The sequence below is a fragment of the Dellaglioa algida genome (assembly GCF_030127605.1).
Classification (GTDB): domain Bacteria; phylum Bacillota; class Bacilli; order Lactobacillales; family Lactobacillaceae; genus Dellaglioa; species Dellaglioa algida.
The window spans coordinates 173,015-230,685 of the sequence record NZ_JANXLE010000001.1; the positions used below are offsets into that span (position 1 = coordinate 173,015).

51 protein-coding genes (2 of these 51 running past the window's edge) are annotated in these 57,671 nt (G+C 36.2%); 14 read left to right on the plus strand and 37 right to left on the minus strand.

Translation table 11 applies throughout. The features are described from left to right. The 6 genes from N0K73_RS00755 to N0K73_RS00780 form a co-directional block, all read right to left on the minus strand. Positions 1 to 1,034, minus strand: partial view of an MFS transporter gene (locus N0K73_RS00755; RefSeq protein WP_112250917.1) — the 5' portion only. The gene continues 331 nt to the left of window position 1, outside the view; 1,034 of the gene's 1,365 nt are visible here — the first part of the coding sequence; its start codon is at positions 1,032 to 1,034; the stop codon falls past the left edge of the window. Between the two features lie 247 nt (positions 1,035 to 1,281). Further along, positions 1,282 to 2,064 carry an alpha/beta hydrolase gene (locus N0K73_RS00760; protein ID WP_112250919.1) on the minus strand — a complete coding sequence of 261 codons (783 nt, stop codon included), beginning with the start codon at positions 2,062 to 2,064 and terminating at the stop codon, positions 1,282 to 1,284. After that, entirely contained in the window at positions 2,064 to 2,423 is a 360-nt protein-coding gene (locus tag N0K73_RS00765; protein WP_112250921.1) for a hypothetical protein, read from the minus strand. The genes N0K73_RS00760 and N0K73_RS00765 overlap by 1 nt, the downstream gene beginning before the upstream one ends. A 143-nt stretch (positions 2,424 to 2,566) precedes the next feature. Then, entirely contained in the window at positions 2,567 to 3,436 is an 870-nt protein-coding gene (locus N0K73_RS00770) for a sulfite exporter TauE/SafE family protein (protein WP_057974725.1), read from the minus strand. A gap of 162 nt (positions 3,437 to 3,598) precedes the next feature. Further along, on the minus strand, positions 3,599 to 5,038 hold the full coding sequence (locus N0K73_RS00775; protein ID WP_112250923.1) for a 6-phospho-beta-glucosidase: 1,440 nt from the start codon (positions 5,036 to 5,038) through the stop codon (positions 3,599 to 3,601). Positions 5,039 to 5,040: 2 nt separating this feature from the next. Beyond that, positions 5,041 to 6,960, minus strand: a complete 1,920-nt coding sequence (locus N0K73_RS00780; RefSeq protein WP_112250925.1) for a beta-glucoside-specific PTS transporter subunit IIABC — start codon at positions 6,958 to 6,960, stop codon at positions 5,041 to 5,043. Between the two features lie 188 nt (positions 6,961 to 7,148). On the opposite strand from N0K73_RS00780, the gene N0K73_RS00785 reads away from it, so the two are divergent. Beyond that, positions 7,149 to 7,853, plus strand: a complete 705-nt coding sequence (locus N0K73_RS00785) for a GntR family transcriptional regulator (RefSeq protein WP_112250927.1) — start codon at positions 7,149 to 7,151, stop codon at positions 7,851 to 7,853. Positions 7,854 to 7,933: 80 nt separating this feature from the next. Here the strand turns inward: N0K73_RS00785 and N0K73_RS00790 are convergent, their stop codons facing one another. Beyond that, positions 7,934 to 9,088, minus strand: a complete 1,155-nt coding sequence (locus tag N0K73_RS00790) for a YhgE/Pip domain-containing protein (protein WP_284068592.1) — start codon at positions 9,086 to 9,088, stop codon at positions 7,934 to 7,936. A gap of 171 nt (positions 9,089 to 9,259) precedes the next feature. On the opposite strand from N0K73_RS00790, the gene N0K73_RS00795 reads away from it, so the two are divergent. The 3 genes from N0K73_RS00795 to N0K73_RS00805 all read left to right on the plus strand — a co-directional run bounded on the left by N0K73_RS00795 (position 9,260) and on the right by N0K73_RS00805 (position 11,886). Next, on the plus strand, positions 9,260 to 9,901 hold the full coding sequence (locus tag N0K73_RS00795; protein WP_225416500.1) for a TetR/AcrR family transcriptional regulator: 642 nt from the start codon (positions 9,260 to 9,262) through the stop codon (positions 9,899 to 9,901). A 311-nt stretch (positions 9,902 to 10,212) separates the two neighbouring features. Beyond that, the gene (locus tag N0K73_RS00800) at positions 10,213 to 10,452 is read left to right on the plus strand and encodes a hypothetical protein (RefSeq protein WP_057974727.1); all 240 of its coding nucleotides are present in this window, start codon (positions 10,213 to 10,215) and stop codon (positions 10,450 to 10,452) included. Positions 10,453 to 10,470: 18 nt separating this feature from the next. Further along, positions 10,471 to 11,886: a glycoside-pentoside-hexuronide (GPH):cation symporter gene (locus tag N0K73_RS00805; RefSeq protein ID WP_057974728.1), complete on the plus strand. Its 1,416-nt coding sequence runs from the start codon at positions 10,471 to 10,473 to the stop codon at positions 11,884 to 11,886. Between the two features lie 44 nt (positions 11,887 to 11,930). On the opposite strand, the gene N0K73_RS00810 is transcribed toward N0K73_RS00805, so the two are convergent. Continuing rightward, positions 11,931 to 12,524 (minus strand): YdeI/OmpD-associated family protein, encoded by a 594-nt coding sequence (locus N0K73_RS00810; RefSeq protein ID WP_112250931.1) that lies wholly within the window; start codon positions 12,522 to 12,524, stop codon positions 11,931 to 11,933. Positions 12,525 to 12,543: 19 nt separating this feature from the next. Then, the gene (locus N0K73_RS00815) at positions 12,544 to 13,215 is read right to left on the minus strand and encodes a YoaK family protein (protein WP_057974730.1); all 672 of its coding nucleotides are present in this window, start codon (positions 13,213 to 13,215) and stop codon (positions 12,544 to 12,546) included. Between the two features lie 178 nt (positions 13,216 to 13,393). Between N0K73_RS00815 and N0K73_RS00820 the strand changes: the two genes are divergently transcribed. Next, positions 13,394 to 15,244, plus strand: a complete 1,851-nt coding sequence (locus tag N0K73_RS00820; RefSeq protein ID WP_112250933.1) for an FAD/NAD(P)-binding protein — start codon at positions 13,394 to 13,396, stop codon at positions 15,242 to 15,244. A 58-nt stretch (positions 15,245 to 15,302) separates the two neighbouring features. Here N0K73_RS00820 and rbsK (N0K73_RS00825) read toward each other — a convergent pair whose 3' ends face one another. Next, on the minus strand, positions 15,303 to 16,214 hold the full coding sequence (gene rbsK, locus N0K73_RS00825; protein ID WP_112250935.1) for a ribokinase: 912 nt from the start codon (positions 16,212 to 16,214) through the stop codon (positions 15,303 to 15,305). Between the two features lie 157 nt (positions 16,215 to 16,371). Between rbsK (N0K73_RS00825) and N0K73_RS00830 the strand changes: the two genes are divergently transcribed. Together N0K73_RS00830 and N0K73_RS00835 are read left to right on the plus strand one after the other, a co-directional pair. Then, the gene (locus N0K73_RS00830) at positions 16,372 to 16,782 is read left to right on the plus strand and encodes a peptide deformylase (protein WP_112250937.1); all 411 of its coding nucleotides are present in this window, start codon (positions 16,372 to 16,374) and stop codon (positions 16,780 to 16,782) included. A 201-nt stretch (positions 16,783 to 16,983) separates the two neighbouring features. Next, positions 16,984 to 17,625, plus strand: coding sequence for a phosphatase PAP2 family protein (locus N0K73_RS00835; protein WP_112250939.1), 642 nt, complete (start codon positions 16,984 to 16,986; stop codon positions 17,623 to 17,625). A 130-nt stretch (positions 17,626 to 17,755) separates the two neighbouring features. Here N0K73_RS00835 and thiD read toward each other — a convergent pair whose 3' ends face one another. Then, the gene (thiD, locus tag N0K73_RS00840) at positions 17,756 to 18,571 is read right to left on the minus strand and encodes a bifunctional hydroxymethylpyrimidine kinase/phosphomethylpyrimidine kinase (RefSeq protein WP_112250941.1); all 816 of its coding nucleotides are present in this window, start codon (positions 18,569 to 18,571) and stop codon (positions 17,756 to 17,758) included. A gap of 263 nt (positions 18,572 to 18,834) precedes the next feature. Between thiD and N0K73_RS00845 the strand changes: the two genes are divergently transcribed. Both N0K73_RS00845 and N0K73_RS00850 read left to right on the plus strand, forming a co-directional pair. Beyond that, positions 18,835 to 20,706, plus strand: a complete 1,872-nt coding sequence (locus N0K73_RS00845; protein ID WP_112250943.1) for a pyridoxal phosphate-dependent decarboxylase family protein — start codon at positions 18,835 to 18,837, stop codon at positions 20,704 to 20,706. 72 nt (positions 20,707 to 20,778) lie between these two features. Continuing rightward, positions 20,779 to 21,471, plus strand: a complete 693-nt coding sequence (locus tag N0K73_RS00850; protein ID WP_112250945.1) for a DUF554 family protein — start codon at positions 20,779 to 20,781, stop codon at positions 21,469 to 21,471. A 570-nt stretch (positions 21,472 to 22,041) separates the two neighbouring features. Here N0K73_RS00850 and trpS read toward each other — a convergent pair. The 4 genes from trpS to N0K73_RS00870 all read right to left on the minus strand — a co-directional run bounded on the left by trpS (position 22,042) and on the right by N0K73_RS00870 (position 27,166). After that, positions 22,042 to 23,058, minus strand: coding sequence for a tryptophan--tRNA ligase (gene trpS, locus N0K73_RS00855; protein WP_112250947.1), 1,017 nt, complete (start codon positions 23,056 to 23,058; stop codon positions 22,042 to 22,044). Between the two features lie 340 nt (positions 23,059 to 23,398). After that, positions 23,399 to 24,667 (minus strand): tyrosine--tRNA ligase, encoded by a 1,269-nt coding sequence (gene tyrS / locus N0K73_RS00860; protein WP_112250949.1) that lies wholly within the window; start codon positions 24,665 to 24,667, stop codon positions 23,399 to 23,401. 391 nt (positions 24,668 to 25,058) lie between these two features. Beyond that, positions 25,059 to 26,618, minus strand: a complete 1,560-nt coding sequence (locus N0K73_RS00865) for an MFS transporter (RefSeq protein ID WP_112250951.1) — start codon at positions 26,616 to 26,618, stop codon at positions 25,059 to 25,061. Then, the gene (locus N0K73_RS00870) at positions 26,615 to 27,166 is read right to left on the minus strand and encodes a PadR family transcriptional regulator (protein ID WP_112250953.1); all 552 of its coding nucleotides are present in this window, start codon (positions 27,164 to 27,166) and stop codon (positions 26,615 to 26,617) included. The genes N0K73_RS00865 and N0K73_RS00870 overlap by 4 nt, the downstream gene beginning before the upstream one ends. A 208-nt stretch (positions 27,167 to 27,374) precedes the next feature. Here N0K73_RS00870 and N0K73_RS00875 point away from each other — a divergent pair, with 208 nt between their 5' ends. After that, on the plus strand, positions 27,375 to 27,776 hold the full coding sequence (locus N0K73_RS00875; protein ID WP_112250955.1) for a pyridoxamine 5'-phosphate oxidase family protein: 402 nt from the start codon (positions 27,375 to 27,377) through the stop codon (positions 27,774 to 27,776). Positions 27,777 to 27,830: 54 nt separating this feature from the next. Here the strand turns inward: N0K73_RS00875 and N0K73_RS00880 are convergent, their stop codons facing one another. Both N0K73_RS00880 and N0K73_RS00885 read right to left on the minus strand, forming a co-directional pair. Further along, the gene (locus N0K73_RS00880; protein ID WP_112250957.1) at positions 27,831 to 28,634 is read right to left on the minus strand and encodes a Cof-type HAD-IIB family hydrolase; all 804 of its coding nucleotides are present in this window, start codon (positions 28,632 to 28,634) and stop codon (positions 27,831 to 27,833) included. Between the two features lie 117 nt (positions 28,635 to 28,751). Further along, complete coding sequence (locus N0K73_RS00885) at positions 28,752 to 30,566, minus strand: glycerophosphoryl diester phosphodiesterase membrane domain-containing protein (protein ID WP_112250959.1); 1,815 nt, start codon at positions 30,564 to 30,566, stop codon at positions 28,752 to 28,754. Between the two features lie 267 nt (positions 30,567 to 30,833). Between N0K73_RS00885 and N0K73_RS00890 the strand changes: the two genes are divergently transcribed. Continuing rightward, positions 30,834 to 31,199 carry a DUF805 domain-containing protein gene (locus tag N0K73_RS00890; RefSeq protein ID WP_057974691.1) on the plus strand — a complete coding sequence of 122 codons (366 nt, stop codon included), beginning with the start codon at positions 30,834 to 30,836 and terminating at the stop codon, positions 31,197 to 31,199. Positions 31,200 to 31,268: 69 nt separating this feature from the next. Here N0K73_RS00890 and N0K73_RS00895 read toward each other — a convergent pair whose 3' ends face one another. The 8 genes from N0K73_RS00895 to ptcA form a co-directional block, all read right to left on the minus strand. Then, on the minus strand, positions 31,269 to 33,329 hold the full coding sequence (locus N0K73_RS00895) for a lectin-like domain-containing protein (protein ID WP_284063888.1): 2,061 nt from the start codon (positions 33,327 to 33,329) through the stop codon (positions 31,269 to 31,271). A 118-nt stretch (positions 33,330 to 33,447) separates the two neighbouring features. Further along, on the minus strand, positions 33,448 to 34,047 hold the full coding sequence (locus tag N0K73_RS00900; RefSeq protein ID WP_112250963.1) for a WxL domain-containing protein: 600 nt from the start codon (positions 34,045 to 34,047) through the stop codon (positions 33,448 to 33,450). A gap of 478 nt (positions 34,048 to 34,525) precedes the next feature. Beyond that, the gene (locus N0K73_RS00905; protein ID WP_057974688.1) at positions 34,526 to 35,299 is read right to left on the minus strand and encodes a MurR/RpiR family transcriptional regulator; all 774 of its coding nucleotides are present in this window, start codon (positions 35,297 to 35,299) and stop codon (positions 34,526 to 34,528) included. Position 35,300: 1 nt separating this feature from the next. Beyond that, entirely contained in the window at positions 35,301 to 36,404 is a 1,104-nt protein-coding gene (gene aguA, locus N0K73_RS00910; protein WP_112250965.1) for an agmatine deiminase, read from the minus strand. Positions 36,405 to 36,489: 85 nt separating this feature from the next. Beyond that, entirely contained in the window at positions 36,490 to 37,425 is a 936-nt protein-coding gene (gene arcC, locus N0K73_RS00915) for a carbamate kinase (RefSeq protein ID WP_112250967.1), read from the minus strand. Between the two features lie 9 nt (positions 37,426 to 37,434). Beyond that, positions 37,435 to 38,532 carry an agmatine deiminase gene (gene aguA, locus N0K73_RS00920; RefSeq protein WP_057974685.1) on the minus strand — a complete coding sequence of 366 codons (1,098 nt, stop codon included), beginning with the start codon at positions 38,530 to 38,532 and terminating at the stop codon, positions 37,435 to 37,437. Positions 38,533 to 38,556: 24 nt separating this feature from the next. Next, a complete protein-coding gene (locus N0K73_RS00925) occupies positions 38,557 to 39,915 on the minus strand; it encodes an APC family permease (protein ID WP_112250969.1) in 1,359 nt (452 codons plus the stop codon). 33 nt (positions 39,916 to 39,948) lie between these two features. Further along, complete coding sequence (ptcA, locus tag N0K73_RS00930; protein ID WP_057974683.1) at positions 39,949 to 40,980, minus strand: putrescine carbamoyltransferase; 1,032 nt, start codon at positions 40,978 to 40,980, stop codon at positions 39,949 to 39,951. A gap of 294 nt (positions 40,981 to 41,274) precedes the next feature. Between ptcA and N0K73_RS00935 the strand changes: the two genes are divergently transcribed. Further along, the gene (locus tag N0K73_RS00935; RefSeq protein ID WP_112250971.1) at positions 41,275 to 43,035 is read left to right on the plus strand and encodes a CocE/NonD family hydrolase; all 1,761 of its coding nucleotides are present in this window, start codon (positions 41,275 to 41,277) and stop codon (positions 43,033 to 43,035) included. Positions 43,036 to 43,121: 86 nt separating this feature from the next. Beyond that, entirely contained in the window at positions 43,122 to 44,015 is an 894-nt protein-coding gene (locus tag N0K73_RS00940) for a LysR family transcriptional regulator (RefSeq protein ID WP_112250973.1), read from the plus strand. Positions 44,016 to 44,120: 105 nt separating this feature from the next. Here the strand turns inward: N0K73_RS00940 and N0K73_RS00945 are convergent, their stop codons facing one another. The 3 genes from N0K73_RS00945 to rbsK (N0K73_RS00955) are packed head-to-tail and all read right to left on the minus strand — an operon-like array spanning position 44,121 to position 46,455. After that, a complete protein-coding gene (locus N0K73_RS00945) occupies positions 44,121 to 45,035 on the minus strand; it encodes a GRP family sugar transporter (RefSeq protein ID WP_112250975.1) in 915 nt (304 codons plus the stop codon). A 32-nt stretch (positions 45,036 to 45,067) separates the two neighbouring features. Beyond that, the gene (rbsD, locus tag N0K73_RS00950) at positions 45,068 to 45,490 is read right to left on the minus strand and encodes a D-ribose pyranase (RefSeq protein WP_057974681.1); all 423 of its coding nucleotides are present in this window, start codon (positions 45,488 to 45,490) and stop codon (positions 45,068 to 45,070) included. A gap of 29 nt (positions 45,491 to 45,519) precedes the next feature. Then, entirely contained in the window at positions 45,520 to 46,455 is a 936-nt protein-coding gene (gene rbsK, locus N0K73_RS00955) for a ribokinase (RefSeq protein WP_057974680.1), read from the minus strand. Positions 46,456 to 46,743: 288 nt separating this feature from the next. On the opposite strand from rbsK (N0K73_RS00955), the gene N0K73_RS00960 reads away from it, so the two are divergent. Beyond that, positions 46,744 to 47,625, plus strand: a complete 882-nt coding sequence (locus N0K73_RS00960; RefSeq protein WP_146302274.1) for a polysaccharide deacetylase family protein — start codon at positions 46,744 to 46,746, stop codon at positions 47,623 to 47,625. Positions 47,626 to 47,707: 82 nt separating this feature from the next. On the opposite strand, the gene N0K73_RS00965 is transcribed toward N0K73_RS00960, so the two are convergent. The 9 genes from N0K73_RS00965 to N0K73_RS01005 all read right to left on the minus strand — a co-directional run. Continuing rightward, positions 47,708 to 48,943 (minus strand): MFS transporter, encoded by a 1,236-nt coding sequence (locus tag N0K73_RS00965; protein ID WP_112250986.1) that lies wholly within the window; start codon positions 48,941 to 48,943, stop codon positions 47,708 to 47,710. Positions 48,944 to 49,168: 225 nt separating this feature from the next. Beyond that, entirely contained in the window at positions 49,169 to 50,470 is a 1,302-nt protein-coding gene (locus N0K73_RS00970; RefSeq protein ID WP_112250988.1) for an NCS2 family permease, read from the minus strand. 23 nt (positions 50,471 to 50,493) lie between these two features. Then, positions 50,494 to 51,699 (minus strand): NupC/NupG family nucleoside CNT transporter, encoded by a 1,206-nt coding sequence (locus tag N0K73_RS00975; protein ID WP_112250990.1) that lies wholly within the window; start codon positions 51,697 to 51,699, stop codon positions 50,494 to 50,496. A gap of 16 nt (positions 51,700 to 51,715) precedes the next feature. Then, on the minus strand, positions 51,716 to 52,426 hold the full coding sequence (gene deoD / locus N0K73_RS00980) for a purine-nucleoside phosphorylase (protein WP_057974677.1): 711 nt from the start codon (positions 52,424 to 52,426) through the stop codon (positions 51,716 to 51,718). 63 nt (positions 52,427 to 52,489) lie between these two features. After that, positions 52,490 to 53,788, minus strand: a complete 1,299-nt coding sequence (locus N0K73_RS00985; RefSeq protein ID WP_057974676.1) for a pyrimidine-nucleoside phosphorylase — start codon at positions 53,786 to 53,788, stop codon at positions 52,490 to 52,492. Positions 53,789 to 53,806: 18 nt separating this feature from the next. Beyond that, complete coding sequence (locus tag N0K73_RS00990) at positions 53,807 to 54,757, minus strand: sugar-binding transcriptional regulator (protein ID WP_112250992.1); 951 nt, start codon at positions 54,755 to 54,757, stop codon at positions 53,807 to 53,809. 37 nt (positions 54,758 to 54,794) lie between these two features. Then, a complete protein-coding gene (locus N0K73_RS00995; RefSeq protein ID WP_112250995.1) occupies positions 54,795 to 55,982 on the minus strand; it encodes a phosphopentomutase in 1,188 nt (395 codons plus the stop codon). Between the two features lie 10 nt (positions 55,983 to 55,992). Next, positions 55,993 to 56,652: a deoxyribose-phosphate aldolase gene (gene deoC / locus N0K73_RS01000; protein WP_112250997.1), complete on the minus strand. Its 660-nt coding sequence runs from the start codon at positions 56,650 to 56,652 to the stop codon at positions 55,993 to 55,995. A gap of 161 nt (positions 56,653 to 56,813) precedes the next feature. Further along, positions 56,814 to 57,671: the 3' portion of a serine hydrolase domain-containing protein gene (locus N0K73_RS01005; RefSeq protein ID WP_112250999.1), read on the minus strand. 315 nt of this gene lie beyond the right edge of the window; only the last 858 of its 1,173 coding nucleotides appear in the window; its start codon lies off the right edge, out of view; the stop codon is at positions 56,814 to 56,816.

The window sequence follows — 57,671 nt, forward strand, 5'->3', positions numbered from 1 at the left end:
ATGGCAGCTGCAACACCTGTTCCAATTGATCCTAAACAATATAGAACAACAACCCATACTTGATTACTTCCAACTACCTGAAGCAACATATTACAAAGTGCACCCATTAAAAGTGCTCCAATTAAAACTGTTCGTTTATTTGTTCGTTTAACTAATAAGGGAATTGATACCATCCCTATAACTGCCACGACGGACAACGATCCCGCAACGGCCACCAATGATTTTGCATGAATGTTGTACTGGAAATAGTAAATCATGCCGGAACTCCTGACAGTTGTCCCTATCCAATAAAGTAGGTTAGAAATTACCAACAAAATCCAAGGCCAATTACTTTTGGTTGCCTTAACACTTTGTCTCAGTGAGATTGATTTCGTAATGGTCGTATTAATTTCTCGTAAATTTAAAAAGGCAATTAAGAACGCAATTATTGAAACGATACCCAATGCAATCATTGTGTATGAAAATCCTCTTTGGTCGTTACCTTGACCTAGTATCTGTACCAATGGTAAAACAACCCCATTAGCAACCAGTAACCCAACATTTCCACCTACCATTCGGTATGAGTTCAATACCGTTCTTTGATCTGAATCATTCGTTAAATTAGGTAGGATCGACGTCATCGGTGTGCTAATCCCAGTATATAAAATCCCCGCAATGACGTAGACGACCGACGCATAAATAATTTTGGACGACCCCGACAGATTAGGTGTTGTAAATGTTAACCATGTAAAAAATGCAAACGGAATACAGAGCCATAAAAAGTACGGCCGACTTTGTCCCCATTTCGTGTGCGTATGATCAATTAGAAATCCCCAAATTGGTGCATCAAACATATCAACGCATCGCGTCACTAACAGGATAGTTCCCGCTACACCAATCCCAATTCCAAAAACATCTGTGTAAAAATAGAGCAGATACGTACTAATACTGACGAATAAAATGTTACCCCCAAAATCCGTTAGCGAATAACTGAGTTTTCGGAAAAGTGGTATTTCTTCAACTTGGTTTAGACTTGCGTCTACTTTATTTTCCATTTTATTTACCCCATTCTATTATTTAATAAACGTTACATTCCAATTAAAATAGCAATTGCCTGGTTCAAATAGTTTCAGCATTAGGAAAGCGCTTTCCTAATGAATAACCAAATTATATACTGGTTATATTTTTATGTCAACCGGTTGTCACAATTAATTTTAAGAACGTTGTACTATTATTTATTTCAAAAAAAATAAACCTGACGGTCCTCTATAATTAAGAAGGCCTTTCAGATTTACTCATTATTTATTTTTTAATATTTTCAGCCAAAAAGTTTAATATATCAGGTTTCACAGATTCTAGATAACCCTTGGCATGCTCTGATCCAGTCATAAATCGTGTCGTTACGGGAACGTTCAACTGTGTTAAACGTTCCGCGAATTTAAGGACACCACTGTTTGGAACAAACTCATTTAAAGAGTTCGCTAAAAACATTGGTCCGGTCGTTTCCGTAATTTTATGATAGGGTGTTGCAGCACTTGCCAAGGTTAAATCACCATTCAGGTAGTTCAAACTAAACCATTTATAGAACGGGTCATTGGCTCCATCTTGATTAATGCCAGCCGTTTTTTGTAATACATCTAAATCTTTCGTTTGATTTTGAGCAGCAACAACATGTTGATGCAATTGTAACCACTCATCAAAGTCTAAAATACCGGATAAGGAAATAGCAGGGAATCCATATTTAATACCCATTTCAACTGACATATTGCCGCCGGCAGAAGAGCCCAAAACAGCAATATTATCTGCTAACTTTTGTTCTTGCAACCACTCAACCAACTGATCCATATCATCCAAAGGTGCTGGATAAGTATTCTCCGGTCCAATTCGGTAATTTGGTGCAACTACTAAATAGCCTTTTTCACCAAGAAACTCGCCAATATCCGACTCAGTTTTTTTATCGCCACGGAACCAACCACCGCCATGAATATCAACGACGGTCCCAATGATATCGCCGGTTGGTTTATATATATCAAGTGTTAACTCGGCTTTATCGCCATATTTAATATCATATTTAACGTCAATCATTAGTCATTAGCTCCTAGTTCTTTAATCACTAGAATCTGAGCTAATAAATCATCTTTTGCTTTTTCGTAATCATTCAAGTTATCTTGAGTCGTAAATTTTGAATAAAAAGCATCCAACCCGTTCGCTGCAAACTCATATTCAAAAACATAGAGACGATCATAGGCATCCGTAAACTTAACTAACGTTTCGTGTTGTTTGCCGGACAATTGTAACGCCAATTGGATTGTACGGAAGTCAGTGTATGCCAACTCGAATTGAACTGCCCATGCACGCATAAAGTCATGTTTAGCAATAATATGCAGATAATGATGCTCTGCCGTCCACTGTAATTTATCTAACGAATTTTTTACATCTATCATATTAGAATCCCCCTATTGATACATCATTTTTAATCCACATACAGTGTAACTAAAAAATGTTTTCATAACCAATATTTCGACTCCATTCGTTTAAAAATAATCCCGTACATATGCATTAATTAACCCATCATACCTGCTTTTTATTAATCGATTAATTTAGCTTTCTTATTTCCTAAATGTAAACTATATGCGGAATATAGTAGCACCACAATAACGATCCACTGAATTACACTCGTATCAATACTTTTTACTAAAAATACGGCAATTAAAACACCAATAATACCAAAAACAGAAAATAACGTTATTTTTCTTGAATATTGATCTAATTTTATAAATTGCATACTTCCGATTGGCAATGAAAATGCGCATCCACCCATCATGATTGGAAATGCAGAAATTGGATCCATCCCCATTGCATAGACGGTTGCCATCGTTAAAGAAAATGAGCCAATCCCAATGTTATTCAAAGCGCCATAAACGAATAATAAAAACCCGGTTACGACTAACTTCCAACCGAATAATTCCGTCGCCGTTCCATTTGCAGAAATCAATCCAATTTTACCCGCAACAATCAACATCGTCGCAACAAGTAGCCCGACAATAACAAATGTTCTAATCGTATTTTCAGGTAATTTAACAACAAATCTAGGCCCAATGTAAGCCCCAATCACTTGGCAAACGATACAAACTAGTAACGTTTTAATACCAACATTAACCGTCGTGATATAAGCCAATGACATAACAAAAATAGGAATAACATCCTGTGCATTTAATGTTCCCGGTAATTTTTTCATTGAAACCCACTTAGCTTTTGGAAATATTGCAGTTGATATGGCAAAATCTGAAATACCGAATGTAGAAAAGAAAAAGATAACTATTTGTGATATTGGCGTCCAAATTGGGTTTGCCGGTTCTTTCATTACATCTGCTTTATGTTTTAATAAATCACGTATAAAAAAATAAATAAAAGTAAAATTAACAATAATAATAGCGATAATTAATAGTTTTTGCATTCTTAACTCTCCCTGTTCAACCGTATTTCTTAGATTTTTACGGAAAATATAATTTTATCGAATAATCTATTTTATACTATATATTCGTCCCTTTAAAGACCAAAAAGCTAAACACCAATGTAAAAATGGTGTTTAGCTTTTTATTAATTCTCTATTAATTTTTTAAAGAGTCTCTCCATTTGTTTCAATTACGTTCTTATACCAATCAAATGAGTCTTTTTTATACCGTTTCATCGTTCCTTTTCCCTCATTATCTCGATCAACATAAATCATCCCATAACGTTTTTTCATTTCCCCGGTTGTAAACGAAACTAGATCAATAATTCCCCATGGTGTATAACCCAAGACCTGTACACCATCGTAATCAACTGCTTTCTCGATAGCTTGAATATGTTCCTTGATATAATTCACACGTTCAGAATCATGAATTCTATGATTTTCTTCAAGTGTATCAATTGCGCCAAACCCATTTTCAACAACGAATAAAGGTAATTGATAACGATCATACAAGCGATTTAATGTATATCGCAATCCATCTGGGTCAATTGCCCAACCCCAATCACTGGATTTAATATATGGGTTAGGGACACCGTTGGGCAATCCGCCATTTACAACATTGCCCAGCTGGTCCGCCTTAGCGTCGGCTTTAACGACCGTTGACATATAGTAACTAAAACCTATGTAATCAACCGTTCCAGCCTTCAATATTTCCAGGTCGCCTTCTTGAATGCCAATATTGTAGTTATGACGTTCGAATTCTTTTAACGCATACCTTGGATATTCACCGCGTACGTGAACATCGGGGAAAAAGAAACGTTGGTGCATCGCTTCTTCGGCGGCCATAATATCCTCGGGGTCACACGAATAAGGATAGATTGGTACATGTGAGACCATACATCCTATTTCAAAATTAGGATTAATTTTTTTTCCCTCAATAACAGCTTTGGCACTCGCCAAAAGTTCATTATGCGCTACCTGATACATAACTTCTTTGGGATTTTCATCTTTGTTGACGATAACTCCTGAATTGGTCCATAAAAAAATAGGATTATTCGTATCCATTTGATTATTAATTTCATTAAATGTCATCCAATATTTTACTTTTGATTGATAACGTTCAAAACAAACTTTCGCAAAATTTTCAAAAAAGCCAATTAATTTACGATTTCTAAAGCCACCATATTCTTTAGCTAAATGAAGTGGCATTTCAAAATGAGATAACGTAATTACTGGTTGAATACCTTTTTTTAGTAACTCATCAAAAACATCATCATAAAATTGTAATCCGGCCTCATTAGGTTTGCTCTCATCACCCATTGGGAAAATACGCGACCATGCGATAGACGTCCGTAGACACTTTAATCCCATTTCGGAAAATAGTTGAATATCTTCTTTATAGTGGTGATAAAAATCAATTGCCTCATGATTTGGATAAAATTTATCTGTCTCTACAGTTTCCGTAATTTCTCGTGGAACACCATTTGCACCTGCAGTCATGACATCAATGACACTTGGACCCTTACCATCAGCATCCCAACCGCCTTCAAATTGGTGAGCCGCTAGTGCGCCACCCCATAAAAAATCTTTGGGTAATTTAGACATTATTATTTTCCTCCTTTAGGAATTAATTCCATAATTGGTTCTCCGTGATGGATCTCATTCTGTGTATAAGCAATAACGTCTTCATAATCATCTGAATTCGTCACAATTACTGGCGTCACTACTGAAAACCCTGCTGCTTTTATTTTTTCTTGATCAAATTCAACAAGTAAATCACCCATTTTTACATAATCTTGGTCTTTAACTTGCGTTGAAAAATATTTTCCTTTTAACTCGACAGTATCCATTCCAATATGAATTAAAACTTCCACGCCGTCATCAGCTTTTAACCCGATAGCATGCTGAGTATCTGTGGTCATGACAATCTGGCCATTAAACGGTGCGTATATCTTATTATCCGTTGGATCAACAGCAACACCTTTGCCCATTGCGCCGGAAGCAAAAACTTCATCTTTAACTTCAGTTAGCGCAATTACTTTTCCTGTTACAGGGCTGTTAACAACTCCTGGTGCATTTATTATTGGTGCACTTAGAACTGGCGCTACCTTAGTTGGCGCATCGTCTAACTGCGCTTCCATAGTTGCGACCTCACTAACTGTTTCACCTGTGCCAAATATTTGGACTAGCATCACCGAACCAATAATGGCAACACTACATCCAATTACCATTCCAATAAATGAACTTGGAATCTTGGGACTAATTGCATTTACGATTGTTAACAAACTTGGTAATCCAGCATAGGCAAAGTAATTAGAGTTAAAGAAACTCGTAATTAATGCACCTACAGCTCCTGAAATACACCCAAAAATAAATGGTTTTTTAAATCTTAATGTAACACCATAAATTGCTGGTTCTGTAATCCCAAATAATCCTGTAATAAATGCTGAAAGTGAGATGTTTTTCAATTCTTTATTTTTAGATTTAATAAATACGCCTAGAACAGCACCAACCTGTGCAACAACGGCGATTGTTTGGAAAGCTTGAAACGAATCCATACCGTTCATTTTAAAGTTGGCCATAACCATTGGCGTCACTCCCCAATGAATACCAAAAATAACAAGTACTTGCCAGAAACCACCAATAATCACACCTGCTAAAGGTGGTGCAACAGTAACTAAGTAGTTATACCCTTTGGCAATTCCTTCAGCTCCAAGAGAAGAAAGTGGACCAATAATTAAAATAGTCAATGGAACCATAATCAATAAACATAATAATGGCACAACAAGTTCTTTTATAATTTCGGGAACTTTTTTATTTAAGAATCTTTCAAGATAAGATAGAATCCAAACTAAAAATAGAGGTGGTAATACTGATGACGTATAAACAGTCTGAGAGAGTGGGATTCCCATAAAGTTGATACTTGTTCCATTCGCAATTGTTCCCGCCATTTCGGCCCACGTAGGACTAACTAATGCCGCACAACATGCAACAGCGATTAATGTATTTGTTTTAAAATGTTTAGACGCTGTTATAGCAATGAATATGGGTAAGAACGTAAATGGTGACCATGAAATAAAACTTAAAACCTGATATGTGCCACTTTTTGGGAAACTTGGCATGACCAAAGTAATTAATATTAAGATTCCTTGAATAATACCTGCCGCTGCCAATATGTAAACAAAGGGGGCAAAAACGGCGGACATCGTTGCAATAATTCGATTCATTATACTCATTTTTGGTGCTTCTACTTCTTCCACTTCAGAAGAGTCAATTAATGCCGAAAATGCATCGTAAACCTCACCAACGTGTGGTCCAATAACGACTTGGAATTGTCCACCACTCTCAACGACGGTGATAACACCCGCCATTGCTGATATCTTTTCTTTAGCATCTGCTGGAACTTCATGTAATACCAATCTCAATCTTGTCGCGCAATGAGTTGCTCCGGCTAAATTAGTTTCACCACCAACTGCTTCTAAAATATCTGTTGCCAACTTTGTATAATCTCTAACCTTACTTGCCATATTTTCTCCTCCTCAGATAAAATAAATTTAAAAGCCAATGTATCCCCTTACAAAAACTTTTGTATATGTACATATTAATTGTGCACGTACAATTTGTCAACGTTTTTTTGTAACCCTTTTCATCTAGATGTACAAGGCAGATACATTGTTATACAATGAAGTTCACAGTATTTTTATGGAGGAATAACATGTTAAAGTATCAAGAAGTTGCCGATCGAATCGAACTTGCGATTAAAAATAAAAAATTAAGTCAGGGAACGCGACTCCCAAGTTTAAATGAACTTATCTTAAAATATGATGTCAGTAAGACAACTCTCGTAAAAGCACTCACGACATTAGAAGATAAGGGCATTATTTATCAGGTTCAGGGTAGTGGGATTTTCGTACGTCGCCAAAAAAGAGACGGGTATATTGCTCTAATGACCAACATGGGATTCACCAAAGATTTAGAAAATAATAAACTATCGACAAAAGTAATCGATTTAAGAATCGAAATGCCCAACGCCGAAGTGGCAAGAGAATTAAATTGCGCGCCCGGCGAAGAAGTTTATTTTATAAAAAGAATTCGTTACGTTGACAATAATGTACTCTGCATCGAACAATCATATTTTCGAAAAAAAATTGTTCCTTATCTTAACAAAGAAATTATTAGTGAGTCCATATTTAATTATCTGACGGAAGTCCTAAAATTAAAAATAGGTTTTTCTGATAAATATTTGCGAACCGATATTCTTAAAGAAGCAGAAACAAAACTTCTAGAACTACCAAAAAAGTCACCAGGTCTCTACATTGATGAACTATTTTACACAGCAAGCGGTGAACCATTTGACCTTTCTCAGACCATTTATAATTATAAACATGCTAATTTTTTTATTCAAAGTGGTCAGAAATAACTCGTTTATCATAACTAAAAACCCAAAGTAATCACCTATAAAAAGTGACTACTTTGGGTTTTCGTTTCATTAAGGTTACTCTATTTAGCTTCCATAACTTTGATCTTCTCATTAATTTCTCGTTCAACTTTTCGATGTTTAGGTGAAAAACCTTCGGCAAAGAATAAAATTCCACCAATTATTAACACATAAGTTAATCCGACCGTTGAACTATTCCAGAATGAAGCACCATAGTAGAGGATACTGCGGCCGCCATCATACAAGAAACGCATTGGCAACCATGGGAGAACCCAATCTTGATAGAACTGAGGTACCAATGGTTGAGCCATTGCAAGCAACGGAATTGAGAAGAAAAGTAAGAGGACAGACACAATGACACCCGGGAAGCCAATCCATGTTAGTACTCCTGAGAACAACATAATAAAGGCAAAACTCGTGAATGATAAGAATGCCGCAATCGTCATAAAGTGTGTGAAATTAAATCCTAGTATCCAAGTCGCATATGTGGCCGTTGCAAACCCGGTTAAGATTGCGAGCGCAATTGCCGAAATAATGAATGATGATTTAAAAGAGAATTTGTGTTTCATTGATTTAAATTCCTTCGTATTTCCAGCGTAAAATAGTAACAAACTAATAACCATGCTAGCAATCCAAACAGGTTGGAAAAATGAACTGTTTGCTGATGTTAGCCCCTTTGTTGAATGTCTAACTGTCGTCTTCACCGTGATAGGATTATTCAATTTCAATGCAGTAACGGCTGGGACACTGATATTTGCCTTAGCCATATTCGTTAAAATACCGGCCGAAATACCACCACCTATTTTTGTCACAATTGTTGATAACGTTGACCCCAATGTTGTTGCCAGTTGGGCATTCTTCGCTTCATTTGTCACAACAGTAACGTTAGCAACCTCTTTTGAAGTTGGATCAACTAATTTGCCAAGTGAAGAGGAGAAGTTTTTTGGAATCACGATAGCAGCATAATATTGTTGTTTATCCATCGCTTTTTTAAGGTCTTTATCACTCTTAACAATGTGCCAATCTAACGCTTTATTTTTACTATCCATTAAATTTCCAACAATTTTATTTCCTTGCTTACCGTCATCTTCATTGACAATAGCCACCGGAACATCCTTGAGCTCTGATTTAACAGATGGAATTTGCATCACAACCATGATGAATGTTAACAAGATTGAAACTAAAATGGCAAAACCTAAAAATTTATTTTTAAACATAAGATTATTCCTTCTTTCTTTGAGTGAGCACTCAATCAATTACAACTATGATTATAACCCGTTTCAAAGTTTAGTCAACCCTAACTTTAAAATAATAAACGCCAAAATAATAAGTTCGCCATTTGTTATCGCTGCCAATTGTGTCATAATAATAATAGCGATAGGATGGTGATGATTATCAAAAAGTCTGAATTAAAGCTATATGCCAACTCGGATTTATTCAAAGATATCACGGACAAACAGATGCAAATTTTAATTGCCTCAATCGAATTATTCTCAGAAAAAGGTTATGCAAACACAAGTACAAAAGAAATTGCCAAAAAGGCTGGTGTAGCCGAGGGAAACATTTTTAGTAAATATACCAATAAACGGGGGCTACTAGACGCAATTATTACGCCGGTTATTAAATCAATTTTGCCATCAGCGATGCAAGACTTATTGGATGAGTCTATGGATCCTTCTAACCTAACTTTAGATTCGTTAATTCGGCCATTATTAAAAAATCGAATTATCTTCCTACAAGAAAATGCTAAAGTTCTCAAAATATTTATTTCAGAATTACTCTATGACAAATCTGTGGTAACCCAATTACTAGAAAATGCACCTGCCCCATACTGGACGGCAATTAACACAACAATTGATGCGTTAAAAGAGAAAAAGTTAATTGTTAATTGGGATAATCTTGAAATTCTCAAAATAATCTGGTCAATTATCGGAGGAATTGTTCTAGGTTACCTTTTATTTGACCAACCACTAACAAAAGAAAGTACCGACCATTCAACTGATGCCCTGATTAATGCACTTAGCATCTAATCACATAACATAAAAAATAAGGAACAGGGGGAGTCTTCTCGACTCTCCCTGTTCCTTATTTTAATAGTCTCATTAAATTGTTATTTTGTTCAAGTAACCCCTCCGTTACTTTGTTTAAAAAGATATTTTCGGCACAAACTTGATCATAAATATACTTATTTTAAATTTCCAAGTATAAAGCGTTTACATTTTAGTAAAAGTTTAGTAAAATGTATTTGTTAACTAAACGAATGCGATTACATTGTTAACGCACAGTATTATTACAGCAATTATTTTATCAAAAATCTATTATATAGAAAGAGGTTATTAGAATGAACACGAATAAATTAACGATTGAAGCTGAACGATTTGCTGCCGCAATTATTGCCGGAAATCCTAAGCAAACAAACGAAGATAACAAGGTGTATATCAAGCGTCAACTAACGTTATACCTTGAATCAGTTTTGTTGGTTAATGATTTTAACTCTTTGGAAGAAAACCAATTAGGCTCTGCTAAAGAAAAACAACGTCAAGATATTTTAGACAAGATCATCGAACATCGATATAACTAATTAGAGGGGGTTAAACAAATGAAAAATTCTAAAGATATTAAGCAATATGCTTCATATGCATTTGGTGCCTTTGGCCATGATGCCTTTTACGCAACTCTTAGCACTTATTTTATGATTTTTATTACAAGTCAATTATTCGTTACAAAGGATGCTGGATTCAACGCCAAGATGATTGGTTATGTTACAACTGTAATGGTTGTTATCCGTATCGTTGAAATTGCATTTGATCCATTAATTGGTGGTGTTATTGATAATACACGTACTCGTTGGGGGAACTTTAAACCATGGTTACTAGTTGGTTCAATTGTTAGTTCAATTGGTTTAATTATTATTTTCACTGACTTTGGTGGTTTAGCAACGAATAGTCCTTATCTTTACTTAATTCTTTTTGCAATTGTATATATCATTTTAGATAGTTTCTATTCATTTAAAGATATTTCATTCTGGTCAATGTTGCCTGCCTTGAGTGTTGAATCAGAAAAACGGACTAAATTTGGGACTATTGCCCGTTTTGGATCAACATTAGGTGCTCAGGGTGTTATTATCGTTATCGTACCAATCGTTGTCTTCTTTTCAAAAATATTCTCAGGCACTCAGGGTAACACACAAACAAAAGCTGGTTGGTTAGGCTTTGCTGTCGTTATCGGTTTAGTTTCATTTTTAGGTGCTTTAGCAACTATCTTAGGAACTAAAATTGAAAAAAATGCTATTCGTGAAAACACTGAAAAGGTTCGTTTCCGTGATGTTTTCAAAGTTATTGGTAAAAATGATCAATTAATGTGGTTATCATTATCATATTTCTTATTCGCTTTTAGTTACGTTATTACAAATTCACTTTTGATTTACTACTTCAATTACATTTTAGGTAGTGCTGCAGCCTTTACAATTGTTGGGGTTCTAACAGCAGTCTTAGGAATTATTTCAGTTTCACTGTTCCCAACTTTAGTTGCGTTAGTTCACCGTCGTGCCATTTACTTAGGCGGAATCGTAGTTATGTTATTAGGTTATATTCTCTTCTTATTCGCCGGCACTAACCTTATCGTTGTCTTAATTGCTGTTGGGTTATTCTTCTTCCCATACCCACTTGTTTTCTTAGCAGCATTAATGACAATTACTGATAGTGTTGAATATGGCCAATTGAAGAGTGGTACACGTAATGAATCTGTTACCTTAGCTGTTCGTCCTTTATTGGATAAATTAGCTGGTGCCTTCGCCAATGGTGTTGTTGGTTTTGCCGCAATCCATGCTGGTATGACAGGTAGTGCTAAGCCCAGTGATATTACATCAAGTGGTCTATGGCAATTCAGAATGTACATGTTCTTTATTCCTATGGCATTGATGGTTGTTGCTGCTTTAATCTTTATGGCAAGGATTAAATTATCTGAGGCTAAACATGAAGAAATTGTTAAAGAATTACAAAAGAAATTAAAATAATATAAAAAAGAACGATCAGATGAAAATCTGGTCGTTCTTTTTGTCTAATCGTTAAGTCCTTTACCATCAAGGATTTTAGGAATATATTTAATAATTCTCGCTTCTCGCGTTTCTGTTCGTTTTGCGTCTGCGAAGTAGCGAGCGTACGTTTTTTGACGTCCCGGTGTTAAAGTTTCAAAAAACTCTTCTAACTCTGGCATTTCGTTCATTTTTTTCTGAAATTCAATTGGTAAGACCAGTTCAGTTGGTTTACCCTTAGGCACTTTTAACCCTGCCTTTTCGGCTGCAATTGCTTTTTGAATGTAGTCACTAATCTCTGACTTTAAATCAATCACTTCTTTTAAATTATGAAATCTAATCTGACGTCCTACCTCAGTATTTTCGCCCGTTTTGATTAAAATACCTTTCCCATCATCGATCAACGTTCCTTTCAAGAAAAGTAACGCCATATATTCTTTAAATCCTTGAATTAAGACAACATTTTTGCCATTCAACGTGTAGCAAGGTTTACCCCATTTGAGCTCTTCCACTAAACCTGTTTCAAGTGAAAGTTCTCTTAATTGTGTCATTTCTTCTTTCCAGTGCGTTGCTTTTTCTAAATATAAATCTACTTTTGGGTTCTTTTTAATTTCTGTCATTATCTCAACCTCTTTATTTTTATAATTTTTTATCTGGATTTAGCTGTAGTCCAATTAACGAACACAATAAGAAAAACGCAGCCAGTAAAATAGTTTTAGTGCCCATTATTGGTACCAAAGCACCCATGGAAGTCGCCCCAAAAAGAAACGCTAGAACAACACCCAACATACGCCAACCTTTTGTTAGAGCAATCACGTTGCCCTTAATAAAACCATCGTAAAAGCTCTCGGCCATTGTTCTTAAGTTACCTGTCATCATGAACGACGTAAATGGTCCCCCATTAATCTGTCTAAATTCCTGAAGTTGCGCGGCCGCAACCATTGAAACAATTCCCGTTGATAATTGAGTTGGCCAGCTCTTCGGAATAAAGGCGACTACGACTAACAAAATTGCTTCAAGACCAATCACAAATTTTTGTCGCTTATTAATCGTATCTTCTTCTTTAAATCGATGTTGGAGGTTTCTAGTTATGATAATGCCAATCATAAATGCAAAAATTGAAATGAGATGATCAAAAATAGATCCCCATTCCCCTTGCCCTAAACTGACACCCAGTATGATTAAATTTCCGGTTTGCATTCCAGAAAAGACCCCATCATGCACCAAATATGTATATGCATCAAATCCACCACCAGCGAATATTAATCCGGCAAATAGTAGTCTGTCTATTAGCGACATTGGTTTTTTCATTAAATCCTTCTTTCAGTTTCTACATAAATTCTTCTTTCAATTTTAAGTATACTAAATTATCAAAAGTTCACAAGAATATCCAACTCATTTTTTTAATATTTACAATCATATCAAGCGCTTTTTTAAACTTTTAAGCTTATAATGAAGTTAGTTTTTACATACAAGGGAGATTACTTTTATGCATTTAGCCATTATTGGAGCCGGACCACGAGGCATGGTTACACTTGAACGTCTTATTGCTTGGCAACGAGCAGAGCATTCGAATACACCACTCACAATTGATTTGTACGACCCGCATGGCATTGGGGGCCGTGTATGGACGCCTAAACAACCTCATGAGTTAATCATGAATACGGCGGCTCAACAAATTAGCTTATTTTATGGAACAAGTGTCAATTCTACTGGACCCATCATTACGGGCCCTAACATTTTTGAATGGGCTCAAACCGAGGCCCACGATTTTATTGAAAAAAATAACTATTCAGCGGATTTTTTAACCGAAATTGCCCATTTAAATCCAAATGATTATGCAACACGGGCTCTATTTGGTATTTATATTCAATGGTATTACGCTGAATTAATTAAGCATACGCCTAAAAATGTTAACATTAACGTTAATAAAGTTACTGTTACACAAATTTCAAAAAATGCTAATCATTTTGAAATTATGACTGCCTTACCTTCAACTGACACTGTTGATTATGTTGTCATGTCTTTAGGTAATCTCGAAAATGAATTATCCAAGGAACAACAAAAGTTTGATTCATTTGCGACAGAAAACAACTTAACTTATGTCTTACCTGGTTTCCCAAACGAAACAGAACTTGACCATATTACTCAAGACGACACTGTTATTTTACGTGGCTTAGGTCTAAGTTTCTTTGACATGGTGTCACGACTAACCATTGAACGTGGTGGCCGTTTTAAACAATTAGATAATGGTCAATTAACCTATCTAGCAACTGGCAAAGAGCCCCATATTGTCGCAGGATCACGCCGTGGATGGCCATACCATGCGAAAGGTGATAATCAAAAAGCACCTGGTGAAGAATCACAAGCGCATTTCTTAACGGCAGCTAAAATGGCAGTCTTCATGGAAAATGGCTCAGTACCTTTCGCCGAATTTTGGAACTTACTGAGTCATGAAGTTGAGTACCATTATTATTCATTACTTGTCGTAGAAAAGTACCCAGAAATAGAATTAACAAAGTTCCAGCTGGCCTTCTTAAGACAACCTGAAGAAACAGTTAAACGGTCAATTATTGCCGAATCTGATAGGTTTAACTGGGACCATTTAGGCAATCCAATGACTAAGAAACCCAATGCAGATTTCAAAACGATCATGTTAGAACACCTGCAAAACGATGCAGCGGACGCCAGAATGGGCACGAAAACTGGTCCATTAACGAGTGCTCTTGAAGTTTTACGAGATTTACGTCTTCCAGTAAGGCAGCTGGTTGATAACCGTCTCTTAAGCGATGATGAATATCTAACCGACTTCTTAGGTTGGTTTAACTCATTAAACAATTTCTTAACAATTGGGCCACCATCAATTCGTATCGAACAATTACGAGCACTCGTTGATGCTGATATTGTTACAATGTTAGAACCAGGAATGACTGTTGATACTAATGATCATCAATTTGAAACATATAGCGCAAATGCGCCTGAGCAACGTTATCTAGCAACCACTCTAATCGAAGCAAGAGTACCCGCCGTTCACGCAACGACAGCGACAAGTCCTCTAATGAAACAGTTGCTTGAGACAAGAATTGCCAATCCTTTAGTTTTGAATCCAACTAAAGGTACTCCGGTAATAGATGGAGCCGTCAATGTTGACCCTATTAGTAATCTACTATTAGACGAAAATAAACGACCACAACCCGGTTTATACTTCTGGGGAGTTCCCACAGATGGCGTTCATTGGTTAACGGCCGCAAGTCCAAGACCTTTTGTAAATGATGTCAGTCTACGCACTGCCAATGATATCGTGAAAGATATTTTTGAAAAAGAATCAAATAAAAAATAATAAAAAAAGTGGCCTATATTCCATTTCACAATGGAATATAGGCCACTTTTTAATTCACTTATCCTGCTAAAATATCTTTCGCGTAGGGAATCGAATTTTGAGCACCTTTTATTTGAACGGCTAATGATGAAGCTTTGTTTGCATAGGTCATTGCTTCTTCAAGATTACTGTAATCTAATTCAAGTTTAGAACTTAATGCACCAATAAATGTATCACCGGCAGCTGTTGTATCTGCGGCCTTAACTTTAAAGGCATTAACAAATCCCGATTGTTCTGATGTCGCATAAAAAGATCCTCGATCACCCACCGTGATAATAACTGCTTTAACACCCATTTTAAAGAACTCTTTAGCACTAGCCTCCATTGAAGCTTCGTCAGTCACTTTAATTCCCGTAATTATCTCAGATTCTGTTTCATTAGGGACAATCATATCCGTCACTGACAACAAATCATCCGGAATATTTTTGATTGCTGGTGCCGGATTTAAAATTGTTTGAACATCATTTTCACGTGCAATTTTAAAAGCCTCAATCACGGAAGGAATTGGCACTTCAAATTGAGCAACAATTCTATCAACCGCTTTAATGCTATCCTTAGCAGCCTGGATATCTTCATTTGTTATGTCCTGATTCGCGCCACCATAGATTAAAATACTATTTTGACCATTCTCATCAACCATAATATATGCCTGACCAGTTCCCGCAGTTTCTGACGTAGTAACGTGATCAATATTCATACCGTCCTCTTTGAACGTATCTAACATAAAATTAGCGGCACCTTCATGCCCAACTTTACTAATAAATGTCGTTTCTGCTCCTGATCGAACAGCTGCAATTGCTTGATTAGCACCTTTACCGCCGCCGGCCACGGCCATCGAATTCATTGCCATCGTTTCACCCGGTTGTGGGAAACGCTGGACATTCAAAATTGTATCTACATTAGTTGAGCCTAAAATAATCACTTTTTTCATTTCACTTTCCCCTCATCCGTCAAATCAATTTTTATATTTTCATTTTACCGATAAATCAAAATTTACTCAAATATATTGAAGCTAATAATCGATATTTGATAGCTTATCTGTAAAAGGTTATGATGGAATCATTAATCTACTGTTCAAAGGAGAAAATATGATAAAACCCATTATGCATGATGAACTATTTCTTGCCCAAAAAGCTGAGCCCGCATCAAATTCAGATGCATCCATTATAACTGATTTACTGGATACTTTGGACGCTAATAAAGAGGTTTGTGTTGGTATGGCTGCCAATATGATTGGCGTGAATAAACGAATTATCGTCTGTCAATTTGGTGCACTAAACGTTCCACTTATTAACCCTAATATCACAAAAAAATCAGGCCGTTACAACGTTAAGGAAGGCTGTCTCTCATTGGTTGGAGAACGCCCAACACAACGATACGATATGATTACTGTTGATTATTTAGACAAGTCTTTTCATCCCCAAACACAAAAATTTTCTGGATGGATGGCGCAAATCATTCAACACGAAGTTGATCATTGTGAAGGCCTTATTATCTAAATCAACTATTTTTAACCACGCATATATCATTATGAATGTTAATAATCGTTAAAGAAAAAATCGTTTGTAAATATAAACTGACTCGCAGTGGTAGTATGATATTTGTTCATAAATAGTTTAATTTAAGATCAAAAAGAAACGATTGATCACCGGTTTAATTATTTATAATCAATACTTTATACAAGGGACTGAACAGTAAGTATGGAAAATAGACAGAATAAGTGGTTGGTATCCGGAATTATTGGCTCGTTATTATTTATCGGATTGGCAATTTCAGTTAGTATTCAATCTAACTGGTTAATAACCGTCGACTTTAAATTACAAACGTTAATAAGTAGTCTCGTTAATCCAGGTTTGACTAAGTTTTTTTCATTAATTTCGATCACTGGTAGTCCAATATTTGTGATTGGAACAGCATCCTGTTTAATGTTGTTTTTTACTTATCGCCATGATATTTATAGTGCTTCCTTCTTAGGATTTGCCTTAATTGGCGGGGACGCTCTTGCATTTATTACCAAAGAAGTTATTCAACGCCCTCGACCAACGCAAAGATTAGTGGCAGAATCTGGATTTAGCTTCCCTAGCGGCCACGCGATTGGCTCAACAATCTTAGTTATCATGATTTTTATAATTATTATTCCTAAAATTAAAAGCCAAAGGTTAAAACTAATAACTCAATCACTAGCCATTGTTTGGCTTATCATCATTATTTTTTCAAGAGTATACCTAAGAGCACATTTCCCATCCGATATCGTAGGTGCTTTAATCTTAGGCGTTTCATGGGTTAGTTTGCTTCAATTCGTCTATTTAAACGATAGTCCTTTACTATTAAGCAAAAAATAATTATTCACTCCAATAATAAATAACTATTTTTTCACTATTAAGCACTTAAATTCAAAAAAAGAGCACCTTACCTTAGCAATAATTAGCTTACGGTAAGATGTTCTTTTTAGTTATAATAAATATCTTTAATTTAATTATTTAATCGATAAGCTGCGTGATATAACGGACCCACGTACTCATTAAAAGCGAATCCAGATCTAATTCCAGCGGTTACAAATTCTTTCGCTTGATAGACAGATTCTTTTACCGACAATCCATTCGCCAGACCGGCAGTTACTGCCGCCGCAAATGTACAACCGGCACCATGATTATATGCCGGCGAAATTTTGTCTGTTTCCAACACCTCAAAGTTGGCGCCATCATAGAATAAATCAATGGCCTTTTCGCCTTCTAATGCTTTACCACCTTTAACGATAACATTTTCAGCACCCAATTCATGAATTTTAATGGCTGCCTGCTTCATATCATCAAGTGATTTCAAAGTCCCCAATCCCGATAAAACGCCCGCTTCAAATAAATTGGGCGTTGTCACCGTGGCAATCGGAATCAATAAATCACGAATTGCATCAGCTGCTTCAGGATTAAGCACCTCATCCTCACCCTTGCAGACCATAACGGGATCAATCACAACATTATTAATTTTTTTTGATAAAATATTTTCGCGTGCGACTTCTGTAATGGCTACACTTCCAAGCATCCCAGTTTTCATTGCCGCAATCTCACCGCCGGCACCCGTAGTCTTCAATTGAGCTTTGACCAACCCAGAATCCATTACCGTAACATTATGTGACCAATTTGTATCCGGATCCATCGTCACAATAGACGTCAGTGCAACCATTCCATAAGTGCCAAACTCTTCAAACGTCTTTAAGTCGGCCTCCATGCCCGCACCACCACTTGCATCACTACCAGCAATTGTTAATACTTTAGGGATTATTTTTGTCATGATATTACTCCTTTTTATAGAATTTACGATTTAAAATTAATATGACTCAATTAAAAAAATAAAATTTTATCAATTAAGCAAATTATGTATGCGCTTTATTACCACTCCCTCATGTTACCACCAAAATAAAAAAACACAATAAAAAATTATACCTGCATAATTTTTTATTGTGTTTTTTTATTAATTTTTTATTGAATTTTAAAAAAAAGGTGTTACTATGAAATGGAAGCGCTTCGCAAATAAATATTAAAGGAGTTTTCATTATGAAAAAAAAAGATTTTAAGAATATGGATTTATCGGCATATTTTATCGGCCCCAAAGGCGAAAATGCTGATATTTTTAAAGAATTAACTGAAAAGCTAATTAACGAACACATTGGTTATCGACAAAATTTTAATGCTGAAGATGATAATTCAATTAGCGAGGTTGAAAAAAAGACTCCAGAATTCACCAACGCTGTTACCAACATGAAGGAAACTTTAAATGAGCTATCTAGAAAGATGCGTAGTGGGTCAATCCCTTGGGCAACTGCCGGGCGTTACTTAGCGCATATGGATAATGAAACTCTAATGCCTGCAATCTTAGCCTATAACTTTGCTATTCTTTGGAATGGCAACGGAGTTGCTTGGGCGGGAAGTCCCGTCTCAACATTGATGGAGGAAGAAGTTGGTCAGGATCTCGCCATGTTAAACGGATATAAAGATAATGGTTGGGGATATGTAGCAACTGACGGAACCATTGCTAACATTAGCGCACTATGGATGACTCGAAACGTTGCTTCTATCCCATTTGCCGTAAAAGAAGTTTACCCACAACTCGTTGAAGGCAAGAGCGATTGGGATCTTCAGAACCTCTCAATCAAAGAATGTCTCGATTTATTAGATCAATCTGGCGATAAAAAGAAGGAAGTTAAAGCTCAATCGGCTCGAAGCGGTAAAAATCTTCAAAAATTAGGTAAGTGGCTTGTTCCTTCTACCATGCACTATTCATGGCAAAAAGCATTAGATATCACAGGTATTGGTGAAGATAATCTTATCGTACTACCAGTAGACGAACATTATAGAGTTGATACTGATAAATTAGAAAATATTATTCAAGAAAACGTTGATAATCATGTTCCTATCCTGGGTGTAGTTGCCGTAGTCGGATCAACCGAAGAAGGAGCCATTGATCATGTTGATAAATTTGTAGAAATTCGAGAGAAATTCCGTAAACAAGGTATTGATTTCGCAATACATGTTGACGCAGCATACGGTGGATATGGTAGGACCTTATATATTGATGAAGCAGGAGAATTCATTCCATACGATCAACTTGAAAAAACTTTTAAAGAATATGGCATCTTCACTAAAAACAATCAATTCTTAAAGAAAGATGTGTATAACGCTTATAAGGCCATAGGAGATACCGATTCATGTACTATCGATCCACATAAAGTAGGTTATATTCCTTATAACGCAGGTGGGTTAGCAATCGCCGATACTAGAATGAAGGATACCTTAACTTATTATGCGCCATATGCTTTCCAAGAAGGCGTCGAAGTTCCTGCATCCATTGGACAGTTCACACTTGAAGGATCTAAGGCAACTGGATCCGCAGCAGCCGTTTGGACCGTAGATCGAATGATTCCACTTAATATTTCTGGATACGGTCGCCTTGTTGCCCGCACATTATATGCGGCCCGTCGCTTCCATGATTTCTTTGATGGCCAAAGATTCAGCGTTAACGGAAAAACTGTCATATCTCACGCTGTCTTTGATCCCGATTATAATATGATTGATTGGGTTTATAAAGAAGAAGGTAACAATAGCTTAAAATCTATGAACGATTTAACACAAGCCTTTGCTGATTATACTTCTTCCGTAAAGGGTGGTGACCTTTATAATCTCGATATGTTGACGTCAGATAGTAACTTCAGTCCAGAAACATATGGTTCTGCTCCCGTTAAATTCATTGAATCTTTAGACATATCTGGAAACGAATACTATACGGAAAACAAGCTTGAAATTCTTAGAGCTTCTACTATGTCTCCTTGGGTTTACGACGAAGAGACATTTGATTACTGGGCTCCCCGTATTAAAAAAGCTATTCAAGGAAAATTAGATTTAATTTCTAGAAATGAAAGTGTCCTTTAAACCTACTAATCTTTCTTTTTTATGCGAACCTGTTAAATTCATCATATAAACTAAATAAAGGGATTGATAATTATGTTTGGTAGTCTAATTGGTACTTTTACTGACTCTATAGGGATTATTGTAGCCTCTATTATTGGCAGTTTTATTGGAAAGAAAATGAGCGATAAATATAAAAACGTTTTACTCACGATGCTAGGTTTCATCGCATTCGGTGTTGGTATTCAAAGTATCACCGCGTATATGCCAAAATCGCATTACGCAATTCTCTTTATTATATCTCTTGTTGTTGGTACTACATTGGGAACATGGTGGGATCTAGAAGGTAAGGTAAACAAACTTTCTGCTGGAAAGTCTGAAGGCTTGGGAAAATCTGTTGTAACCGAAGTCATTTTATCTACTCTTGGTGCTTTGCCAATAGTAGGAAGTATCATGGCAGCCACATCCCATGACTTTACCTTCCTGTTTGTTAACGCATCATTAGATTTTGTAATGGTTGTCATTCTTGCCGCAACGTCTGGTATTGGCATGATGATTTGTGCGCCTATCGTTTTTATTTTTCAATTTATAATTATATTAATTGCAACCTTCGGTAGGGGGTTTTTAACGGACCCATTTATCACAGAAATAGCAATTTTAGGTGGGTTCATGGTTGCCGCTTCCGGATTGAGTCTCCTTCAACTAAAAGACTTGAAGGCAACAAATATGATGCCAGCACTCCTTGTTCCAATTGTATTTTTTGCGGGTAAATTAATGTTTAATATTTAATATTTGCGAATAAAATTCAATGACACTGCTCCCAAATTACATTCGTAAAAAGTACATCGAGAAATCCATTACTTAGATAATGGATTTCTTTTTATTTAATAAATAATCCAATTTTAAAAATTGGTAACCGTTATATTTAATGTTTATATTTTTAAGTAGTTCTAAAAATAAAGATAGTACACGGTTAATTAAGAAATTTAAAAACAATTCTTTATTATCACTCGTTCATTCAAGGATTCAAGTGATTGTCTTAAAGATGTTCAAAAAATGTTATATAACTGACAATCATAATTGAAGCAATAACTATCCCCAATTAATACAATCAAAGCTTTCATTATGACCAAAAGTTTAGTATTATTAAGTAAGAGGGGAATTCATTCTTTTGGCTGACCGGCCTTTAAAAGGAAATGAAGTTCCTTTTTTTCGTGTTGCCGCGAGCAAGTATTTTTAAAATAACATACACTAATTAATTGTAAAGTTGATAGGAAAATGCATATACAATTTTAGATTAAAGTCTACTCATTAATTATCATTTTATAATTTACATAACGATAAAAGTTGATGATCAAATTACTTATTAAAATAATTTATTCCCATAGCCGACTTAACTTCTTGAAGCGTTTTATTTGCTCTAACGTTAGCTTTCTCACTTCCCACTCTCAACATCTCATAAACCGCTTCGGGATCCTTAGCATATAATTCTCGTCTAGTTCTAATAGGTAACAAAACTTCATTAAGAACATCAAAAAGATAGTTTTTAAGAGTCACGTCGCCTAACCCACCGCGTTTATAATGCTCTTTCATCTCTTTAATCTTTTCTTTATCTTCCCCAAAAATATCCAGGTACGTGAAAACAATATTGCCCTCTATTTTTCCCGGACTTTCGACATGGACATGATCCGGATCAGTGTAAATTGACATAATTTTCTTACGCAGTGTATCTTCGTCATCAGAAAGATATATTGTATTACCTAAAGATTTACTCATTTTAGCATTTCCATCAAGACCTGGAATTCTTCCCTGTCCTTCTGGTGGAAAAACTCCCTCTGGCTCTACCAATATGTTTCCATACAAACTGTTAACTGATTTAACAATTTCACGAGTCTGTTCTATCATTGGTTTTTGATCGTCGCCTACCGGAATTAATGTCGCCTTAAAGGCCGTTATATCAGCGGCTTGACTAACTGGATATGTTAAAAAACCAGCTGGTATTGACCGATTAAAGTTTTTTTGTTGAATTTCAGACTTAACAGTGGGATTGCGTTCCAAACGTGAGACACTTACCAAGTTCAAATAAAGTGTGTTTAATTCTGATAACGCCGGTATCTGTGATTGAATAAATATAGTCGTTTTTTCTGGATCTAATCCAATCGCCAAGTAATCTAGTGCAACCTGAAGCACACTATTTCTAACTTTTTCGGTATCGCGTGCATTATCTGTCAGTGCCTGTAAGTCAGCAATCATTACATACATATTATACGAATCCTTATTCTGCATCTTTACTCGATTATGAAGTGATCCTACGTAATGACCAATATGCAATTTACCCGTGGGACGATCTCCCGTTAATACAGTTTTTTTCTCCATGATTTATCATCCTTTCTATATAAAAAAAGTCGCACTATTCCATTACGGAATAGGACGACTTTGCCGTGGTACCACCTAAATTGTAGACATAACATCTACCACTTTATTTATTAATATTTAATGAAAATTAACGTACGCATAGACCCAATTCGCTTCTTCGATTCCTCTTTCAGCATGATACGAGAAATTCTCTAATCCAAGCTACTATTTCTATAAGCACAGTGTATTCCCTTACATTATTTATGTCAAGGAAAATTTTTAAAAAATTTATATAAAATTTATATAAAATTTATATAACTCAATTATCCTCCACGCCAACCGCGCCATATCAAATTATTATTCATTCTATTTTAGAAATTTCTGCGACAAAGTAATTTTTCTTACCACGTTTAGTGATAACTAATTTACCTTCAAAGTTAGCATCTGGATTAACAATGAACTCAGTATCCGTAATCTTTTCACCATTAATTGATATTGCCCCGTTAGTTACATCCTCACGTGCTTGACGTTTAGAACTAACAACCTCAGTGTCTACTAACCAATCAACGATGTTTTTAGAATCAGAGTTAACAGAAACTTTAGGCATTTTTTCAAATGCAACCTCCAACTCATTAACGCTTAGTTTTCGAATATCTCCTGAAAAAAGAACCTTAGTGATCTTTTCAGCTTCTTCCAACTCTGCATCGCCATGAACGAATCGTGTCACTTCAGAAGCCAAAGCCAACTGAGCTTCCCTTTTTTCGGGTTCAGACACTAATTTACGCCCTAATTCTTTAATTTCTTCTTCACTTAAGAAAGTAAAGAATTTTAAGTATTTCAAAACATCTCTATCATCTTGGTTTAACCAAAATTGGTAAAATTCAAATGGTGAAGTTCTTTCGGGATCTAACCAAATTGCGCCACCAGCAGTTTTACCAAATTTAGTACCATCTGCTTTCAACATAAGCGGAATTGTTAATCCAAAAACGGGTTCGTCTGATCCTTCGATTTTATGAATTAAATCTATACCACTGGTAATATTACCCCATTGATCTGCGCCACCAATTTGAAGTTGGACATCCATGCTATCATGCAAATGTTTAAAGTCAATTGACTGAAGAATTTGGTATGTGAACTCAGTAAATGAGATACCACCATCAAGGCGACTTGCCACAATATCTTTAGCCAACATTGTATTTACATTAAAATTCTTTCCGTAATCTCTCAGAAAGTCCAATAATGAAATATCCTTTAACCAATCATGGTTGTTTACCATTCGAATGTCGGCACCAGCGCCAAAAAGTTTCTTCATTTGTTTTGATAAACTATCAACATTTTCTTGAACTTGTTCAATAGTTTGTAATTGTCTTTCAGTTTTTCGGCCACTTGGATCCCCTATTGTTCCGGTTCCTCCGCCTATTAAAATAATAGGATGATGTCCCATTAACTGAAATCTTTTCATCATCATAAAAGGAATTAAATGTCCAATATGCATACTACCACCGGTAGGATCCACACCACAGTATAGTGATATTTTTTTATTCGCAACTAATTTCGCTAAACCCTCTGCATCAGTTTGTTGATTTACCGCATCCCGCCATGTTAATTCATTAATAATATTGTCTGTCATTTCAAACTCCTCCTTTGTTGTACAAAAAAAGCCCCTTCGACTGCTACCAGCCAAAGGGACGAATACACCGTGTTACCACCCTAATTGTACGCTAACTAAATCATCAACGTACCACTTCATTACACCCTATAACGGGAGTGAGCCGCGGTATTTTTCTTCAAGATGTAATTCATTAACAACGTTTTGATATCTCGCATTATCCGATATCTTTCTGAGCGGAAAACGCGTTAACTACTTTCCTTGCAACCGTATTCTTTATATATACTATAAATCTATATTATAAAAATATCAAACAGAAATAATTAATTATATGTCCATACTTTCATGTAGATTAAATAATATATTCAATCGATATATTATACACATTTTTATGAAGTTAGATAAATATTTTCTATTTATCTAATTTTTGATCAACACTTTTTGTTTCTCTCAATAAAAAGATTGCGGCTAACACTCCGATAATCATCATGATTAATGAAGTTAGAACAACTTGAATCATCCCTTTGTTAAAGGCCGTCAACACAATATCTTGAACTTTAGTAGCGTATGGTGTTGAAATCATTTTTTGACTCCACGCAACCATGTGTCCTGAAAAAGCGCCAGCGTTCACTAATGCCTGATGAATACCAGTCGCTGCTGCGTTAGGCATATGACTATCACTGAAGCCGGTATTCAAACTTGCTTCATACGCTTTAGTTTGTGCCAAACCAAGGACAACCACACCTACCGTAATCCCAATTTGTCGAAAAACATTCAATAAACCTGAAGCCATGCCAATTTCTTTCGGATTAATATTATCCATAGCAGCCGTATTAATCATCGGATTAATAATTGCATTTCCCAGTCCTGTTAAAACAAGAAGGGGTAATAATTGTAAATAAGTAAAATCAGTCGTTGAAACTCGACTAAATGTAAATAGACCAACTCCGGCAATAATAAATCCAAATGCAATCATCCATTTCTTACCAAACTTGTATCCTAAAACGCCCGTAAATGGTCCTAGAACAAGCGACCATAAACTCATAGGTAATTGTCTCAATCCTGTGGTAAAGGCTGAGTATCCCATGTAATTTTGCATTAAACTCGTTTGATAAGCAGCTAATGCAAAAATCCCTGCTCCAAGTGCAAATGCAAGAATAACCACGCCAACAAAATGACGATTTGTTAACAATGTTAGATTCATCATTGGCGATTTAACTTTTAATTCCACAAAAACGAATATTGCCAGAATTAAAATTGAAGCAATTAACCATCCCATAATACGCATATCCGTCCATGCCCAATGCATGTGTTGTTCTTTTTGAATCAATCCATATATGCCGGCGAACAATCCAATTGCTGAAAGAATCATACCCATAAAATCAATTGATTCTTCAGCGCCATATGCAGGTGTTTCTTTTACATTTCTGAAAACCAAGTAAACCGCAATAATACCAACTGGTAAATTAACAAAGAAAATTGAAGGCCAGCCAAAATTCTCAACTAGAAGACCGCCGACCAAAGGCCCAATTGCCGTTGAAAATCCGATAACCGAACCTAATATACCAAGTGCAGTCCCACGTTCGCGTCCTGAAAAGTTAGAGGCCACCAAAGCCATTGATAAACTCATCATTCCTGATCCACCTATTGCTTGAACAGCTCGACCAATATCAAGAACAAGTAAGTTTGGTGCAAGTCCATTGACAACTGAGGCGATTGTAAATAAAATCATACTTAAAATAAATATTTTTTTCCGGCCAAACATGTCTCCTAATTTTGAGACAATTAATAAACTGACGGCAAACATTAACGTATAAGCATTTAAAATCCATTGTAAGTTACTAAAAGTTGTTTTAAAATCAATTGCCATGCTTGGTAATGCCACATTTACTACTGTAACATCCAAAAGTCCCATAAAAACACCTAGACTCATAGCGAATAATGCTACCCAGCGATTTGTTTCTTTTTTCATTTTTTATTCCCCATTTTCTGTATCTCTTTTATTTGCGTTTGAATCCAATTCATTTTTGTTTCAAGAACCGTCATAACAAAATCTGTAGTCCGAATTTGCCATTGGTAATAGTCCTCTGTAGTTGGATGAGCTTCCCTTAAATCTTCTAAGTGGTTCTTAACGGCCATATAAACATGGAAGTCTGCATCTAATTCACCGAAATAGTCACGCAAAATGGCAACTTGATCGACCACACTCATATAGGTCATCCCTCGCATTTTAAAACGATACATATCATCCCATTTTGAATCATGAACAACAGGTTTTTCCATTAGTTCATGAAAATAGTCCCGTCCTGATTCAGTAATATACGCCGTCTTAGTCCCACGAGCATTCTGGTCCTCATCAAAACAAATGTACCCTTTAACCTTTAGTTTATCCAGAACGGGATATAAAACGCCATTTGAAATTTTCCTTCTTGGCGACATTGCATTTTCCAAAATCAATCGTAATTTATAGCCTGACATATTGCGACTCATTAACGCCGCTAGAATTAATAGCTCATACATATAAATTTAAAATCCTTTCTCCAATACTTCTTTTAGACATGTCTGTTAGACTCATATAAGTATAGTTCTTTTAGACATATTTACAACCTTTTTTCTAAATATAGTTTATCTTTTTTATTTATCCTCTTATAAAGCTTATTCTTTGCCAATCTACCAGTCGTGTGCTAAATTCTAGATACAATAACTAATTAAATAAGGAGATCTTACAATGGCAAAATTAACAGAAGATATGAAGAAAATGATTTCTGAACAACTTAATTTTCTCTCAACCGCAGATGAAAATGGCTTTCCACAAGTTGGTCCAAAAGGATCAATGCGTGTTTTTGATGATACACATTTGATTTACAATGAAGAAACGGCAAAACAAGCCCTACACAATCTTCAAGATAATGGTCGTGCGGCAGTTGCCGTTGTTGATCGCCCTAACTTAAAAGGGTTCCGTTTTGAAGGAACGGCTCACTTATTTAATTCAGGTGAAATTTTTGATAATGCCGTAGCATTTGGTGCAGAACGTCATTTACCAGAAACTCATTATGCCGTCGTTATTGATATCGAACGTATTTATAAATTAGATGCCGGCCCAACAGCCGGCGACATGATTGCCGATTAAATAATAACGAAAAAAGACTGAATACCATAAATGGTATTCAGTCTTTTTTCGTTATTATTCCTGAGATAATTGTTCCAAAATTGCTATTCCAACACCATCTTCAACATTTGTTTTTGCTCGATGGTTAGCAACATCTTTATTTTCTTGATGCCCATTCTCCATGGCATAACTAACACCTGCCACTTTCAACATTGAGATATCATTCAGGTTATCACCGATTGCCATTACATCTGACATTGGAATACCCAGATCATCAGCAAATCGTTTCAATGCAATACCCTTCTGCGCGTTACCATGATTCACTTCAAGGTTATTGTCTCCAGAAGAAGTAACAACCAGCGTGGTGTTTTCTTCAATCTTATTTTTTATAACCAATAAATCATCAGCTCCATCAGTCTTTCGAATAAGTACTTTAAACAGATCTATCTCTGTATTATCAATTATTTCGTTATAGCTATCAACATAATGTATCGGCTGTAATCGCAATTTAACAACAGCCTCATCATATTTAAGTGGGTCATCCGAGTAAACGCCGTCTGATGTCATAATTTTAAAAAATACATGTTCATTTTTTAAAAGTTCAATCACTTTTTTTGCTTCATCTTTTAAAATTGGAAAACTATGAATTTGCGCCCCAGTTTCAGTTGTTGTAGCACCCCCATTGAAATTAATCATTGGTGCATTGATGCCCACCGCGTCAATCAAAGGTTTAACTTCATCATAACTGCGTCCAGTTGCGACTACAAAGGTTACTCCCATTGCTTGTGCCTTCTTAATAGCACTCGCGTTACCTTCAGAAATACTATTTTCATTATTCAATAATGTGCCATCCATATCTGATGCGATAATTTTAATCATAAATACTGCACACTCCTAATTCAATCATATTTTCAGTTCAATAACGGTTTAAGCATAGCATGCTATCCAACAAGTGTAAACGGTAACATAACTTTAGCTCTTGTTATAAACCACCAACTAGTTTTCAACAGTTACATCAAACCCAGATAACTGATTTGAAAATAATGATAGTCTATTTGCATAACTTGGATGATCATTATTGGCCTTAACCACATCTTTAAGCGTACTTAACTGATCCGTAATAATACCATCTACGTCCATAAACATCATATTTTGCATAACGCTATCATCATTCACAGTCCAGGCGTACACGTCTTGCTTCTTATCATGGGCCTGACTAACAAAGGTGTCATTTAAAGTTGTTGCTTCCATGGTATACGCATTCGCTGGCGTATTAGGGAACGAAATATTATAAGGCATAATAAAACTGACATAGAGATTTGGCGCTTGTTTTTTCACTTGTGAAACAACGTCATAACTCAAAGAATGGATTCTATTTTTATCGGCTAGCATTCTTTTCTGGTATTTTTTCACGAAATTTTTAGTCATATTGGGACTATCCTGTGGAGATACCTTAATTTCAACCAATAATTTTTGATGATGTTTTTCCGCCGCATCTAAATATTGATCAAAACTCGGAATTTTTGCTGAATACCCATTTTCACTAACCGTTAATGCTGTTAATTCTGACAACGTTAAATCATGGACAGTTCGGTTAACCCCAGCTAAAGCTTCTAGGTTAGGGTCATGCATCACAACAAATTGGTGATCTTTTGTCTCCTGAATATCCATTTCAATATAATCCGGCTTCTCTGCGGAGGTCTTCTCCAATGCAGGAATTGTATTCTGTACCCCGTTTCCATCGTCAACTCCCCGATGTGAAATAAGGACCGGATAGTCTCCAAGCAGCCCTTTTAAATAACCATAATTATAGATGGAGACGGTTCCCGCAATCAGTAAAATAGCAAGCGTTACACCGGCTCGACGCAATCCAATCATTCGTTTACTTTTAGTGTGTATTTCTTGAACCGGTTGTAGCTGTGGTTGATGTTGTTCAAAAATATCCAAAGCGATACCCAATAACAAAACAACACTTAACGCAAGAACAACTTGGCTAAAGAATTCTAGAAGAAGTAAATTAACCATAGCTATTACTAGTGCCTGCCCCTGTAAATGAGTGTCCGCATAACTTTGAATTGCGTATAAGCCAATTTGACTAATCACTGCCAAAATCGCCAGAGAAGTTGTAATAACTAACCCTTTCAATAAGGTTGTCCAAAATCGGCCGCGGGCTGAATCCCAACTTAGCTTAATTAATTGACCCGTTCTTTTTTCAGAACTAAATAATAATGTTGGTAAAAAACTAATTAATCGGATAGAGAAGAAAAAGGCCAATCCATAAACAATCAGTATAGGTCCCCAAATAGTTGGGCTCGCCCACATATCCTGGATAATAAAATCGGGAATTGTCACTTTACTCAACAGGGAGGACTTAAATAATACTTCCCCAAAAGGCAGAATCAATACAAAATACCAAGTTACGAGTAATGCCGTCAAAGGACGTAACGCAAGGACATCGTGGATAGATTGTTTTAATAATACCTTATACCCAATTTTCAAATCATAACGAATAGATCGAATACTTCTAATCATAAAAGCCATCTGAACGTACACGATTCCTAAAATGGCTAATATTACCAGAATAAGCTCAATCAGCAGGATTGGCCTATTTACAATCACCGAGATGATATTAGTGTAAGTTAAATATTCAACATGATTACTACTGAGTATCGTATTGACTATCACAGTCAGTATAGGTTGGATCACCTGCGATAAAATGAAATTTGTCCCAATTACTAGGAGAAGATACAATTTCCAATGACGAAAAAATACTCGATAACTTTTATTTAAAAAATGTAAGGTTCGATGCATAAGTATCCTCCAATTAGATATTTAATTTATACTTCTCATAATATCACAGCCTTATTCATTTTTACATTTATCAACCTTCCATATTAAAATGATTATCACATTCATCAGTAATAATAGTCAAATTTTTACAATAATGCATATTAATATACTTATAAAGGATAAAATAGTAACATGTAGTTAAATACTAATATATATTTTTTTAGTGTTTAACTATATTTAGTCCAAAAATGATGACTTTAAAAGCTTTATAAAAAGGGGGCTATTATCATGATCGAATCATATAAAAATTTCTGGAACAACATCACTAATTTCTCTGACACGGCACGTAGATCAGATTTTTGGTGGCCAGCTATTATTAATACCATTGTTGGGTTCTTAATTGTTAATATTTATACCTTTTCTGTAGGTCATCCGATAACGGATATCTACAATTTCAGCGATCTGGCTCTTGCAACCGGAAGAAATATCGTCGTATTCTTAGTATGGCTTGCAAACTTATCAGTAACCGTTCGTCGTTTACATGATACGGATCGTTCTGGCTGGTGGATTTTACTTCAACTAATCCCTATCATTGGTTATATCTGGTTCATCATTTTAATGGTTTTACCAGGAAAATCAAATCGCTGGAGCTAATTTCAATAAACTAACTAAATAAAGAGTCGTGCAATCGTAATTGATTGTGCGACTCTTTATTTTTATATTCTACGGTGCATCTACCAATGCCCAGTTGAGTTTGGCTGCGTATGCGCCTTTATAATCAGCACTATGCGCGACCATCAAAACACCTTGGTCATCCGCCCATTTAATGGGTACGTCATCGCCATTTACGGTTGTTTTATCGTATACCTTTACCGCCGTTCCAACGGTAAATTCTGTTTGGCTGGTACCCGTTTTATAAACTAATGCTTCTTTCAGCACATGTTCATTTGCCGTCCCCTTGCCTGTTGTAAAAGGCTCTGTTAACGTTAAGTCAACGTGCCAATGGCTACCCGTTTTTCGGGTATCTTTCACTCTAACGTCCCAGTCATTCCCTCTACTAATATCAACGGACTCTTTGCCCGCTGGTATTTCTATTGATCCATAACTGGTTGTCGTAGGGATATTTACAAACTGTAAAAGCCCCGCAGTTGCAACATTAATCGTAACTGTCTCAACATTTGATTTAGCGCCATCTGAATCCACGGCGTAAACACTTACCTTATGTGTTCCTAAAGGTAAGGAAGTGGCCGAAACCGTTGATGAATAATTATGATTTTGCCCTTTTGGATCATTTTTAACGTCACTCGCAAATGAAACGGCGCTACCACCATCTACAGAATAAGACAAGTTGGCAGTATCACTATCAACATCTTTCCAAGTACCATTAAATTTGTAAGCATCACCCTCAGTCACATCAACTGATTTACCGGCATCAGCCAAGTTAATGGTGGGTGCCTTGTTTTGTGAAATTTCATAACTTAATGCATTAGTTTTTGTTAAATAGTTGTCACCGTTCAATGCGGCTTCACTTTGTTTTACCATCCCTACCTTATCGGCGGTCACATCAAAAGTAATATAAGCCGAACTATTAGCATCGGTAGTATACGTTCCCAATTTACCTAAATTAACCTTAGATAACGCCTTGTTTGACCAAGATGAGTCGGGTAACGAAGTCGTTTTTTCAGTTCCGTCTTGCGCTTTTTTAACAACTTTAAGCGTTCCGGGTTTGTATGTCACGTCCCCGTCTAACTTGAAGTCAGCTAAGATATTTTCCCAATCTTGTTTACCACTTGTATATTTTGAACCGACTTTATAATGTAAGTTATCGCCCAAACTAACTTTCTTACCAGTAACATCTTTACCGGCAACAACGTCACCAGAACTATTGGTTACCGTCTCGGTAGCTTCTTCGTTAACTAGTCCAGGAACTTTAGCGAAAGCAACTTGATTATTTTCGGTACTGCTACCTGTCGACCCAGTAAATCCCCAAACAACATCAGTCCCACCAAAAATAGTTTGTGGATCAATTTTGACACTGACTACCGGTAACACTACCGGGGTTTCGTCTCCTACCTTGTCCTTTATATCTCCATAAGAATACTGTAGCACTTTGGTTGCCGCATTCCATTTAACATTGAATGAATGCCATCTATCATTCGACATTTGCTGAATACTTTGTACATTGTTATGATTTAATATTCGGTTCCCTTCGCCCTTATCCTTGTACGTTGATTCCTGACCTGGGAATCCCCATGCCAAATGATCACCAATTTTCCAACCAACATTCCAATCAAACCCATCATTATAATGAGAATCAAATTCCACCGCAAAACTATTTTGAATACCATCGAACGGACCATAATGTACATCGCTGGCCCAGACGCCCATTTGAGCACCGCTACCTTTAATGATTTTGTTACCTCGATCCTTATCATTTTGCATAACAAAGGCCATACCATCAGCAGCATTATCAAACATCCCACCAAAATAGACATACATGGATGATTCAAAATCCTTCGTTAAATCCAATGTATTATTCTCTGTTGACCAAATTGCCCCATTTTTATTATTTCCTTTATCTGGGGTAAGCTGAACATAACTCTTCTTTGTCGCCCCATTTTGGACAACTGTACTATCAGATCCGGCTGGTGTCGTAAAGATATTATCTAATTTAATACTTTGAGGTGGATTATTTTCATAATTCGCCTGAACATGCGTTTCCCCCAGTGCCATGTAGCTCAAAATGATACCCACTATACTGATTGCTAAAATCATTCTTTTCATTTCAGAAATCCCCTTTTTACGTGCTGGCCGTCTTTTTAACCTATGTACTAACAAAACAGCATTTTTAAGTTTACTTATTTCAATACAAAATAACCCGGGACAGCCCCACTGTCGCAGATTATTTTTGTGGCGCATCAGTTAACGACCAATTAATTGTGGCCGTATAAGCACCAATATAATTTCCCGCCGGAACCATCAAAGTAGCATTCGTATAAGGCATACTCCAAGTTCCCATGCCTTGACCGACATCAGCTCTAACACTTGATTGTGAAGCAGCATTCAGTGTCAATTCATTTACTAATGTGCCTGGTGCCTGTCCGGTACCCGTACTCGTCGCCGTTTTCGTTCTTAATTTTAAAACGGCTCCATTTAATAAATGTCCACCCTCTGAGTCACTTAATTTAAAGGGAGATCCTAATGAAACTCGTAAATCCCAACCTTCGCCTGTTCCACGAGCATCTGAAACCTGTGCTGCTATAGCTGAACCATCACTTGCTGTTCCACTGGAAGTTAACGTCGTTGCCACACTACTTATTTCAGACTTACCAAAATTAAAATTTGGCGCCGCCGCGATTGAAAGCCCGCTAGCCCCTCCCGTTAAATTAACCGTTGCGTCAGTTGTCCCGTTCAATACCGGATCACTTGCAGCAAAAACTTTTGAAGCCGTTATTCCAAACATAATACTAATACTAAAAATTGCTAAAATATATTTAATCATTTTGTTTCCCCCACAGTTATATGAATACCATAGTTATTTTATCCGCTATGATATTCATTGAAATCAAAATCGGACCTGGTTCATCCATCCGCATCAGATGATATTTTCCAAAGCACATCATCTCGCATCGCTATTATGGCCCCCGCCGTAGCATTTTGTTTCGGTCTAATTCTGCCTAAGCATTGGCCCTCGAATAAAACCAACACTCCTTTATACTTAACCCAACCATTTCTAATATTGCAACTAGCGCAATATTTATCTCATACGGTCATTCCTTTCTACCCTCTAAAACTATGTAAGTTTATACGTAAAGCTTTCGCACACTGTATAATAACATTAAATTAACCCCGTATACAATTATAAAGGGTAGCTATTTTAGATAAATAACTTATTATTTATCTGCCTTTAACTAAAGTCTTATTAGGTTTATAAGTAATAAAAAAAGACATCCCTAAGAATGACTTTTTTATTCTGACCCTTATTTAATACCTTCATTATATTGATACAACAGCAATTCCATAATAGCAATTAACGAAACATGCGATGTCATTTCAATCCGATTTTGATACAATTCATCGGTGAATAAATATAAATTGATATTACTCATATTTTGGATGGTATTATTATTCGCACCCGTAATGGAAACTAATAACGCATATTCACGTTTTCTTTCAATAATTTGCAGAATCTCAATCAGTTCCTTGTCCTCACCATCGTAATTGAAGACAAATAATAAATCATCAGGTTGTATATTACGGTAAGCCAGTTGACGTTGTTCAAAATTTTTAGGAAAAATAACAATAAAATTATTTAATGTATAAAGATATTCAATATATTCAGCTGCATACTTACTGAAGCCCTTCGCGAAAATATATAAATGTGGTCGTTTATTCATTACTGCTGTTATTCTATTTAATTTATCATTATCTAAAACACGGACGGTTTCATTAATATTTTTTAAATATTCTTCGCGATATTCTACCTGGTTAATTGCGAAGGTTTTATCTTTTTCAATATTATTTTGAGTGATCATTGTATATTTAATGACGGTTATAAATTCACTATAACCAGAAAACCCAATTTTACGAACAAATCTTAGAAATGTCGTGGTGGATACGAAACATTCAGCCGCTAATTCACGAATATTTTTATTTTTAATGCTATCCATATTTTTAATGACGAAATCTAATAAAATTTGTTCATTCTTATTAATTTTCTCAATGTTTCCATTAACAATTTCATAAAAGTTCATTTTACACCCCCGTATACGTTGGTAATGCGTCCACGATACTGTGTACGTTACCGCCGCCTAACAAAAGTTCTCGTGCATAAACAGGTTCTACCTTACGATCTGGAAATAGTTGAGACATTTTCTCGATAGCAATATTATCTTGTGGATCATCAAAAACGGGTAAAATTAAAACATCATTCGCGAGATAGAAGTTAACGTAACTCGCCGTTAGCCGGTCTCCTGGATAGCGTGGCAGAAGACCATTTACCAAGTCAACGCCGTTACTTTCATCTTCAGTAGCAAATAAAGGTTTTGGTATTTGTAATTTATGAATCTTAAATTGGCGACCCTTCGCATCTGTAGCATTTTTTAAAACATCATATGCTTGTTGCGATATCACATATTGTGGATCATCCACATCATCAGTCCAAGTAAGTACTAATTCCCCAGGTTGCACAAAACTCAACATGCTATCAACGTCGCCGTTAGTTTCATCCATATAATAGCCATATTTAAGCCAAATAATTTTTTCAACACCTAGATAAGCTTTCAAAATCGTTTCTACAACAGGTTTAGTCATTTGACCATTCCGACCCTCTGACAAGATGGATTCCTCCGTAACAATCAGAGTCCCCTCACCATCGGTATGAAAAGCGCAGCCTTCCAGGATAAATTCTTCTAATCGATAATAATCAATTCGATTAAGTTCACATAATTTTTCTGCAACTTGATCGTCCATATTCCATGGGAAGTATAGGCCATCAACTAGTCCGCCCCATGCGTTGAAGCGCCAATCGACGCCTCGAATATCGCCTTGGTCGTTCAATACATAGGTTGGCCCAATATCTTTTATCCAAGCATCATCAAAGCTCATTTCAATGACCCTAATTGATTCTGGCAATAAATGGCGGGCATGTTTATATTGTTGTCTTGAAACCAACATAGTCACTGGTTCATAGCGACTTACAATTACCGCAATCTCAATAAAGGCACGGCGCGCATCATTTGCGCCATTACGCCAGTTGTCGGGGCGTTCTGGCCACATCATTATTGATTCATGGTGTCGAATCGTTTCTGCAGGTAGATAAAAATGATCTTTTCGAGGTGTTGATCCCATAATTTTCATAAATGAACCCCATTCCGTATTTCTTTCCTTTAATCAGTATACACTAAAGAAGTAACTAGCTTGAGACGACTAGTTACTTCTCTAATTATTGATGAATTGTGGTTCCTTTTGTTCCACTGATAATATCTTGAACATCTTCTAAAGCGCCAATCACGGCAGGATTACCTGTCTTTTGCACAAATTGAACGGCAGCTTTTACTTTGGGCATCATGCTACCCGCAGCAAATTCTTTATCATCAATATGGCCTTGTATTTCCTCGGCCGTAACATCAAAAATTTCTTCCTGATTTGACTTACCATAATTATAAAAGACGCCACCAACAGAAGTTAAAATAATTAACTGATCGGCATTGATTAATTCAGCAATCTTAGCAGCACTAAAATCTTTATCAATAACTGCTTCAGTCCCAATTAATTGATTTTCCTTACGAATAACGGGGATACCGCCACCACCTGAGACAATTGGAATAATACCAGCATCCACAATTTGTTTAATAGCCGGATATTCTTTGATTTCAAGCGGTTGAGGTGAAGGGACGACCCTTCTATAACCTCGCCCAGCATCTTCAACCAGCGTCCAGTCAGGATGCAATTGAGTCATCTGTTCTAACTCTGATTCCTTATAGAAAGGACCAATTGGTTTAGTTGGTTTCTCAAATGCTTGATCATTTTCATCCACAATCGTTTGTGTCACAATTGAAACGACACTTCTATCAATCTGCTTTTTAGCCAATTGTTCTTGCATAGCATTTTGGAACCAATAACCGATACTTCCTTGAGTCATAGCGCCACAAGTATCTAAAGGCATAGCTGGATTTTTTTCACTATCCGCTGCTTGTTGCTGTAGCAATAGATTACCAACTTGTGGTCCATTACCGTGCGTAATAATTAACTGATCACCATTTTCAATAAATTTAATTAACGCTTTGACTGTTCCTTGAACTGCTTCTTTTTGAGCATTGGCAGATGCATCATTCGATAAGATTGCATTACCGCCAAGCGCGACAACAATTTTCGCCATCATAATCTCCTATCTGCCAACTGGGACTTGTTGCGTAATGCAGTGAATATCGCCACCGCCTAATAAAATTTCACGTGCCAAGATGCCGACCATTTCACGATCAGGATATAATTTTTGTAAGGTTTCTTTAGCCTTTTCATCCATTGGATCGTCGAAAAGTGGGTAGATAATTGCACCGTTAGCTGTGTAATAGTTAACGTAGCTAGCTGCCAATCGATCTCCTTCTAAACGTGGCAATGTCCCATCAACTGCATCTACGCCTTCACTTTCTTTAGCCGTAATTAAAACTGGTTTAGGAACATATAATTTTTCAACTTGAATTTTACGACCTTTAGCATCTGTTGCGTTTGTTAAAATATCATAATTTTCCTTAGAAATTGCATATTGCGGATCATCTTGATCATCCGTCCATGCCAAAGCGATTTGACCTGGTTTAACGAAATTAGCAATGTTATCAACGTGACCATTGGTTTCATCTAAATAAATCCCATTTTTTAACCAAATAACTTTTTCAACATTTAAGTATTCTTTTAAAATGCTTTCAATCTGTTCTTTTGATAATTGAGGATTACGTCCATCAGATAATAAACATTCTTCGGTTGTAATTAACGTTCCTTCCCCATCAACATGGATTGATCCACCTTCTAGCACAAAGTCATCTAGTCGGTAACGATTGCGGCCTTCTAACTCTGATACTTTTTGTGCAACTCTATCATCTTTGTCCCAAGGGAAATATAGCCCATCAACTAGGCCACCCCAAGCGTTAAAGGTCCAATCAACGGCACGAACGTCGCCTTTGTCATTAACAACAAATGTTGGTCCACAATCACGAATCCATGCATCATCGCTTGATATTTCTGCCACTTCAATATTGTCAGCAAGTACATGACGCGCATTCGTATATTGACGATCGCTAACACCAACTGTTACTGACTCAAACTTAGCAATTGCTGCTGCTACTTCAGCGAAGACAGCTTGGGCTGGTTTTGCCCCTTCTCGCCAGTTATCTGGACGTTCTGGCCATAAAAGATAAACGCCTTTATGTTCCTCGAACTCGCCTGGCATATGGTATCCGTCTGTTTTTGGAGATGTGTCTAAAGTTTTCATAATTTAATTACTTCCTCTCTCGGTTTATTTACCTTGTTTTTCAGCATAATTAATACAAATTTCACCAATAATAATTGTTATAACGGTTCCCACTAATACCGGTATTTTACTACTTATTTCTGCTTGACCACCATTCAACGGAAAGGCCGTTAAAATTAATGTCAAAATTAAGAGGACCATCGGAATCCAAGTCATTAATTTAATCATCAGTGGTCTGCCTGGAACTTTAAATGGACGTTCTCGATCGCCATCAATCTTACGTAAGCGTAAAAATGATGGGAACATTAATATATATGAACCTAATAGCGCAACAACATTTAAGGAGAAGAACGCCCAGAAAATGTTGGGATTGGGGATAAATGGTGCGGCAATAACCAAGACAGTTGCGATAACACCATTTAAAATAGTTACCCCAATTGGCATATGGCTTTTTTTACTTTCTTTTTTGAAGATTTTTGGTAAGTCGTTATTTTTAGCAGCGTATAAGGCAACATAATTAACCCCTGCTGACCAAGAAACTAGATTAGAAACCAAGGTGTACATGAAGAGTACCCCAATCGTAACAACAAACCAGTTATAGTGTCCAACTAATAATAGAATACTATCCATTAATCCACCAGATGTTGATAGTTGACTACTTGGAATGGCAGCTCCCATTCCAAATGCAGCAAAGAGGTAGAAGACGGCAATTAGAACACCACCCCAGATAATAGCTTGTGGAATTTGTTTCTTAGGATTTTTCATATCTCCGGCCATTGTAGCCACAACTTCAAATCCTAAAAAGTTGAATAGAATTACAGATATATAGCCTAAGCTTGTTGCGTCAAATTTAGGTAACATTGCTGTTCCTGAAAAATCATTAGCCAAACCGTGAGTAGCTGCATGGTAAATACCTAGGCCACCCACACTCAACATGATAATCACTTTCGCAATTGCGGCTAAATTCAAGATCCATTTACTATCTGCAATTGGGTAACAACAAATAATAGTAACACCCCAAATGAATAAGAGTTCGATTCCAATACCCATTCCCGTTCCTATTTTAACTCGGAAAATTTGTTCAATTACTTCATTGAATAAAACGGCTAAACTAGCCATCCAGATGGGGAAATTAATCCAATAGAGCCAAGCGGCTCTTCCGCCCCATTTTCTACCAAAGGCTCTTTTAACCCAATCGTAAATACCACCTTCATCATTATAAGTCGTTCCCAATTCCGCGGAAATTAACCCATAAGGTAGAAAGAAGAATAAGAGAAGTGCTCCCCACCAGAAAAATTGTGATGGTCCAATAGCGGCCGCAGGTGCTGCAGATTCAACAACTAATACTACAACTACCGACATTAAGACTGCATCAAACAGTCTGAATTGTTTCTTTTCTTGCATAGTCTCCGCCTCCATTTATTGACAAATCAGAAATTATTTCGTTGAATCAACTCGATTTATCAATAAATTTTTTAGCGTGTCATCCTTCAAAGAATCAAGCAATTCGTCGGAATAATTCATACTTGGTGCCATTAGGTAAACTAATAATGCTCTCATTGCTGTTAATCTATTTTCTGCTTCATCCCATGCAACTGATGCTTTTGAATCTAGGACACTATCTGTCACTTCTTCACCACGGTTGGCTGGTAAACAATGCATGAATTTGGCGTTGGCATTTGCTTTAGCCATTAATGCGTCATTAACTTGGTATTTAGGATAGAAGATTGCCATACGTTCGTCATATGTCAATGCTGCTTCGTATAAGCCATACCAAACATCTGTATAAACGAAATCTGCATTTTTCATTGCTTCTTCAACATCTTCAGTAATTAAGACGCTACCACCTGATAATTCAGCATTTTTTTGGCCAATTGCTAATGTTTCTGGTTTGATTTGGTAGCCTTTAGGACCATATTGAACGAATTGCATGCCCATTTTAGTTGTAACAAACATTAATGAAACACAAACTTGGGTTGCATCCCCTACAAAAACAACTTTACAATCGCTTAATTTTTTACCAGCTGGTAAGTTTTCAGCCATTGTGATGATATCGCCAATTTCTTGTGTAGGATGGTTATAATCGCTCATCCCATTTAATACAGGAACGGTTGATTTTTCTGCAATGATCTCAATCGTTTCATGTTTAGCAACACGAGCCATTAAAATATCTACCAAACGAGCTAAAACAATTGCTGTATCTCCCAATGATTCGCTTTCTGAACTACCTAAATGAATTTGTCCCGGTGCTAAGTATTGTGCATGTCCACCAAGTTGTGTCATAGCTGTTTCAAAAGCGACACGTGTTCTGGTTGATGATTCTTCAAACAACATACCTAAAGTCTTGTTACTTAATAGTTGAGGATAATTGCCTTCTTTAATATCCTTCTTCATTTGAATTCCTAAATCAATTAAATATTGAATTTCGTCTTTCGTGTATGTCTTAGTATCGATAAAATCTCTTTTCATAATAAGCATCTCCTATATATTTTTTATTTTTTCTACACCCCTAATATAAGTTGTTTTAAGACTAATTAATAGCCTTTTAGTGCCTATCGTTTGTTACCATAATACTGTGTATTTTGTTCCATTTTGCGTAACAAAATACATCGCTCTCATTTTAGTTATAGTATTATTCAAAAAATGAATAATACTATAACTAAATAGTTTCATATGCATATACGCTCTTGTACATTCAAAATGTTCATCTGTATACTTTGGGGTGTTGAAGAACTTAAACATAACTAACTGGAGGTAATACAAATGACTGTAAAAATTACTGAAGATATGAAATTTAGTCCATCGTTTGATTATATAGATAATGGAATTGAACATGGTGTCCTTAGCCCGTTCGAAACTAAAGAAGTTATTTTAAAAAAAGGCCAACAAATCGCTGAAGGATTTAAACCTCTTTCATGCGATATCAGAATGTTAAAAGACGTACCTGTAAAATTACGTGATGGTGTTACTATCTACACCGATGTTTATTTACCCGTAACTGAAGATAAGGTTCCTACATTAATCGCTTGGAGTCCTTACGGTAAAAGTGCCGGAACAGCTCCTCGTTATAAAAATCTATTTGGAATGCTCGGTATGGGAAACCAATGGAATTCAGGTTTAACAAAATTTGAAGCACCAGATCCAGCATATTGGGTAGAACATGGCTATGCCGTCTGCAATCCTGATATGCGTGGAATCGCACATAGTGAAGGTAATACAACTATGTTAGGCTCACAAGAAGCTCAAGATGGTTACGATTTGATTGAATGGTTAGCTGCACAATCGTGGTCTAACGGTAAAACTGCCTTAACAGGAACATCTTACCTTGCATTCTCACAATGGTATATTGCTGCAGAAATGCCACCACATTTAACATGTATTAACCCAACTGAAGGACTTGCCGATGGCTATCGCGATTTAGCCTTCATTGGTGGAATTCCTGATGAAAATTTCATTGAACGTTTAGCAGTTAACCATGTTAGCGCCAAAGGTGCACAACGTGAAGATTTAGCCAAAGAAATGCAAGCTGCTCCTTTAGCAGATGCACCTATCTGGGAAGATAAAGTTGCTGACCCAAGCAAGATTACGATTCCTGCTTTCGTTATCGCAAGCTATTCAAATACGTTACACACATTAGGAACATTCCGTTCATGGCGTACATTAGGCTCAAAAGAAAAATGGCTTCGCATTCACGATCGTCAAGAATGGCCTTATTACTATGACAAAGCTAACACTGAAGAATTACGTCGTTTCTTTGACTATTACTTACTTGGTACAGAAAATGATTGGCTTGATACACCTCGAGTTCGTTACAGCGTACTTGACTTTGAAGGTGGTAACCAAACTGATATTCCAGCTGAGGCTTTCCCTCCAGCTGAAAGTAATAACACAAAATATTACATGAATGGTAAATTCAGAGCATTACAACAAAAACCTGAACAAGAAGATCTTCCAGTAAAATACTTGGCTGGTGGTCTTCCAGGACGTACCTCTTTCCAAATGACTTTTGATGAAGAAACACAATTTATTGGTTATCCTAAAGCAAAATTATTTATGCAAGCCGAAGGATACAACGATATGGACGTCTTCGTTTGGGTTCAAAAATTAGATAAATTCGGAAATGTTTTAAGTGAATTTGTTGTTCCTAATCATGGTGCAGCACTTCAAGATTTCACTCAAGAAGGCGCTTCTGCATTACGTTACAAAGGAGCTTGGGGTCGATTACGTGCTTCAATGCGTCAATTAAATTCTAAAATTTCAACTGATGAAATTCCGGCTTATACGTTTGATAAAGTTAAAAAACTTGATGACTCAGAAATTGTAGAGTTAGATATTGTATTAAGTCCAGTCGGATTATCATACAAAGCAGGCGAAACATTAAGAATTGTGATTAGTTCTAAAGATGAATTAGGTGCCGTAATGCCCGGAACACCTGGATGTACTCCAGATAACAAGGGTATCCACGTTCTGCACACTGGTGGCGAATATGCTTCATATGTACAATTACCTTTAATGAAAAAATAATCAATCACGCTTGTTGAATTAATATGTTTGTAGTAACTTTAGGTGAAGTTACTACAAACATATTTTTTTGGAAATGAGGCCATCTTTTGAAACTATCTACCTTAAAATATTTTATCGAAGTTGCAACTGAAAAAAGTTTTACTCGTGCTTCCGAAAAATTATTCATTTCACAACCAACACTAAGTAGGCGTATTAACGAATTAGAAAATGAATTAGGTGTCACACTATTAATACGACAAAAATATTCTTTAAAGTTATCAGTTGAAGGCGAAAAATTTTTTATTGAAACAACGAAGATACTAGAACAAATCGATCAATTATCGCATATGTTTACCGATGAAGACCATTCTAAAAAATTAGCTACTGTTTTAAAAATAGGTGTCCTACCTAATTTCAATATACCTGGACTATATGAACGACTAGATCAATTTAAAGTAGCGCACCCAAATGTCCAATTTTTAATAAGTCCAGATACACCAATGAATCTAGCTGATGGTGTGACTACTGGCCGTTATGATTTAGTTTTTTGTTTATCTTCTTATTTCCAATCAAATACAGATGTAGAAATATCACCTTTCATGGAAAATAACTTACAGATTGCATTACCAATTAATCATCCTTTGGTTAATCATAAAAAACTAAAGTTTGCCGATTTAAAGCAGGAAACATTCATCTTATTAGAGCGAAAACAATCTCCAATAGTTGTTGATTACGTGGTTAATCAAGGAATGAAAAATGGCTTTAACTTAAGAGCCGACTATTATGTAAAAGATCTTGATGAAGGTCTTTCAACAGTCTCATTGGGTAAAGGGTTGGCCTTTTTATATTCAGGAATGAATGACGGTACCTTAGAAGAAAAATATAATATTAAAATTCTGGATTTAGAGGACATTGATCATGACCAAAATATTGTTAGTGCCTTTGATAAAAAAAATAACAATCAATTTTTAAAAGAATTATCTGCTACTTTAAAACATTAAAAAAACGCAGCCATTGGATTGTAGTCCGATAGCTGCGTTTTTTATATCATTAAGAATCCGTATAAATTAAGAATTCGAAGTCGTTTATTTCAACTTAATTAATGTCTAATTTTTTAAGAAAACTGTTACGGCAGCGGCAATCACAATCATGACTAAACCAATAGCAATGACTAACCACTCTTTACCCGTTTTCTTAGTGCGCATAACGATAATTCCTGAAATTGTTGCACCGACAATTGAAACTTGTGAAAGGACGAATCCAGTTGCCAATCCAAGCATTGCAGGTTGAGCTGAAACAAGGTAGCCTAATGCTGCCATTGCAAAGAAGAAACCTGAAAAAATTTGTTTATACGTAACACTTTGTGTAAAAATATTATTATTGTTTTTTGATACTTCGTATATTCCAAGAACTAACCCAAAGGCTGCCATTCCCATTGCTTGCGCTAGGAACATATGCATACCGTCAGTTCCTTTAGTATATTGTGGCAAGATTCCATATAATGAGTAACCCACTTGGGCGATTAATAACACGCCAACTGCTTTTGTAAGTAATTCTTTATTACCGGCTGATTTTTTTTCTTGGTAAGTCGTTAAGTAAGCACCAATCAAAATAATAACAACGGCTACAAATCCATAAGTTTTTGATGAAACGGGACCCCAGTTACCAAGCATTAGAACTCCCCATACAACATTCGCTGTAATTTGGAAAGCGGTTGAAATTGGCATTGCTTTTGCGGATCCTAAGGCGTTACCTTCTTGATCTTTCATACCAAAGGCCATAATTGTTAAGACATTACCGAAGGCCCAGGCAGCACCTGACAAGAATGCTAACCAGAAGTTAGAGCCATGTAACATTGGCATTCCTGTAACTAATGAGAGAACAATTGCGACAATCAAAGTTCCCCATGTTGCGCCAAAAATACCTTGAACTGGTTTACCACCAAAGTATGACACTAACGTTGGATAAGCACTCCAACCAATAATTGCTAAAAGTGAAAAAAATAAGCCTAACATATTCATTATATATATCTTCCTATTCCTAAATTAATAATTTATTTAATTGCTTCGCCTTCAAAATCAACATTTGATTCCAAAACAATATTTGAAAATGGCGTAATTTCGCCCGTTCTTACTGTAGCAATATTATTATCATCACGGCTCATCGATTTTAGTTCGTCATGAGAGATAAAAATAATTTCAACGTCATCATCCAATAATGCCTTGATAGCTGTATATTGTTCAGGATTTACCGTTTTAATTTCTTCAGCTAAGAAAACCTTTTGAACTTTCATTTCAGATAATGTTGCGGCCAAGACATCAATAAATAATGGTAATCCACGTATAACTGAAAGGTCAATTTTACGACCGTCATCCTTGATTGGAAGCCCTGAATCACCAATTGTTAACCATTGGGTATGTCCAATTTCAGAAATTGCATTTGATAATTTTGTATTCAAAAGATTTGTTTTACGCATAATTTATCTCCTATTCAAAAAATATAAATTTATTTGTGAGCATCCAAAACGGCTAAAACTTCAGCTTCGGTTGGAATACTTGGTTGTGCACCGGCACGTGAAACAGTTACAGATGAGGCGGCCGATCCATAACGCATGGCTTCAGCCAAGTTATCTAAGTTAGCATGTAATCGTGTAGCTGTAGCGCCAATAAATGTGTCCCCGGCAGCAGTTGTGTCAACGGCACTAACTTTGAATGCTGGAACAATTCCTTCTTCACCATTATCGCGCATAAAGAAAGAACCTTCTGATCCAATTGTGATAATAACGGTATCAATTCCGCGTTCAAAATAGTAAGCAGCATTGTGTAACATTGAATGTTCATCAGTCACTTCAATACCAGTTAATAAGAATGTTTCATGTTCGTTAGGTGTAATAATATCAGTTAATTGTAATAGTTCTGCTGGTAATCCACCATTTTCAGGCATTGGAGCAGGATTTAAAATTGTTTTAACGCCATTTTCGCGAGCAATCTTGAATCCTTCGATAACTGCTTCCATTGGAATTTCTAATTGTGTAATCAAAAAGTCTGATTCGGCAATAGCGGCTTCATGAGCGCGGACGTCTGCAGCTGTCATATCAGCATTAGCGCCACCATAAATATGAATAATGTTATCTCCAGTTTCTGCTGAAACAGTGATATAAGCTTGTCCTGTTTCTTCAGTTTCTGAAACCATCACATGATCTGTACTCAAATTTTCGACATTCATATTTTTTGACGTATCGAATTCCTTACCAACTTTAGTAATCATGTTAGTTTTAGCACCAGAACGTGCAGCTGCAACGCCTTGATTCAAGCCTTTTCCACCCATTGCTTCAATTTGATGATTGGGTGTGTGTAAAGTCTCTCCACTAGTTGCAAAACGGGGTACAGAAATAACCTTATCAATATTAGTTGATCCTAAAACAGTAATAATTTTTGCCATTGCACTTGTCCTTCAATTCTTTAGTATATTTATCAGACCATTCTTCTTGATTCATTCGTTATAAAAAAATAGGAAGCGTCTTCAATCATTATAGTATAAATATATTTTCTATATTTAGCAAGCGCTTTCCGGTTTTCTCTTAAACCGCTCTCATTATTATAAATAAAATTAGCTATATTTTCTGACATTATTTATCGAATTAGCTTATCATCTATTCTTAAAATGTTGGAACTTCCCACATCATAATGGTAAATTAAATAGTGGTAGTTAAACTAAAAGGAGCCCATTATGTTAAAGCAAAAAAAAATTTGGTTTATTTTATTATTACTTATCCTTTCCATCGGTGCCGGGACATCATTTTTTATCGGGAAGAAAACACCCTCTGCCTCACACCAACAAAGTAACCCAATTAAAAAAAATCATCCCTCTACTCCAAAAAAAGCCATTCAGAAAAATAAGGCCCTTTCGGAAAAAAAGATTGATAGCTCACATTGGCAATCCTTTAAAGGAGAAACTGAATTTCCTATTTTAATGTATCATAGTATCTCTGTCGGAAATTCATTACGCATCCCCGAAGCCCAATTCGCACATCAAATGCAATGGCTTCAAAAAAATGGTTATTATACTTTAACGCCTGCTGAGGTCATTGAGGTTTTTAAAACCCATAAAAAGCCTGCTAATAAAATCGTTTGGATTACTTTTGATGACGGCTACAAAGATAATTACGAAAAAGCTTATCCGGCCCTAAAAAAATATCATAAAAAAGCAACTATTAACTATATTACAAATCACTTTGGGCATAAAAATAAATTAACGATGCCACAAATGAATGAAATGCGCCAATCCGGTTTAGTAACCATCGAAAGTCATACCGTTCATCATAAAGAGCTCAATCAAATGACCGATGCGCAACAGACGTTTGAATTTGTGGACTCAAAGAAATGGTTAAATGATAAATTTCATCAACAAACTTCAATTATCTGCTATCCCGTTGGCCGCTTTAACGATCAAACACCTAAGTTGGCCCAAGCCGCAGGTTATGAACTTGGTTTAACAACTTTGCCAGGCCTAGCTAATGAGAATCAAGGACTATTTACCTTACATCGTGTCCGTATTTCACCCGATTTATCAGACGTTACATATCAATATCTTTTAGAACACGGTATGTAGCAAATTTAAAAGGATTAACTCGCTGTTAATTATCAGCAGGTTAATCCTTTTTTTGATTTATTTTAATTTATTAACGCCCATTTTAATCACGATTAAATGACAGGTATTCTCTTCTTCTTAAATTTTTAATACTCATCATTACAACAAAACTCATCAGGTAGAGTAATGATAAGAAAATCATAACCGCCATTACATTGTAGTGATCCAAGATAAACCCTATTACCACGGATGAGAATCCACCAACTGCACGTCCAACATTGATAATCACGTTGTTGGCAGTTGCACGAACTTCCGTTGGGTACAAGTGACTAACAACCGCACCATACCCGGCAAACATGCCATTGGCGAAATAACCAACCAATGCACCCGCAAAAAGCATCATCATGGTATTCGTTGGTATCGTCAGAATATAGACGCTAACCGCCGAAGCTAATAAAAATATTCCGTAAGCTAATCGAGCACCTAATTTGTCTAAAACCCAGCCAAACGTTAACATTCCAGCGCTCATACCTATGATTGTTGAAATCATCCATGTTGATGATCCCGCTATAGTTAATCCCAATTGTTTTTGCATAATTGCTGGTAACCAATTCATTAATCCAAAATAGCCAGCTATCTGAACGATTGCCATGAACATTAATCCTAGTGTTTGATGTGTTAACTGACGTGTAGCGAACAAAGCCTTAAATTGACCTTTTCCATCATGTTTACTTGTTTCAAATGCCTTGCTTTCTTTCAAATGATGACGAACAAAGAATGTAATTAGTACAGGGATTAGCCCAAATAGGAACAAGGCTCGCCAACCAAATTGTGGTAATATAAATGCTGCCAAAACTGCCGCTAAAATAGCGCCACCCTGTCCTGCAACACCAACGTACGATGAAATGCGGCCCATATCTTTCTTCTTAAAACTCTCTGCTAGAATGGTCATTCCAATTCCGTATTCACCACCCGCACCAATACCTGCAAAGAACCGACAAATATAAATAGTCGTTAAATTACTGGCAAAAAACATGGCCGCAGTTGCAAATGCGAATATGAAAATCGTATAAGTGAACGTTTTAATACGCCCAAATCGATCCGCCAACATGCCAAAAATCACACCACCCATTAACATCCCTACATTAGTGATTGATGAAATCAATCCAGCCTGTGACCCATTCAAGTGAAGTTCCCCAATAATTGAAGATAGGGCGAAGGACAAGAACATGACATCCATATTCTCCAGTCCAAAGCCCGCAGTTGCTGAGGCGACAACCTTTCCTTGGTAACTAGTTAGTCGATTCTGGTGTTGCTTCACTGCCGTTGTCTGTTGCATATTCAATTCCTCCTAAAATGAGCGCTCACTGTCGCTCTTTATTTTAATCTTCTAAATCTTATCCCAAATGCATTTGTATTACAAGGTGAATCAACTTTTAAAGAGAGTTACTTTTTCATTCAAAAACTACTCATTTTGAACAAACTAAAAAGTACTTCGTTTTAAGATGCCTAGTAATGCTCTTACCTAACGAAATACTTTTTTATATTTTATAAAATTATCTTACTAATTTAAAAATGCGGTGCACACCAGATTTATTAAGAAAAGCATACTTAAAATCCACATGATTGGCGAAATATCTGTCTTTTTTGTCATTATCTTTAGTATCGGATAACTAACAAATCCAAATGATAATCCTATCGCAATACTTCCTGATAAAGGAATTAAAACGATAATCAAAAAGGCTGGGAACCACTCACTAAAATCTTGAATTTGTATATGTTGAAGTTGTTGCATCATTAAAGCACCTGTAATAATGATTACGGGTGCAATTGCCGCCTCAGGCACATACTTCAAAAATCGAACTAAGAAAATTGAACTAGCGAACAGTAGGCTAGCAACGCCCGCCACAATCCCAGTGCGACCACCACTTTCAATACCAGCGGCACTTTCAGCAGCAGCCACGGTTGGACTTGTTCCACAGATACCTGATAGAAGAGCGGTAATTGCACTACTTTGAAATGACTTTTTAAATTTATTTTTATCGGGTAAGAGTCCTTCAAGCAGCCCCATCGATTCAAAAACTAAAATCATCGTCATTGAAAAGACGGCCAACCAGAATTTTAACTGACCAATTTCTTGAAAGTCGCCCTGAAATAATAACTTACCGTATTCTTTAATTTGTGTGACATCAACTGTAGTCGCTTGCCCTTTAATCTTAAAAGCTGCTCCTACAAGACTTGTCACAATAATCCCAATAATAAAATTTCCCGGAATCTTTTTAACATATAGTATAACGGTCAACGTTAATCCAAACAGTGCTAATAACGTTGTTGGGTTCTGTAAAGAACCAAAGGCCAGTAAAGATCCATTTGATCCGGCGGTAATTAAACCTGCCTTTTCCAGCCCTAATTCAACTAAGAATAACCCTATTCCCACCGTAATTCCCGTTTTCAAAACATCCGGAATGCTTTCCGCCAAAACACGACTTAATGGTGTAAAAGCAATCACCAGATATAGAAAGCTACTAACTAAGGAAACGGCAATTGCCACTTGCCATGTAAAATGCATGCCAACAACTAATGTGTATGTGAAGAAAGCATTGACACCCATCCCAGGCGTCAAAATAATGGGAGCATTCGCCCAAACTGCCATCAACAAACAACCTAACACTGAAATAATAATTGTTGCAAAAATACTTAAATTAACGGGGATACCTGCGTCACTTAAAATAAGTGGATTAACAATCATTATATATGATATCGCAAAGAAACTTGTCACACCCGCTAAAATCTCAGTTTTAAGATCATTTTTACCAATAGTCACTTTAGTCCTTCTTTTAATCATTTCTTTTAAACCTTGTAACATCTCACTCACACCTTATTTTATAATTACCAGATAAAGAGACCAACTGTTGCTGCTGAAAGTAATGAAACTAACACACCTGATAAGAGCATAAAGCCAACATTCTTAGCAATATATTCGTTTTTCTCATGGTTAACTAACCCTTTGAACGCACCAATAATCATACCAACTGTTGAGAAGTTAGCAAATGACGTTAAGAAAACAGTTAAGACGGCTTGGTAATGAGGCGCGAGGTCTTTAACCGAATTGGTAATTTGTCCCATAACAACAAACTCATTCGTCACTAATTTCGTTCCCATGTATTGCGCAAATTGGAAAGCATCTGCTGTATTTAGTCCCATTAACCAAGCGAATGGGAACATAATAATACCTAAGATATGTTCCAAACTTAACCATGGATTTACGATACCTAATAGTTTATCTACTAAAGCTGCCAATGCAACAAAGGCGATAACATTTGCAGTAATAATCAAAACTAATTTACCTGCGCCTAAAATTGAATCTCCCAAAAATGAGAAGAATGGTTCTTTACCATTTTCGCCGGATTCAGCTGACATTGTTGCGATTGTATCTTCTTCAACTGGAACAACGACTGGATTTAAAATATTAGTAATAATAATAGCATTAATAACGTTAACCGGAATTGCAGTTAATACAAATTGTCCTGGCATAAGTTGCGTGTAGGCCCCAACAATTGAAGCGGTCACACAACTCATTGACATCATCGCCAAAGTTAAATTACGTTGTTTATTCATTTGTTTTAATTGGATTCCAGAAATAGCTAAAGCTTCTGTGTTACCTAAAAACATCATTTCAACTGCAAAGAATGATTCAAATTTAGGTTGGCCCGTTACTTTTGCCAAACCACGGCCGATCCATTTGATAATCCATGGTAAAACACCGATATACGTTAAAATATCAAATAATGGAATAATCATTAAAATGGGTAGTAACACACTCACAACAAAATCCATTTGTTTAACATGAACTAAACTTGGTAAAGCAAATGCGATACCCGTGTAAGCTACCTGTACTAACGCATTAAAACCGTTAGCCGCACCCAACACGATATCTCTACCAATTGGGAAGCCAGTTAATAACCATGAAACAATCAAATTGACGACTAACATTGTTCCAATTGAATACCATTTAATATCTTTTCGATTCTTGGAACATAAAACAGCTAATCCTACAAATAATAACAAACCAATAATATTAATAATAATAAACATGATATTGCCTCTTCCCTTAATCAGCGGAGATAGCAGTTTCTAAAGAAAGCGCTATCATTTCGTTGAATGATTTTTCTCGTTCTTCGGCCGTTGTTTCTTCACCCGTTATAATATGATTACTAATGGTCAATATTGCTAAAGCCTGTACATGATACTTAGCTGCCAACATATATAATGCTGCGGATTCCATCTCAGAACCTAAAATACCATATTCAATTAATTTATTACGATCAATTTCATCATTATAAAAACGGTCTTCCGATAAAATATTGCCAACTTTAACCGTAATTCCTTGTTGTTGTGCAGCCGTGTGCGCAGCTAACAATAGTTTAAAATCAGCAGTTGGCGCATAGTACATGCCACTTCCGAAAGTATTATTAATAATAGCTGAATCTGTACTTGCTGCTTGCGCAATGACGACATCCCTAACATGAATATCGGTTCCCATACCGCCACAAGTTCCAACACGAATTAATTTCTTAACACCATAAAATTGGATTAATTCATTTGCATAAATAGAAATTGAAGGAATTCCCATGCCCGAAGCTTGAATAGATACTCTATGTCCCTTATAACTACCAGTGTAACCAAAAGCATTGCGAACCGTATTATATTGGTGAATATCTTCCAAGAAAGTTTCAGCGATATACTTAGCTCGTAAAGGATCGCCTGGCATTAAAACAACCTCTGCGATTTCATTAGCTTGTGCTCCAATGTGCGTACTCATTAAAATCATCCTCACTTTTCAATTAGTTTAAAAACTAGTCTTTTTGAAACTCTATTTGAAACTCTATTTAATAATTTTATAAATCATTTGTGGTTTTTCAGCACGTTCAGCAATTTCAACATTGTCATAAATTAATGACTTAATGTCTTCAATATCCTCACGATTACTGTAAATAGTCATTAACGATTCGTCTTTTTCAACTTTATCGCCAATTTTTTTATGCAATTCAATACCTACTGCATAATCTAATTGATCCCCTGCTTTTTGACGACCACCACCTAACATCATGCTTGCAATACCAATCTCGTCGGCCGTTAATTTAGCTACTACTCCACTCTTTAAAGCTGGCAACTCAAATTTATACTGGGCCTGTGGCATGATTGAATAGTCTTCAATGACCGTTTCATCTCCGCCTTGTGCCTTAATCATCGCGCGGAATCGATCTAAAGCAGCTCCTGATTCAATAGCTTCTTCCAATAATTGCTTAGCTTCATCAAATTTTTCAGCTTTTCCGCCTAAAATAACCATATAACTTCCCAAAGTTAACACCAGCTCACGTAAATCTTCAGGACCTTTATTCTTCAAAATATCAATTGATTCTTCTATCTCTAACGAGTTACCAATTTTATTACCCAGAGGTTGATTCATATCAGAAATAACTGCCATACAATCCATTCCAACACTTTTTCCAATTTCAACAAGTGCTGTGGCCAAAGCTGTAGAATCTTCCAGTGTTTTCATAAATGCGCCTGACCCAGTTTTAACATCAATCACCAATGCATCCGTTCCAGATGCAATCTTTTTACTCATTATTGAGCTAGCAATCAGCGGGATCGAATCGACGGTATCTGTAACATCCCGCAAGGCATATATTTTTTTATCAGCGGGGGCGATACCACCTGTAGCACCAATAATTGCCAGTTTCTCTTTTGAAACTTGATTAATAAAGGCTTCATCACTTATCTCTATTTGGTAACCTGGAATAGCTTCTAATTTATCTAAAGTACCACCCGTATGTCCAAGGCCACGACCAGAAATCATGGGTACAGGAATTCCGACCGCCGCTACAACTGCGGCTAAAGGTAAGCTAACCTTATCGCCGACGCCACCTGTCGAATGTTTATCAACTTTAATACCGGGGATGTCTGATAGGTCTAAATGTTCGCCGGACTCCATCATTTTCATCGTTAAAGAAGCACGTTCACGATCAGTCATATCTTGAAAATATATAGACATTAGTAAAGCACTAATTTGATAATCGGGCACAGATCCATTTACAACACCGTCCACAAAAAATTGAATTTCTTCATCAGATAATTCCTTACCGTTTCTTTTTTGATCGATGACATCTACCATTCTCATTTTTTTCACGCTCCAATTTTATTTATAGTCAATTAAATTTTGCGCCAAGCTGCTACCTATGACCGCAGTATTTGCGTACCCTGCCTTTAGAACAGCGTGTACGCCTGCTGCTTTTTCAACATCAGAAGCTACCACTATTGAATGCTCTTTCTTTTTTAAGTCCTCTAATTGAATTCCGATGGTTCTGTCATCTAATTCCTGACTAACAATCTTCCCTTTTTCATCAATAAAATGGGATGCGATATCTCCTACCGCTTTAGATTCTAGTTCCTTTTTTTGTTCATCATTTAGGTAACCTAAGTGAAATAAAAGCGCATCTTTTCCAATAACACCAACAGTAAAAATGGCAATATTAGCTTGTCTTCCCAAATCCAAAATTGATTTGATAAAACGATCTTTCTCCACCATTTTTTTTGTTTCCACATTGTCAAAAATTGTTGGTAATGGTAAATACCGTGCCTGCGTGTTGAAAGCTTTAGCTAGCTCAGTAATACTTTCGTAAGCATAAGTTCTTTCGTTCTCAAAGCTCACACTACCTTTTAGTTGAACAGCCTGAACGCCTAAAACGTTTCGTTTTTCTATATGTTTCGTAACCGCATGAACCGTTTTACCCCAACCAATTCCAATAATATCTTCTGGTTTAATAATTCGTGATAAATACTCCGCCGCAAACATACCAACGCTATTTAAGGCTGTCGTTTCTCCCTTATAATTAGTCGGCACAATGCTAATTTTAGATTTATATTTATCGCTCAATTGTTGTTCCAGTTCTTTAAAATCAACAAATGGATTTTCAATTTGAATTTTTACTAATCCCATTTCTTTAGCCGTTTGCAAACTACGTGAGATGGTTGGACGAGAAAGTCCTATTTTCTTGGAAATTTCTACTTGTCCCATATTTTTTTCATAATACAAATGAGAAATTAGTAGCATTTGTTTTATTTTTTCTTCATCGTAGCTTTTCATAATTCGCTGTTTCCCCCATTGTCTGTTTCATTCATATTGATTATTCAAGATTATCTAAAAAACTAGTTCCCCTGTCCTCACCTTGAACACCAAAGTTATCCAATATTGTTGCACCAAAATCTGAGAATGTTTTTCTAGTGCCTAGATTTACGCTCTTTTTATTTTGTGGTGAGTAAACTAATAATGGCACATTTTCTCTTGTATGATCGCTACCCTTAAATGTTGGATCATTCCCGTGATCTGCAGTAATCATCAGTAAATCATCTTGTTTCATATTTTCAATAACTGTACCCAAACGTACATCAAAATCCATTAATGCCTGTCCAAACCCAATCGGATTACGTCGATGTCCGTACATAGCATCAAAATCAACTAAATTAATAAAACAAAAACCTGTAAAATCTTCTGCCATAACATGGTCAACATGGTCCATTCCGTCCATATTACTTTCATTATGATAACCCTCGTCAATCCCTTGTTTCGAGAATATATCATTAATTTTACCAACTCCGATTGTTTTAAACCCATCTTCTTGCAGGTAATCCATAACCGTTTTTCCAGTTGGTTTTAACGCAAAATCATGACGATTGGCTGTTCGAGTGAATGTGTCTTTGGTCTTCCCAATGTAAGGACGAGCAATAATACGTCCAACTGTATATTCAGGACCATTGACTAGGCTACGCGCGTATTCACAAATACGGTATAATTCTTCAACGGGAATAATTGCTTCATTTGCTGCAATTTGAATGACAGAGTCGCCCGACGTATAAACGATTAAATCGCCAGTTTCTAATTGGTGCTCACCCAATTCTTCAATAATCTTAGTTCCCGATTCAGGACGATTACCCACAATATTACGACCAGAAAATTCTGTTAGTTTATCAAGTAATTCTTGTGGAAACCCATTTGGAAAGAAGCTTAGTTTTTGAACAACAGGTAATTCCATCATTTCCCAATGTCCGTCCATACTGTCTTTTCCAACTGATATTTCTTTCATTTTTCCAAAACTAGCCAAAGGCTCTTCTTCGGCAGCAACGCCTTCGATAGTGTTCTCACGAATGTTTGAAATACCTAACTTTTGGAGATTAGGTATTTTCAGCATACCTTTGTAAGCTTCACCGACATGTCCTAATGTATCAGACCCTTCATCGCCGAAATTTTTTGCATCATCTGCAGCACCCGTCCCGACAGAATCAAGAACGAGTCCAAAAATACGTTTATATTTCATTTTTTCCACCCTATTCTAGAATTTTCTTAGTTGCACTAACGCCCAATCGACTTGCTCCTGCCTCAATCATTGCAATTGCTTCCTCGCGACTATGAATACCACCGGAAGCTTTCACGCCTAATCGATCACCGACTGTTTTACGCATCAGACTCACATCTTCTACTTTGGCACCAGAAGCGCTGAATCCCGTAGATGTCTTAACGTAGTCTGCATGGCTTTTTTCAGATAATTCACAAGCTCTAACAATTTGTTCATCATTTAAAAATGATGTTTCAATAATAACTTTTAATAATTTACCCGATTTATGAACTTCTTGTACAACCGCACTGATATCGGATTCAACTGCTTCATTGTTTCCACCAATTAATTCGCCAATATTAATGACCATATCAATTTCTTTTGCGCCATCTTCAATGGCAGTTTTTGTTTCTGCCACCTTTGACTGTGTACTTGTTGCTCCTAATGGGAATCCGACAACAACACATGTGTTAACATCCGTTCCTGCCAATTTTTCTGTAACCAATGATGCCCAATGCGCATTAACGCAGACAGATGCCGTATTATATTGACGTGCCTCCGCACAAATCGTTTCAATATCCATTTTCGTTGCATCCGGATTTAATTTAGTATGATCTAAGTATTTTGCTAGTTCCCCTGTTGTAATTTTCATTTTGTGTATCTCCTTTCGTCTTTACAAGTCAAATGATAGCGCTTACTTTTACAAATGTAAATAGTTTTTTGTAAATTTTGTAAACTTAATATTTATTATTCCCTCTATTTATCGTTATAATTAAACAAAAAAACGACTGCCTGAGGCAGTCGTTTTTAAGATTATGCTATCGTTTGGTCTTGCTTAAACAAGGTTGGATAAATTCTAATCAGTGATTTCATATTAGTGTATTCTTTCAATTTCATGTTACCTAGAGAAACAATCCCACTTTTACCATCATAAGACATTAATACGGTGGGCTCGAAGCCTCTCTCCATACCATGTGCCGTTACACGTGAGTCATTATGATATAATCCGCCACAGTAAGTTGTCTGACCCTCTGGTCTATTCAATTCTCTAACCATTGTCATCGGAACTATGTTCCCTTTTAAATATTGGCTCAATACTTTGAAAAGGTCTTTACTCGACATAAATAAATTGCCGGTCCCTTTTTCATAATTATACTGGGCCATCGTCATCTCAGATATTTCCTTATAGTTATCCTTAGTCTTTGATTTATAACCGACTGCCCGTTCTTCATTATTAACAATATCTTGTTGAAAATCGGTATGTGCCAACCCTAACGGTTGTTTAATAACTTCTTTAAAGTAGTCTTCGTAAGATTTACCCGTTAATTTTTCAATTACAAAGGTTAGCAATAAGTAATTAACGGGTGCATATTTGTAGGTCCCTACACTAGTCATTTTCATATTGTTGATTATATATTCATATAATTTTTGCCCGCTTAGATTTTTCCCTTTAGGCGCCACCTGAGGACCATACCCAGATACCATTTGAAGCATTGATCTTAAAGTTACATTTTTCGCATTTGGTACATCAGGTAAGAAATTACTCAACGGTTCATCCAAGTTGTGTTTTGTCTGTAGTAACGCCTGTCCTAATAGGATAGCCGTCATTACTTTTTGAATAGAAGCGATACTATACATAGAATCTTTACCATTTAGCATTTTTTTACTAGC

Bases quoted from the DNA above. Each gene is read 5' to 3' on its own strand.
- N0K73_RS00760 (WP_112250919.1), bottom strand. From the start codon at position 2,064: ATGATTGACGTTAAATATGATATTAAATATGGCGATAAAGCCGAGTTA.
- N0K73_RS00900 (WP_112250963.1), bottom strand. From the start codon at position 34,047: ATGATTAAATATATTTTAGCAATTTTTAGTATTAGTATTATGTTTGGA.
- N0K73_RS00895 (WP_284063888.1), bottom strand. From the start codon at position 33,329: ATGAAAAGAATGATTTTAGCAATCAGTATAGTGGGTATCATTTTGAGC.
- N0K73_RS00885 (WP_112250959.1), bottom strand. From the start codon at position 30,566: ATGCATCGAACCTTACATTTTTTAAATAAAAGTTATCGAGTATTTTTT.
- N0K73_RS00850 (WP_112250945.1), top strand. From the start codon at position 20,779: ATGTTTGGTAGTCTAATTGGTACTTTTACTGACTCTATAGGGATTATT.
- N0K73_RS00905 (WP_057974688.1), bottom strand. From the start codon at position 35,299: ATGAACTTTTATGAAATTGTTAATGGAAACATTGAGAAAATTAATAAG.
- N0K73_RS00880 (WP_112250957.1), bottom strand. From the start codon at position 28,634: ATGATTAAAATTATCGCATCAGATATGGATGGCACATTATTGAATAAT.
- N0K73_RS00830 (WP_112250937.1), top strand. From the start codon at position 16,372: ATGATAAAACCCATTATGCATGATGAACTATTTCTTGCCCAAAAAGCT.
- aguA (WP_112250965.1), bottom strand. From the start codon at position 36,404: ATGAAAATTATGGGATCAACACCTCGAAAAGATCATTTTTATCTACCT.
- ptcA (WP_057974683.1), bottom strand. From the start codon at position 40,980: ATGAAAAGAGATTTTATCGATACTAAGACATACACGAAAGACGAAATT.
- rbsK (WP_057974680.1), bottom strand. From the start codon at position 46,455: ATGGCAAAAATTATTACTGTTTTAGGATCAACTAATATTGATAAGGTT.
- N0K73_RS00870 (WP_112250953.1), bottom strand. From the start codon at position 27,166: ATGTATGAGCTATTAATTCTAGCGGCGTTAATGAGTCGCAATATGTCA.
- N0K73_RS00970 (WP_112250988.1), bottom strand. From the start codon at position 50,470: ATGTTACAAGGTTTAAAAGAAATGATTAAAAGAAGGACTAAAGTGACT.
- N0K73_RS00780 (WP_112250925.1), bottom strand. From the start codon at position 6,960: ATGGCAAGTAAGGTTAGAGATTATACAAAGTTGGCAACAGATATTTTA.
- N0K73_RS00845 (WP_112250943.1), top strand. From the start codon at position 18,835: ATGAAAAAAAAAGATTTTAAGAATATGGATTTATCGGCATATTTTATC.
- deoC (WP_112250997.1), bottom strand. From the start codon at position 56,652: ATGAAAATTACAACAGGGGAACTAGCAAAATACTTAGATCATACTAAA.
- N0K73_RS00775 (WP_112250923.1), bottom strand. From the start codon at position 5,038: ATGTCTAAATTACCCAAAGATTTTTTATGGGGTGGCGCACTAGCGGCT.
- deoD (WP_057974677.1), bottom strand. From the start codon at position 52,426: ATGAGTACGCACATTGGAGCACAAGCTAATGAAATCGCAGAGGTTGTT.
- N0K73_RS00890 (WP_057974691.1), top strand. From the start codon at position 30,834: ATGATCGAATCATATAAAAATTTCTGGAACAACATCACTAATTTCTCT.
- N0K73_RS00820 (WP_112250933.1), top strand. From the start codon at position 13,394: ATGCATTTAGCCATTATTGGAGCCGGACCACGAGGCATGGTTACACTT.
- N0K73_RS00965 (WP_112250986.1), bottom strand. From the start codon at position 48,943: ATGCAACAGACAACGGCAGTGAAGCAACACCAGAATCGACTAACTAGT.
- N0K73_RS00815 (WP_057974730.1), bottom strand. From the start codon at position 13,215: ATGAAAAAACCAATGTCGCTAATAGACAGACTACTATTTGCCGGATTA.
- N0K73_RS00835 (WP_112250939.1), top strand. From the start codon at position 16,984: ATGGAAAATAGACAGAATAAGTGGTTGGTATCCGGAATTATTGGCTCG.
- N0K73_RS00865 (WP_112250951.1), bottom strand. From the start codon at position 26,618: ATGAAAAAAGAAACAAATCGCTGGGTAGCATTATTCGCTATGAGTCTA.
- N0K73_RS00770 (WP_057974725.1), bottom strand. From the start codon at position 3,436: ATGCAAAAACTATTAATTATCGCTATTATTATTGTTAATTTTACTTTT.
- rbsK (WP_112250935.1), bottom strand. From the start codon at position 16,214: ATGAAAAAAGTGATTATTTTAGGCTCAACTAATGTAGATACAATTTTG.
- tyrS (WP_112250949.1), bottom strand. From the start codon at position 24,667: ATGACAGACAATATTATTAATGAATTAACATGGCGGGATGCGGTAAAT.
- N0K73_RS00785 (WP_112250927.1), top strand. From the start codon at position 7,149: ATGTTAAAGTATCAAGAAGTTGCCGATCGAATCGAACTTGCGATTAAA.
- N0K73_RS00795 (WP_225416500.1), top strand. From the start codon at position 9,260: ATGATTATCAAAAAGTCTGAATTAAAGCTATATGCCAACTCGGATTTA.
- N0K73_RS00925 (WP_112250969.1), bottom strand. From the start codon at position 39,915: ATGCAAGAAAAGAAACAATTCAGACTGTTTGATGCAGTCTTAATGTCG.
- N0K73_RS00765 (WP_112250921.1), bottom strand. From the start codon at position 2,423: ATGATAGATGTAAAAAATTCGTTAGATAAATTACAGTGGACGGCAGAG.
- trpS (WP_112250947.1), bottom strand. From the start codon at position 23,058: ATGGAGAAAAAAACTGTATTAACGGGAGATCGTCCCACGGGTAAATTG.
- rbsD (WP_057974681.1), bottom strand. From the start codon at position 45,490: ATGCGTAAAACAAATCTTTTGAATACAAAATTATCAAATGCAATTTCT.
- aguA (WP_057974685.1), bottom strand. From the start codon at position 38,532: ATGAAAACTTTAGACACATCTCCAAAAACAGACGGATACCATATGCCA.
- arcC (WP_112250967.1), bottom strand. From the start codon at position 37,425: ATGGCGAAAATTGTTGTCGCGCTTGGCGGTAATGCAATCTTATCGAAT.
- N0K73_RS00800 (WP_057974727.1), top strand. From the start codon at position 10,213: ATGAACACGAATAAATTAACGATTGAAGCTGAACGATTTGCTGCCGCA.
- N0K73_RS00985 (WP_057974676.1), bottom strand. From the start codon at position 53,788: ATGAGAATGGTAGATGTCATCGATCAAAAAAGAAACGGTAAGGAATTA.
- N0K73_RS00935 (WP_112250971.1), top strand. From the start codon at position 41,275: ATGACTGTAAAAATTACTGAAGATATGAAATTTAGTCCATCGTTTGAT.
- N0K73_RS00810 (WP_112250931.1), bottom strand. From the start codon at position 12,524: ATGACAGAAATTAAAAAGAACCCAAAAGTAGATTTATATTTAGAAAAA.
- N0K73_RS00790 (WP_284068592.1), bottom strand. From the start codon at position 9,088: ATGTTTAAAAATAAATTTTTAGGTTTTGCCATTTTAGTTTCAATCTTG.
- N0K73_RS00995 (WP_112250995.1), bottom strand. From the start codon at position 55,982: ATGAAATATAAACGTATTTTTGGACTCGTTCTTGATTCTGTCGGGACG.
- thiD (WP_112250941.1), bottom strand. From the start codon at position 18,571: ATGACAAAAATAATCCCTAAAGTATTAACAATTGCTGGTAGTGATGCA.
- N0K73_RS00975 (WP_112250990.1), bottom strand. From the start codon at position 51,699: ATGTTTATTATTATTAATATTATTGGTTTGTTATTATTTGTAGGATTA.
- N0K73_RS00805 (WP_057974728.1), top strand. From the start codon at position 10,471: ATGAAAAATTCTAAAGATATTAAGCAATATGCTTCATATGCATTTGGT.
- N0K73_RS00875 (WP_112250955.1), top strand. From the start codon at position 27,375: ATGGCAAAATTAACAGAAGATATGAAGAAAATGATTTCTGAACAACTT.
- N0K73_RS00960 (WP_146302274.1), top strand. From the start codon at position 46,744: ATGTTAAAGCAAAAAAAAATTTGGTTTATTTTATTATTACTTATCCTT.
- N0K73_RS00945 (WP_112250975.1), bottom strand. From the start codon at position 45,035: ATGAATATGTTAGGCTTATTTTTTTCACTTTTAGCAATTATTGGTTGG.